A 55763-nucleotide genomic window follows, 5' to 3' on the forward strand; every position below is an offset into this window, starting at 1 on the left:
CGCCCAATTCCACCCGGGTGATCTCCGGCTCCAGATAGGGAATGCCGTAGCAGGCAATGTCGCCGAATTCATCGGACAGCACGATCGGCCGCGCCACATCCGCGATCCGGCAGCGCAAATGCAATCCGCCCGCCGCCGCGAAACTGCCGAGCGCGCCGAGCCGAGTCGGCGAGTCGTGATTACCGGAAGTGGCGACAATGGTCGCCCCCGCCGCCCGAATTGCCTCGAATCCCCGATTGCACACCGCAATCGCATCCGCACTGGGAATGGAACGGTCGTACACATCCCCTGGCAGCACGACCACGTCCACCCCCTCGGCCGCCACCAATTCCGCGATGGCCCGCAGCGAGCACTCCTGATCGGCCAGCAGATCGACGCCATGAAAGGTGCGCCCGATATGCCAGTCGGAGGTGTGCAGGATCCGCATGACGGAAGAGGCTATTGGATCCCCCCGACAACCCGCTGGATCCCCCCGACAACCCGCGCGAAACCCTAGCCTGTCGCGCCGAACACGCCGCGCGTATGCCAGGGCGACAACTGATTTCGCAACGGTCGGGGTAACTCACCGGGCACGCCCGGGATCGTATCGGCACCCAACCGCCGACGCGGACGCCCAACGACCAACGACTCCGAGCCGCCCGCTGAAGTCCCGGAGAGGCGGAATTGCTCCCGACGCGCCGCTGAAGTTCCGGAGAGGCGGAATTGTCGGTGGTCTCCGGCACTATCTGCGCCATGACCGCACCGATGCTGTTCGCGCTGCTGCTGGTGTTCGTATCGGGGCTGGCCCTGGGCTGGCTCGGGCATGCCGCGCGCGCGGGACAGCGGGCGGCGGTGGCCGAGGCGCGGCTGGCGGCCATGCGGGACAACGAGCAACTGTTGCGGCAATCACTCGGCGCGGCCAGCGAGGACGCGGCCCGGCGGCAGTCCCACGCCATCGGCGCGCTGGTCGATCCGCTGCGGGAGGCGGTCGGCAGCCTCGACCGCCACATTCGCGAGGTCGAGCACAATCGCATCAACGCGTACTCCGGCCTGCGCGAACAGGTCGCGGGCATGCAGCGGATGTCACATCAGTTGTCCACGCAGACCGGTCAATTGGTGGCCGCGCTGCGCGCGCCCCAGGTGCGCGGCCGCTGGGGCGAGATCCAGCTCGAGCGTGTGGTCGAGCTGGCCGGCATGGCCCGGCATTGTGATTTCGACACCCAGGTCACCCGCCGCGGCGATACCGTGGTGCGCCCGGATCTGGTGGTGCGCCTGTCCGGCGGCCGCCAGATAGTGGTGGACGCCAAGGTGCCCTGCACCGCCTTCCTGGACGCCGCCGGTACCGAGGACCCGCGCGAGCGCGAGGGCCACCTGGCCCGCCACGCCCGGCATCTGCGCAACCATGTGGATCAGCTGGCGGCCAAGGAGTACTGGGCGGCCTTCGATCCCTCCCCCGAGTTCGTGGTCCTGTTCGTGCCCGGCGATCCGTTCCTGGACGCGGCCCTCACCACCGACTCCGGGTTGCTCGAGTACGCCTTCGGTCGCAATGTGGTCCTGGCGACGCCCACCACACTCATGGCCCTGCTGCGCACTGTCGCGCTGGGCTGGCGGCAGGAGGCGCTGTCGGCGGACATGGCGGTGATCCAGCAGCTGGGCCGTGAGCTCTACACCCGGCTCGGCACCACCGGCCGCCACCTGGACCGGCTGGGCGCGCAGCTGGGCAAGGCGGTCGACGCCTACAACCACACCGTGGCGTCGGTGGAGTCGCGGGTCATGGTGACCGCCCGGAAGCTGCACGATCTGGAGATCGCCGACGCGCCGGTCCCCGAAGTCCGCAGGGTCGACAGCTGGCCGCGCGCGGTCGGCTTCGCAGATGCGATGGATCGCGAAGGATGAGGTTGGACACATGAGCACGCCATTCGGAGCTCGGTCGGCGAGCGCGCAGAGGTCCGGAGCGGAGCGGAGAGCAAATTAGACAGAGCTTCCGCATACCCGCCTGATGTCGCCTGCCTCGCGAAACACCGATATGCCTTAGTGTGCTTGACGTGGCAGTTACCCAACGCGAGCGAACCGAGGTGCCCCCGTCGCACCGTTCGATCCTGCCGTCGGTTCCCGGCGTCCCGGCCGGAGCCGCGGTGCTGATCGCTGTGACGTGCACGTTCATCGGTCTTCTGATCGACGCTCAGAGCGCGGGTAGCCGACCACAGGGCGACGAACTCACCGGTTCCTTCGCCGCGCTGTACATCGCCGGCTGTGTGGTGGCCGTGCTCGCGGTCCGCTACCGGGGACTGTTCACCACGCTCGTGCTCCCGCCGCTGCTGCTGTTCATCGCGGTGCCGCTGGCCTACCAGTTCCTATTCGGGTCCTCCGGCAGTCTCAAGCTGAAGGACATCCTGCTGAATCTGGCCATCCCGCTGGTGAATCGGTTCCCCACCATGGCGCTGGCCACCGTGATCGTGCTGATCGTCGGGGCGGTCCGCATCGTGCTGCACCACCGCGAGACCAAGGCCGGCGCGACCGGCGAACCGCGCAGGACCCGGGCCCGTGCCACCCGCCCCGGCAGCGCCCGCGCCCAGCGCACCCGCGCCACCGCCTCCAAGGAACCCGCCAGACGCCGCTTCCGGCCCGGCGCGGACACCGCTGAGGAAGGCGACACCCCCGACACCGAGACCGCTCGTTCGTCCCGCCGCGCGGGCGCCCGGGTCGCGGCCGGGCCGCCGCGGGTAAGCAACACCGGCCGGCCCGCCGGCGAGGGCCGCCGCCGTCGCGCCCAGGATCCGGATCAGGCCACCGCCGAACGCACCCCGGCCGCCACCGAGGGCCGTCGCCGCGCCGCGGGACCGAACCAGTCCGGCGCCGCTACCGCCGAGGGCCGCCGCCGGGCCCAGTACGCCGAGCAGCCGTCCCGCGCCGGCGAGCGCCGCGCGGCCCCTGGCGACCAGCCCCGCAACGGTGAGCGCCGCGCCGCCCCGGCCGATCGCCCCCGCAACGGTGAGCGTCGCGCCGCCCCGCCGGCGCCGGAGGCCGCCCAGGGCGAGGGCCGCCGCCGCGCGCAGAGCCCCGAGCAGGCCATGGGCCGCGGCGCCGAACGCCACGCCGCCCCCGAGCGCAATCCGGCCCCCGCCGCCGAGGGTGGCCGCCGCCGTCGCGCGCAGCCCGGCGAACTGCCGCCGCATCCGCGTCCGAATGTGCGCTACCGCGAACGTGATTCGGGTCGCATCGAACGCTGAATCCCCGGCGACATTCGAGCGACTGACACCGTATATTTCCGGCAATCAGGAAATCGGGCACGAAATAAGATCATCCGGATAGCAAATTCGCGCCCTCCACAACGAATGTGGAGGGCGCGAATGCGTTTCGGAACGAGTTACGCGCGCGCGGTGCGAAGTTCGCGCGGCAGCGAGAAGACCAGCGTCTCATTGGCGGTCGTGACCGGAACCACCGCACCGAAACCGTGCTCGGCCAGCAATTCCAGCACGCCCTCCACGAGAATCTCCGGAACCGAGGCGCCGGAGGTGACGCCGACCGTGCGAATACCCTCCAGCCAGGCGGGATCCACCTCGCGGGCATAGTCCACCAGCTGCGCGGCGCGGGCGCCGGCACTCAGCGCGACCTCCACCAGCCGGACCGAGTTGGACGAGTTCCGGGAGCCGACCACGATCACCAGATCGCATTCGGGGGCCATGGCCTTCACCGCGGTCTGGCGGTTGGAGGTGGCGTAGCAGATGTCGTCGCTCGGCGGATCCTGCAGCTTGGGGAACTTCTGGCGCAGGCGGTTGACCGTCTCCATGGTCTCGTCCACCGACAGCGTGGTCTGGGAGAGCCAGATCACCTTGTTCTCGTCGCGCACGGTGACCGAGTCGACGGCGTCGGGGCCGTCCACCAGCTGCACATGGTCGGGCGCCTCACCGGCGGTGCCCTCGACCTCCTCGTGGCCCTCGTGGCCGATGAGCAGGATGTCGAAGTCGTCGCGGGCGAAGCGCTTGGCCTCCTGGTGCACCTTGGTGACCAGCGGGCAGGTGGCGTCGATGGTGTGCAGGTTGCGGCGGGCGGCGGACTCGTGGACGGCCGGGGACACGCCGTGCGCGGAGAACACCACGAGCGCGCCCTCCGGCACCTCCTCGGTCTGGTCGACGAAGATCACACCGCGCTCGCGCAGCGTTTCCACCACGTGCCGGTTGTGCACGATCTCCTTGCGGACATAGATGGGCGCGCCGTGCTTTTCGAGCGCCTTCTCCACCGTTTCGACCGCTCGGTCCACACCGGCGCAGTAGCCGCGCGGTTCGGCGAGCAGCACTCGCTTCTCTTGTGGGCCCCGTGGCGCGTCGGCATCACCCGCCGCGGACCCGACGATTCCGACGTTCAAAGGGATAGCCGAGGACATGCCCCACAGAATACGTGTGCGCTCCGGCGCGCATTCGCGTGGAGGTCAGGGTCACAATCACTTTTCGCGGCTTTTCGCCTTTGCATCACACTGCGTTTCGGGCAGGCTAGGGGCATGTTCCGACCTCCGTTCCTGGCCCGGGTCGCCGCCGGGGCCGCCGTCTATGCTCTCGAGGAAACTCGTCGGCTACCGACGACCGCGATCAATTTCCCGATCACCGCGATCAGCCAGGTGCTGCAGACCACCATGCACCTCCAGCAGTTCGTGACCAGCCTCGCCCTCAAGGGCGACGCCGTTTTCGACCGTTTGCTCAACCAGCCCGAAGAACAGCCCGCCTGGGCCACCTTCGATGAGGACGAGGAAGACGAGCAAACTTCGAGCTTCGCCGCCGAATCGGTACGGCAAAGCCGTTTCGACCTCTTCACCGAGCCGGAACCGGCCGTCGCGGAGCCCGCTCCGACGGTAGTGGAGCCGGTCGCGGCCCCTGAACCGGTCGCGGTCGAGACCGAGCCGGACGCGGTCGACCCCGAACCGGTGCCCTCCGAATCGGCCGCGCAGGAGGCAGCCGATCCGGAGGTCACCGAGACCGCCGCGCCCGCAACGGCTTCCAAGGCGACCACCAACGGCCACCACAGCAGCGCCGTCGCCGAGCCCGAAGTGGCGGCCCGCTTCGACTACTCCGCCATGACCATCGCCCAGCTGCGCGCCCGCCTGCGTCAGCTGACCGTCGACGATCTCGCGGCTCTCCTCGCCTACGAGCAGCAGACCCTCGACCGCGCCCCGTTCGTCACCATGCTGACCAACCGCATCGCGACCGTTCAGGCGAAGTGAACCCAGCTCGGGAGCTCTCAGGGGTTTCAACCCTGAAACCCCGCGAGACAGCGGGGCTCCGCCCCGGACCCCGAAAACAACTCGAGACTGCGGGCTCCGCCCGGACCCGTTACAACTTTCGTGGTCCGGCCCCGGGGACTCCGACACAGTCACATCGTCCTCGACCATTGCCGGCCGCTCGGGCTACCAGCCGGGCGGCCGGTGTTCGTATCCACCGCGATCCGCGGGGTCGGACGGCGCGCGAATCTCGTGTCGGCGGGCGGTGTGCGCCGGGCGTCGGTGGGCACTGACAGAATCGTGCGGTGAGCACCGATACGACGCCGCGGCCGCCGAGCTCGTCCGCCGAGAACCCGATGCCGGTGCGGACCGTCGCGGTGAAGGTGGCGCAGTGGATCGACCGGCTGGGGGCGGTCTGGGTGGAGGGGCAGATCACCCAGATGAATGTGCGGCCGGGGACGCGGACGGCTTTTCTGGTGCTGCGGGATACGGCGGCGGACATGTCGCTGTCGGTGACCTGTGATCCGGAGCTGCTGCGTAATTCGGCGGTGCCGCTGCAGGAGGGCAGCCGGGTCGTCGTGTACGGCAAGCTGTCGTTCTTCACCGGGCGGGGCACGGTGTCGTTGCGGGTCACCGAGATTCGGCCGGTGGGCATCGGCGAGCTGCTGGCCCGCATCGAACGCTTGAAGGCGCTGCTGTCGGCGGAGGGCCTGTTCGATCCGCGGCTCAAGCGCCCGATCCCGTTCCTGCCCAATCGGATCGGCCTGATCACCGGCCGCGCCAGCGCCGCCGAGCACGATGTGGTGACGGTGGCCACGCAGCGCTGGCCGGCGGTGCGTTTCGAGATTCGCAATACCGCCGTGCAGGGCCCGACCGCGGTGCCGCAGATCCTGGAGGCCATCGCCGCGCTCGACGCGAATCCCGAGGTGGATGTGATCGTGCTGGCGCGCGGCGGCGGCAGTGTCGAGGATCTGCTGCCGTTCTCCGATGAAACCCTGTGCCGCGCCATCGTTTCCACCACCACTCCGATCGTGAGCGCCATCGGCCACGAGCCGGACAATCCGATCTCGGACTATGTCGCCGACCTGCGGGCCGCCACCCCCACCGACGCCGCCAAGCGCATCGTGCCCGACGCCGCCGCCGAAACCGCGCTGCTGCAGGAACTTCGGTCCCGCGCGAACGCGGCCCTGCGCGGCTGGGTGGACCGCGAGGCCCGCGCCCTGGCCCAATTGCGTTCCCGCCCGGTGCTGGCCGACCCGCTGAGGCTGCTCGATCAGCGCCACGACGAGGTGGAGCGGCTGCGCGCCGGCGCCCAGCGGGCCGTGGACCACCTGCTGAACGGTGAGTCCACCACCACCCGGCATCTGCGCGAAAAGCTCTCCGCGGTGGGCCCGGCCGCCACCCTGGCCCGCGGTTACGCCGTGGTGCAGCGGGTGAACGGCAAGGACCGCGAGGTGGTCCGCGCCATCGAGGACTCCCCGCCCGGCACGCAGCTCCGCATCCGGGTGGCCGACGGCGCGATCTCCGCCGCCGCCCTCGGCGCCCAATCCCTGGCTCCCCGCCCGACCCGGAAGGACTCCTGATGACCGACGACGAACGCGCCGAAATCGCCACCTTCGGCTACGAGCGCGCCCGCGACGAACTGGTCAATGTCGTCAAGATGCTCGAGCAGGGCGGCATGGATCTCGACGACTCGCTGGCCCTGTGGGAACGCGGCGAAGCCCTCGCCACCCGCTGCGAGCAGCACCTCGCCGGCGCCCGCCAGCGCGTCGAGGACGCCCTCGCCCACCGCACCGCGCAGGAGTGACCACTAGGCGACGACGGTGCCCTGGTGAAAGACGATCCGCCAGTCCGCCCCGGCCCGCCGCCAGATGGTGGCCCGCCGGCTGACCCGCTCCGGCTGCCGCAGTAGATAGGTCAGCAGGTACAGGTCGGGAGCCAGCTCCCGGCATCGGAACTCGCTGGTCTCCCAGACGTCGTCCGACGGTGTTCGTTGCCGTTCGGCCAGCACCTCGAGCATGAGGTCGCGGTCGTAGCGCTGCCCGGACGCCCCGATCTCCCAGAACTCGTCGGCAACCATGGCCGTGAAATCCACGTCGTGCTCGGGGCGGTGGAAGATCGGCTCCCGCGAGCGCAATTCGTCGAGAACGTTCATGTCCCCATCGCAGCGGATGCCCGTGTTCCGGTCGAGCGATTTACGGAATCAGCTGCGCGGCAGCGGCTGCGCCTGGCCCATGGCGGTGGCCAGGGTATCGAAGGCGGTGGGATTGCCGGCGCCCTTGATGAGGACGCGGACATCGCCGAAGTCGCTGATCCACGCGGGCTCGGAGCCGGCCTCGGCGTAGACGTTCCACATATGGTCGCCGTACCGCTGGGTGCCGGTGGCGGTTTGGGCGGGCGCGTACTTCTTGGCGATGGCGTCGACGGTCGCGTTCGACTGCGTCACCTGCATGTAGGTGCCCTGGGGGGTGATGAATCCGACTGTGCTGGTGTCACCGCCACCCGTCCCGGCGATGGTGTCGTGGCTGCCCGAGTTCGGAGTCCATTTGTCCGGATCCGTATCCGGCAGGGCCGGCAGGCGGATCGGGAAGGACAGGTGGCGCGCGTCGTCGGTGAGCGCGGCCTTCGCATCGAAGTTCGGAATCCGGCCCTGGGTCGGACCGCCGGTGGAGAACGAGCACTGGCTCGCGATCCCGGCGATGACCAGGCAGATGAGCACCAGCGGAGCGAGCGACCAGATCAGGTCCTTGTAGTCGTTCTGACTGCGCGGCTTTTGGTACGACACGCTCTCAGTATCCACGGGGCCCGGGTGCGACCGAGCTCACGGTCTCGGGAAACGTAAGTACGTGCCGAGGGCCGTAAACCGCAATGCGACAATTTACGCAGCTTTAGACAACCAAGGAGGCTCTCGTCATGACCGCATCCAGCCGCCGCGAGGCACCGGACCGCAACCTAGCGCTCGAGTTGGTCCGGGTCACCGAGGCCGGCGCCATGGCCGCGGGCCGCTGGGTCGGCCGTGGTGACAAGGAGGGCGGCGACGGCGCGGCCGTGGACGCCATGCGGCAGTTGGTGGCGACGGTCTCCATGCGCGGCATCGTCGTGATCGGTGAGGGCGAGAAGGACGAAGCGCCCATGCTGTACAACGGCGAGCTGGTCGGCGATGGCACCGGCGCGGAACTGGATTTCGCGGTCGACCCGATCGATGGCACCACCCTGATGTCGAAGGGTTCCCCGGGCGCGATCTCCGTGCTGGCGGTCGCCGAGCGCGGCGCCATGTTCGATCCCTCGGCCGTGTTCTACATGGAGAAGATCGCCGTCGGCCCCGACGCCGCCGATGTGATCGACCTATCGGCCCCGATCGCGGAGAACCTACGCCGGGTCGCCAAGGCCAAGAACTCCTCGGTCTCCGACCTGACCGTGTGCATCCTGGACCGCCCCCGCCACGCCGAGCACATGAAGGCCGTGCGTGACGCGGGCGCCCGCATCCGCCTCATCTCCGACGGTGACGTGGCCGGCGCCATCGCCTGTGCCCGTCCGGAGTCCGGCGTCGACATGCTGATCGGCATCGGCGGCACCCCGGAGGGCATCATCGCCGCGGCCGCCATGCGCTGCCTGGGCGGCGCGCTGCAGGCCAAGCTGGCTCCCAAGGACGACGCCGAGCGGCAGAAGGCCATCGACGCCGGTCACGACCTGGACCGCATCCTGAGCACCACGGATCTGGTCTCCGGTGAGGACGTCTTCTTCAGCGCCACCGGCGTCACCGACGGCGACCTGCTCAAGGGCGTCCGCTACTACGGCGGCGGCGCGTACACCCAGTCCATCGTCATGCGCGCCAAGTCCGGCACCATCCGTATGGTCGACGCCTACCACCGGCTGACCAAGCTGCGCGAGTACGCGTCGGTGGACTTCGTCGGCGACGAGCACGCCACCCCGCCGCTCCCCTGATCCGAGCGAAAGAGCTTGCCGCCCCGGTGGATCCGTCCATCGGGGCGGCGCTGTCTCCGGGGCCGGCGGTGTCCTATTCCCGCAGGCGCTGTGCGGATTCACTCAGGCGTGGCACTCCCACGGGGTGCGCGGCGGGCATAGGGTCGGTTCATGAGCGAGGAGACGCAGTACCGCATCGAACACGACACCATGGGCGAGGTCCGCGTTCCCGTCGACGCGCTGTGGCGGGCGCAGACCCAGCGGGCGGTGGAGAACTTCCCGATCAGCGGACGCGGCCTGGAGCGCGCCCAGATTCGCGCACTCGGCCTGCTGAAGGCGGCCTGCGCGGCCGTGAATCGCGATCTGGGTCTGCTGGACAAGGCCAAGGCCGACGCCATCATCGCGGCGGCGGAGGAGGTCGCCGACGGCCGCCACGACGACCAGTTCCCGATCGATGTCTTCCAGACCGGATCGGGCACCAGCTCGAACATGAACGCCAACGAGGTGATCGCGAGCATCGCCGCCCGTGACGGCGTCACCGTGCACCCCAACGACGACGTGAACATGTCGCAGTCGTCCAATGACACCTTCCCCACCGCAACGCATCTCGCGGCCACCGAGGCGGTGGTCAAGGATCTGGTCCCGGCCCTGGATCATCTGCGGCTGGCGCTGCTGGACAAGTCCCAGGAGTGGAAGTACGTGGTCAAGTCCGGCCGCACCCATCTGATGGACGCGGTTCCGGTCACCCTGGGCCAGGAGTTCGGCGGCTACTCCCGGCAGGTGAGTGCGGGTATCGAGCGCCTGCTGGCCACCCTGCCCCGGGTGGGCGAGCTGGCCATCGGCGGCACCGCGGTCGGCACCGGATTGAACGCGCCGGCCGGTTTCGGCGCCAAGGTCGTCGCGGAGCTGGCCCGGGTGACCGATCTGGATCACCTGTCGGAGGCCCGCGATCACTTCGAGGCGCAGGCCGCCCGCGACGGCCTGGTGGAGTTGTCCGGTGCGCTGCGCACGGTCGCGATCAGCCTGACCAAGATCGCCAACGATATTCGCTGGATGGGTTCGGGCCCGCTCACTGGTCTGGCCGAGCTGCAGCTGCCGGACCTGCAGCCGGGTTCCTCGATCATGCCGGGCAAGGTGAATCCGGTACTGCCGGAGGCGGTTACGCAGGTGGCCGCGCAGGTCATCGGCAATGACGCCGCCATTGCCTGGGGCGGCGGCAACGGCGCGTTCGAATTGAACGTCTACATTCCGATGATGGCCCGCAATGTGCTGGAGTCGATTCGCCTGCTGGCCAATGTCTCCCGCCTGTTCGCCGACAAGTGCGTCCGCGGCCTGGTCGCCGATGTGGACCGGCTGCGGCGGCTGGCGGAATCCTCGCCGTCGATCGTGACCCCGTTGAATTCCGCTATCGGTTACGAGGAGGCGGCGGCGGTCGCCAAGCAGGCGTTGAAGGAGCACAAGACGATCCGGCAGACGGTCATCGATCGCGGTCTGATCGGCGACAAGCTTTCGCTCGAGGAACTGGATCGCCGGCTGGATGTGCTCTCCATGGCGCAGGTGGATGGAAAGAACGAATAGGGCGTCACATTCGGCATCCGGCTCGGCGGGTGTGGCGGCGGTGGCTGCCACACCCGCGCCAGGGGTTCAAGCGGCGCCGACCATGTCCGGGTAGTTCTTCAAATCGATGTCGTTCTTGGCGTTCTCGGCGTACTTCGCCATCATCTTGAAGCCGCGCGAGCGCACGAACCAATTACGAAGGCGCAGACCGCGTGCGGTCCGGGGCGCCAGGAATCGGCCCGGGTTGGCATCGTCGGTCTTGCGCAGCAAACGCTTCATGATCTCCTCGTAGCGAGCGAAGGCCACGGCGTGATCGCCGTCGGCCGCGGCCAATTCACCGGCCAGCACGTAGGCCCCGACAATCGCCGAACCGGTGCCGAATCCGTTCAGCGTGTGGCCGTGCGCGGAATCGCCGACCAGCGCCACCCGCCCCGACGTGAAGTGCTTCATCGACACCTTGGCGATGGCGTCCAGGTAGAAACCGTCCAGGTGCGGGAGTTCGGCCAGCATGCGCGGCACCTCCCAGCCCATTCCGGCGAAACGCTCGGCGACGATGCGGCGCTGCTGATCGAAATCGTCGCGCGAGTAATCGATTTCGGGCGAGGCGAACAGGTACATCTGCGCGGCCTTGTTACCGCCCGTCATGGCGAGCCGGCCGGGGGTATTGCAGCCGAGAGACCTGGCGCGGGGCCGATCCCCTTCCGGCATGTCCTCCCAGACCGAGGCTCCCGCGATGGCGTAGTAGTAGCCGTCGTGCGTGACGAAGTCCGCCTCCGGGCCGAAGGCCAGCTTCCGCACCCGTGAATGGATGCCGTCGCATCCGAAGACCAGATCGAAGACCCGCGCGGGCGCGTTCTCGAATTCGACGTATACCCCGTCGCCGGTCTCCCGCAGCGCGGTGACGGTGTCGCCGAAGAGGTACTCGCACTCCCCCGCGGTCCGGCTGTAGAGGATCCGGGCGAGGTCGCCGCGCAGGATCTCGATATCGCCGCCGAGGAACTCCCCGGCCATTACGGCCTGCTCGACGCCGCTCTCGTCGACCAGCACCCAGTCGGTCTTGCCGGTCTGCCGCCGCTCGATGTCGTCGAGCACGCCCATGCGCTCGAGCACGGTCATGTGGGTCTCGCCGGTGAAGTCGACGGCCTGCCCGCCGGCGCGCAGGGCGGGCGCCTTCTCAACCACGGTCACCTGGAAGCCGTAGCGGTGCAGCCAGTAGGCGAGGGCGGGACCGGCGACGCTGGCTCCGGAGATGAGGACGGTGGTGTTGCGCATGGCGGTGGCTCCTTCGATAACTGCGTCCCTAGGACGCTGTTGATGGCGATAGCGTACGATGGACGCAGTTTCACGTCAAGCTCGGAATCCGGAAGGATGGCGACCATGCCGGCACCGACCACCCTCGAACTGCTCTGGGGCACCCCCGACCGCTCTCGGCGCGGGCCCAAGCCGTCCCTCACGCTGGAGCGCATCGTCGCCGAGGCCATCGACCTCGCCGACGCCGAAGGAGGACTGGCCAACCTGTCGATGGCTCGGCTGGCCGAACGCCTCGGCTGCGCCAAGATGGCGCTTTACCGCTATATTCCCGGCAAGACCGAGCTCATCGCGCTCATGCTGGATACCGCCCTCGGCATGCCGCCGGAAAACACCACCGCCCCTTCGGATTCCGATCCGGAACCCTGGCGCACCTATCTACGCCCGTGGACCGAGACCTTCTTCACCCGCGCCGTCGCACACCCCTGGGGAAACGAAGCGTCCACCGGCGTCCGCCCGATGGGCCCCAATGAGCTGGCCTGGCTCGATTCGGCCGTCGGCGTGCTGGACGGCACCGGTCTGACCGCGGCCGAGTGTCTCGACACCGTCGTGCTGCTGCTGGGTCACGCCCGCGGCATCGCCCAGCAGACCGCGACGGCGGGTGAGGATCTGGAGGGCGGACTGGCCCGGGAGCTCGGCGAGGTGTTGTCGGCGCAGGCACAGCGCTTTCCGCACGCCGCGGCCGCCTTCGCCGAGACCATGTCCGGAACCGCCGCCGAGACCGGCCGCGACAATGCCCTCGTCTTCGGCATCGACCGCATCCTGGATGGCCTGGCCGTGCTCATCGAGACCCGGCGTAGCCGCCACGAACGGACACAGCGGTAGTTGCCGCGGATATCTGTGCCGCGGCCCGGTTTCGGCCTACGCTCGGCACATGTCAGAGCTACCCGAGCTGAAGCAGGATCCGGTCACCACGGTGCGCGAGTTCTTCGCGGCAATGGAAATGAAGATCGTCGGCGAAGCCCTGGAGCTGGTCGATCCAGGCATCGTCTGGAAGAACACCTCGCTCCCCGACATCCGCGGCGTGGACCGCGTGCGCTGGGTCCTGAATCGGCTCAACAGTCCCCGCTACGGTTTCCGCGCCGATATGCATCACATCGCCGCCACCGAGGACGGCACGGTGCTCACCGAACGCACCGACTATCTGCGCATGGGCCCGGTCGAGATCTCGTTCTGGGTCTGCGGCACCTTCGAGTTCCGCGACGGCCGCATCACGCTGTGGCACGACCACTTCAGCTGGGAGAACTTCCTGCGCGGCACGGTCACCGGCGTCGTGCGCGCACTCCTTCCCCGCTGAGCCGGCTCCCCCGGCGGAAAGAAAGCGCGACGCCCGCCACGTTTTTCGCGGCGGGCGTCGGCATCGAACCGCGCACAGGGCACGGGATCAGGTTCTGCGGGGCAGGGGGCACGCTCAGGGGCGCAGGTGGGCCAGTTCGGCGCGCGCCTTCTCGCCTTCCTCACCGAAGTCGGTGCGGCTGAAGACCTTCCACTGCTCGAGCAGGGGCGCGAAGACCAGTTCGGCTTCGTTCGCGCGGTCGTAGACGCCGGCCTCGGCGAGGACCTCGTCGCTGGTGCGGCCGTCGGCGAGCTGCACCACGGGGGCGTGGAAGTCGGCGATGCGGTCGGCGATGGCGCGCACGGTCTGATCGGGGGCCAGGTCGAGGGCCCCGCCGACCAGGTTGGCGAAGAAGACGGCCTGCAGTTCGTCGTCGGCGGCCAGTCGGTCGGCGATGGTCGCGACCATGACATTGTCGGCCAGGCGCGCGGTGGTGCGGTGCCGGACGGCGGCCGCGGTCTCCTCCAGGGCCCAGGCGGCGAGTACGTCGGGCAGGTGCATGGCGGGGCGGCGGAAGCCGGTGGTCATGTGCGCCATGCGCATCCGCTCCAGCGCGACCGGGTCGACGGCGCGGGTGACCATCAGGTAGTTGCGGATGAGGATCTCGTGCCGGTTCTCCTCCGCGGTCCAGCGGCCGACCCAGCGCCACCACGGTCCGCTGCGCAGGTACTTGCCGACCTCGCGGTGGTAGGCGGGCAGGTTGTCGGCGATCAGCACGCTCACCGTGAGCGCGGTCTTGGCGACCTCGCTGAGGTCGGACTGCGCCGGATCCCAATCGGTTCCGCCGAGGAACTGGAAATTGCGGCCGTCGTCCCACGGCACGTAGTCGTGGGGCTGCCACTCGGGGGCGGCGGCGATGTGCCGCGCGAGGTTGGTCTCCACCTCCGCCGCGAGTGATTCCAGCAGTTCCCGATCGGACAAAACGTTCTGCACGCGAACAACCTAGCGGCATCGGGGCAAACATGGGGGCCTTCGCGCGGTATTCGAATCGGCTATGGCCGCAGCCAGGTCCGGGATACCGTCACCGAGCGACCCGGACCGGCCGGGCTACTTCTCGGTGACCGTGGTCTCGTTGTCCACCCAGGTGATGGAGCCGCCGCTGAAATCGCTCTGCTTGCCGCCGGTGATGTCGTATTCGTCGCTGGTCGGGTAGCCGAGCCGGCCGCTCACGCCACCCTGGTCGTCCCATGCCTTGCGGATCTCGCCCCACACCACGTGCGCGCCGTCGGCCGGGCTGGAGTAGATCGCACCGCCGTCGAATTCCTGCATCATGCCGCCGTCGGGCGCGTCCATGGCGGGGCCGGTGGGCTTGCCGAGAGTGCCGGTGGCGCCGCCCATCTGGTTGTACTTATCGAGAATGCCGCCGGCGATGGCGATCTCGGCGCCGTCGCGGGTGGCCATCTTGGTTTCGGCGGCGTGGGTGTCGTCGCCGGTTGTCGCGGCCGCGGTGGTCGAGGTCGTGGACGACGCGGAGTTCTTGTTGTCGTCCTTGCCGCAACCCGCGCCGAGCGCGGTGACGACCGCGAGCACCGCGATGGCGCCAGCCGTACGTCGTGCGAAGTGGTGCATTTTCCATCCTCCCGCGAATCCTGGCCGACAACTCGGTTACGATCCGGCGAATCGGACAGCACTCACCGAAGGGGTATCCGAGCTGGAATTACAGCGAAAAGTACCCCACCACATGCGAGTTCAACAACTTGCCAAAGAATTGCCCGGCCGGAGGCGCGTCGCGCTCCGACCGGGCAGGTCCTAACTACCGGGCGTCAGGAATTGGGCCCGAACTCCTCCAGCATCTCGGTGACCAGCGCCGCGATCGGCGACCGCTCACTACGGGTCAGGGTGACGTGCGCGAACAACGGGTGCCCCTTGAGCTTTTCGATCACGGCGGCCACGCCGTCGTGCCGGCCCACGCGCAGGTTGTCGCGCTGTGCGACGTCGTGGGTGAGCACCACCCGCGACCCGCTGCCCAACCGGCTCAGCACCGTGAGCAGCACATTGCGTTCCAGCGACTGCGCCTCGTCCACGATCACGAAGGAGTCGTGCAGCGAGCGCCCGCGAATGTGGGTGAGCGGCAGCACCTCCAGCATGCCGCGCGCCTGCACCTCCTCCATCACCTCCGGGCTGGCCAGCCCATCGAGGGTGTCGAAGACGGCCTGCGCCCACGGCCCCATCTTCTCGCTCTCGGAGCCCGGCAGATAGCCGAGCTCCTGTCCGCCCACCGCGTAGAGCGGCCGGAACACCACCACCTTCCGATGCGAGCGGCGCTCCAGCACCGCTTCGAGCCCGGCGGTCAGCGCCAGCGCGGATTTGCCGGTGCCGGCCCGCCCGCCGAGCGAGACGATGCCGACGCTCTCGTCGAGCAGCAGATCCAGCGCGATGCGCTGTTCGGCCGAGCGCCCGTGCAGCCCGAAGGCCTCGCGATCACCCCGCACCAGTTGCACCCGCTTGTCCGGCGTCACTCGCGCCAGCGCGCTGCCGCGCGGGCTGAGCATCCGAATTCCGGTGTGGCAGGGCATGTCCCGAGCCTCGTCGAGGTCGATGACGCTGTCGGAGTAGAGCTTGTCGACGGTGCCGGTGGCGACCTCCAGTTCCACCATGCCGGTCCAGCCGGAGGTGACGACGTCCTGCGCGTGGTACTCGTCGGCCCGCAGGCCGACCGCGCCGGCCTTGACGCGCAGCGGAATGTCCTTCGACACCAGCACGACCCGCTGTCCCTCGGCGGCCAGGTTGAGCGCGCAGGCCAGGATGCGGGAATCGTTGGTGTCCGTGCGGAATCCGACGGGCAATACGGTTGGGTCGGTGTGGTTCAACTCCACCTGGAGTGTCCCGCCCTGGGTGCCGACCGACACCCGCTGATCGAGCCGACCGTGTGCCAGACGCATGTCGTCCAGCATGCGCAGTGCCTCGCGAGCGAACCAGCCGAGTTCGTGGTGATGGCGTTTGGCCTCGAGCTCACTGATCACCACCAGCGGCAGCACCACATGGTGCTCGCCGAAGCGGGTCAGTGCCCAGGGGTCGGACAGCAACACCGACGTGTCGACTACGAATGTTTTCGCCGGTCCGGAATCGGCCGACTGCGAGGCGCGAACTCCCCGTGTCGTGGTCAGCGGGCTCTGGTCAGAGCCGGCGTCCCTGCTGGGAGCGTTGACGGAGCGTGCATCAGTCACGGTGGGCTCCTTTGCCACTCGCGCGACACCGCGCGAGCGTTCTCGCTGGGCCGGTCAGCCTTGGGGTCGTACGACCCGAGGGCCGGGTGCCGGCCCCCTCGCACTGAGTTGCTCAGTCACGATCAGGACCTCCCGTACGAGCCACACCTACGCGGCCCGCACTCCCGACGCTACCGCCGAAATCGCGATCCGGCTTCCGGACTGCGGGGCGCATTGGTGAAGATCGCGTTAACGTGAGTCCTCTCTGTGTGTTTCGCCCAATTCACTCAGCAGCACGGGAACATGGCTGTGCTCCGGCTCTTTGGTGGCCGTGACCAGCGTCAACGGGGCGGTTGCGGCCTCCGATCGCAGGCGCGCCAGCCCCTTCTGCGCATCGTCCGCGGCGAGCTCGATTCGATACCGGCGCTCGAACTCGGCACGGCGTGTCTCCGGCGCGGCGTGATACCACCTCCGCAGCTCGTTCGACGGCGTCACGTCTTTGGCCCATTCGTCTATGGCCGCTTGCTGTTTGCTGATGCCGCGCGGCCAGAGCCGGTCCACCAGTACCCGGCGGCCGTCGGCCGTATCGGGATCGTCGTAGACGCGCTTGACCCGGTACCTGGGTTGCTTTGTCATGCCCTCCATTACAGTCGAGGTCATGGCCGAAACTGCGGATCTGGCAACCCTACCCACCAAGGAATTGCACGACCGTGCCGTGAAGCTGGCAGCCCGGCGCGGCGACATCAAATTCCTGTGGCAACTGCTCAAGGCGATTCCCGGCGCCGAGGTCGCGGCCGGCAATCAGGGCGAGGGCGAGGTCGACATCTGGAACACCGTCGCCCTGCTCGACGACTACTTCCACGCCGGCGAGGGCAAGGTCGGCGAGGCGCTGCGCCCGATGTACCTGGACTACCTGAGCAAGCACGCCTGAATCAGGAGCCGTCGTGCGTGCCGTGCCATCACGTCGGCACGGCACGCACGACGGGCTCGAACCGAATCGCCTGCGCCGCTTGGCAATCTCCGATTCCGAGGCGCCGACTCTCGGCCCGGACGCGGCCCTCGCGCCGCCGACATGGTGGCGACGGCCGAGCCGACCTAGACTCCGACCATGACCACCGACGCCACCCCGGAACTGGTCGTCTACCGCCGCCCGGGTTGCCCCTACTGCTCCCGCATGCGCCGAGTGCTCAATCGCCACGGCATCGTCCACCGCGAGGTCGACATCTGGCAGGACCCGGAGGCGGCCGCCTTCGTCCGCTCGGTGGCCGACGGCAACGAGACCGTCCCCACGGTCGTCCTGCGCGATGGCGACTCCGAACGGAACTGGGTGAACCCGCATCCCAAGCAGCTGATCGCCACCGTGACCGCGGACGCTCCGAGCCTCACGGGCGGGCCGCGCAAGTTCTGGTCGTTCTAGCCGGGCATCCTTGGCGGGCAATGAATCTCATCGACATAGCGTCGCACCACGACGCGGAGAGCCCGCCGCGATCATGGAATCACGGCGGGCTCTCGATTGTCCGGCGGGCGTCAGCCCAGCAGGCGCCAGTCCTCCAGGCCGTCGTACAGCGGGAAGTCCTGCGCCAGCGTGGAAACGCGCTGGCGCAGCGAGTCCAGGTCGGCGGAGCCGGTGAGGGCGGCGGCGATGATATCGGCGACCTCGGTGAACTGCTCGTCGCCGAAGCCGCGGGTGGCCAGCGCCGGGGTGCCGATGCGCAGGCCGGAGGTGACCATCGGCGGGCGCGGGTCGAACGGAACGGCGTTGCGGTTCACGGTGATTCCGATTTCGTGCAGCAGATCCTCGCCCTGCTGGCCGTCCAGCTGCGAGTTGCGCAGGTCCACCAGTACCAGGTGCACGTCGGTGCCGCCGGTGAGCACGGTGATGCCCTTGGCCTTGGCGTCGGGCGCGGTCAGACGCTCGGCGAGGATCTTGGCGCCGGAGATGGTGCGCTCCTGGCGCTCCTTGAACTCCGCACTGCCGGCGATCTTGAAGGCCACGGCCTTGGCGGCGATGGCGTGCATGAGCGGGCCACCCTGCTGACCAGGGAAGACCGCGGAGTTCAGCTTCTTGGCGAACTCCTGCTTGGCCAGGATCAGACCGGAGCGGGGGCCGCCCAGGGTCTTGTGCACGGTCGAGGACACCACGTCCGCGTGCGGCACCGGCGACGGGTGCAGCCCGGCCGCGACCAGACCGGCGAAGTGCGCCATGTCGACCCACAGGTAGGCGCCGACCTCGTCCGCGATCTCGCGGAAGGCGGCGAAGTCCAGATGCCGGGGGTACGCCGACCAGCCGGCCACGATCACCTTCGGGCGGGTGTCGCGGGCGATCTTGCGCACCTCGTCCATGTCGACGCGGTGGTCTTCCTTGGCGACGCCGTAGGCGTGCACCTCGTACAGCTTGCCGGAGAAGTTCAGGCGCATGCCGTGGGTGAGGTGACCGCCGTGCGCCAGATCCAGGCCCAGCAGCTTCTCGCCCGGGTTCATCAGCGCCATCAGCACCGCGGCATTGGCCTGCGCGCCCGAGTGCGGCTGGACATTGGCGAATTCCGCGCCGAACAGCTCTTTGACGCGGGCGCGGGCCAGATCCTCGACGATGTCGACGTTCTCGCAGCCGCCGTAGTAGCGGCGACCCGGGTAGCCCTCGGCGTACTTGTTGGTGAGCACGCTGCCCTGCGCCTGCAGCACCGCGCGCGGCACGAAGTTCTCCGAGGCGATCATCTCGAGGGTGTCGCGCTGGCGAGCGAGTTCGCCGCCCATCGCGGACGCGACCTCGGGATCGAGTTCGGCGAGGGACTGGCTGTTGACAGAGGCGCTCGTCTGGGTCACGCCGCCGAGTCTATTGGCCGCTGCCGCCGAGCCGATCCGGGGGTTCTCTGTCTCGTTCATTGCGCACCTCCGTTGTCCGGGTACCCCGAATACGGTTCGGGGTTCGCCAGGCACCCAGGCGCGCGGTGCCGGACTTCGGTGCTTCCCGGTGGTTGCTTCCACCTCGAGTGCGCCAGTCGCGGTCCGGTCATCCTATCCCCGCGATCAGCACGTCGGGGAGCACCCCTCACAGGCGGCGGATCGCGCCGGGTGTGAGGGGTTCGTCCAAGAGACGGCGAAAACGCTCGGACCGGTCTTCCGGATCGGCTGCCCGGTCCAGCCACCCTCCCAGCAATCGATATCCCTCCACATATGTGGAGATATAGGCCCGCCACAGCGGCGACGACAGGAATCGCAGCGATTGCGCGGCCCGCTCCGGAGTGACCAGACTCCAGCGCTGCAGAAATTCCGACACCTCGCCGGCATCCCGCCGGCGATCGTGCAGCAGCAGCGCGGCATCCTGGCGCACGCTCAGCAGATTCGCGGACGCGCTCGAAATCCTTTCGGCGCGTTCGCCATCGAAGCGCAGCCCCAGGTCCGCGTAGATCTCCTGCGCCCAGCGGCCCCAGCCCGGGCCGACGATCGACTTCAGGGCCAGATCGGCCAGCCCCTCCGCCATCAGGCACTGCGGGGTGTTCACCAGGAACAGCGTCTGCTCGGCCTGCCCCGCCCCCACCAGCCCGGCCTCTTTCCGGCAGTGCTCGGTGTGATGACCCGGGTAGGCCTCGTGCGCGATCAGCTGCGGCAGCTGTGACATGTGCTGCTTGAGATCGGAATTGATGGCCACCCGGGATTGGTAGTTGCCCAGGTAATAGTTGAAGCCCGACCACGGCTTGTCGCCCACCACTTCGTATTCCACGTGCTCGTTGTCCGGCAGCGGATAGCGGTCGCGCACGAGTTCCCGCAGCGCGCCGGAGAACGCGGCCACGCATTCCTTCAGGCGTTCGGGCGGAATCTCGTCCTGGCGGCGGTGCACGGTAATCCGGTCGAGCAGTTCGCCGTCACCGGGCAGCACCTCGTCCAGCTGCCGGTGTGCCTCGCGGTAGTTCTCGGTATCGCCGGGGGTGATATCCACGTCGAAGTAGGCGCGGACCTCGTCGACGAAGTTGATGTCCTCGCCGGCGAATTTGCGGCCCGAGCATTCCATCGCCCGCAGGTGCGCATCCAGGAATTCGACGCGGTCCGCGGGGAGGCCCGCCTCGGGCAGTTCCTTGCGCAGGGCGGCTGCCCCGTGGGCGATAGCACGCGGCTCCGGCGCGGGCGCGTTCTCCACCTCGCGGCGCAGGGCGGGATCGCCGGTATAGGCGTCCACGAAACCCTCTTCGAGCCGGTCGAATGCCAGACCCAGCCGTAGATATTCAGTGACCAGTGGATGCGCTCTGTTCAATTTGCCCTCCGCTCCGCTCCGGGCGGGTTCGCGGCCCTGGAGGTCTCGATTCTTCCCTCCCTCCGCTCCTCCGCTTCGCTCCCCCGCTCCACTCAGTCCAGAATCGAGACGGGCCGCGAACCATTATGTCCTTCAGCCAGCCGTATCCCCCTGTCGTGCAACCTCACCGGACACGCCCAGGGCTGAGATGTTGTCCATCTCACTCGGGTTACCGACGAGTAGCAACACCTGGTGTTCACCCGAATGTTGGAGCCGAGCACAATTCGGCTATGCGTGGAGTGTTGGCCGGATCGCCGGGCACGGCGACGATGCGGCTTCCCGAGAGCTGTTGTTGTCGGCCGGCCCGAATGCGGGGACACGAGTCTCGAGTGCGGGGACGCGGGTCTCGACTGCGGGGACACGAATAATGGCGCGGATGAGCGAGCCCAGCCCGTACGTGGAATTCGACCGCAAGCAGTGGCGCACACTGCGCAAGTCGACTCCCCTGGTCCTCACCGAGGAAGAACTGATCGGCCTGCGCGGCCTGGGTGAGCAGATCGACCTCGAGGAGGTGGCCGAGGTCTACCTCCCCCTGGCCCGTCTCATCCACCTCCAGGTCGCGGCCCGGCAGCGCCTGTTCGCCGCCACCGCCACCTTTCTCGGCGAGACCCACCCGGACCGTCAGGTGCCGTTCGTCATCGGCGTGGCGGGCTCGGTGGCCGTCGGCAAGTCCACCACCGCGCGTGTGCTGCAGGCGCTGCTGGCGCGCTGGGACCACCATCCGCGGGTGGATCTGGTCACCACCGACGGATTCCTGTACCCGACAGCCGAACTCACCCGGCGCGGCATCATGCATCGCAAGGGCTTCCCGGAGTCCTACGACCGGCGCAAGCTGCTGCGCTTCGTCACCGAGGTGAAATCCGGTGCGCATGAGGTGTGCGCGCCCGTCTACTCGCACATCGCCTACGACATCGTGCCCGGCGAATACCACTGCGTGCGCCAGCCCGACATTCTCATCGTCGAGGGCCTGAACGTGCTGCAGACCGGGCCGCGGCTGATGGTGTCGGACCTGTTCGACTTCTCGGTCTATGTCGACGCCCGCATCGAGGACATCGAGAACTGGTACGTGCAGCGCTTCCTGTCGCTGCGCAAGACCGCCTTCCAGGATCCGAATTCGCACTTCCACCACTACGCGAACTTCAACGACCAGGAAGCCACCAACCAGGCCAAGGAAATCTGGCACAACACCAACCGCCCGAATCTGGTGGAGAACATCCTGCCGACGCGCCCGCGCGCGACGCTGGTGCTGCGCAAGGACTCCGACCACTCCATCAACCGGCTGCGACTCCGGAAACTCTGAACTCCCCCGCCTCCCCGGGACTTCAGCGGACGGCTCGGTGCCGTCGGCAGTTTCGCATCCGTGCCGGTGGTTGGGCGCCGAATCCATTGTGGACGTACCCGGCGAGTTACCCTCGCCTCACGAGATCAGTCGTCGCGTTGGTTCATAGCTTCCAGGCGGCATCGAGTCGCGTGCCGACGTCGATACGGGTGGCTGCCTGGATGTGCGGTTTGGAGATCTCCGTGGCGATATAGCGCGCGACGAAGCGGCGGATCTCGTGGTCGACGCTGGCGAGGATGCGCAGCAATTCGCCGCGGCGGGTCGCGCTGGCGACATTGATGCGGACATTGCTGGGCTGCGGCTCGTCGATTTCGATGAGCACTCGCAGCGGCTCCGCGGTGCGGACGGTCAGGTGGAGGTGAATGGTGCCGTCCACCCGGAACGGATACCGATCGACCGCCAGGTCGATGAGCAGGTCGACCTTGAGCGGGATCACCAGGTCGAACGAAATCAGCTCGTCCACTTCGCGATTCAGCCGTGGCCGCCCGAGCCGCACGGCGGCCGAGAGTTTCGCGAGCTTGCCGGGGCCGGCCCCGATCGGCCCGAATTCGAACGCCTCTCCCGTGAGCTTCTCGAACGCCCCGGCTATCCGCTCGGTGGAGGCGGCGTATTCCAGGAATTGGCGGCCGAAGTCCTCGTAGCTGATGTACGGCACCGCCACGACCCGGCTCTCGGCCGGGCCACTCAGCCCTTCACGCAGCTCGCTCATACTCCCCGACGGTACGGCAGCGACCGTCCCGCGAACACGGAAGCCATTGCACTGCAATGGAACCGTTGATTCGCCGTGTTCTACACCCCGAAGCGGCGGTGCCGCGCCGCGTAATCGCGCAGGGCACGCAGGAAATCCACGCGCCGGAATTCCGGCCAGTACGCCTCGGTGAACCAGATCTCCGAATACGCGCTCTGCCACAACAGGAATCCCGACAGCCGCTGCTCACCGGAGGTGCGGATGACGAGGTCGGGGTCGGGCTGGCCGGAGGTGTAGAGGTGCTGGCCGATGGCGTCGACGGTGATGGATTGGACCAGATCCTCGCCGGTCTCGCCCGCGTCCATCTCCTGGCGGACCAGCGAGCGCACCGCGTCGGCGATCTCCTGGCGTCCGCCGTAACCGATGGCGACATTGACGTGCACGCCGGTGCGACCCTCGGTGCTCTTGGCCGCCTCGCTCAGGCGCCGGGCGAACTCGGCGGGCAGTTGATCGAGGGCGCCCACGATGCGGACGCTCCAATTCTGTTCCGGCGCAGCGAGTTCGTCGACGACGTCGGTGATGACCTCGAAGAGGGTCTCGAGCTCGTCGGCGTCGCGGCGCAGATTCTCGGTGGAGAGCAGGTAGAGGGTCACCATCTCGATGCCCGCCTCGCCACACCAGCCCACGAGTTCGGCGATCTTCAGCGCACCGACTCGATGGCCATGGCTGATATCGCTGAACCCGTTCTCCCGCGCCCACCGCCGGTTGCCATCGCACATCACGGCGACGTGCCGGGGATGTTGTTTGCCAGCCAGCTGCCTGGACAGCCGTGACTCGTATATGCGATATGGGAGTCCACGCACCTGACTCGCAATCTTCACGGCCGCAACCCTACGCCCCCGGAACGAATGACGGAGCGACCGGGACAGACGAGCGAAACACCCGGGCCTCGTAGTGACGACAGCCACTATGAGAGGTGACCCACCGCCAACCTACGGTACGGTAGGTTACCGAGGAGGAAACTAATGGCCGAGGCAATACAGCCGGTCGACCCGGCGGTGGGGCTCATCGAAACCGTCCGCGAGGAGCTGGAATTCATCAAGCCCCGCATGCGCGGATGGATTCACGCCTGGGCCGTGGGCATCGCCGCCATCGCGGTGATCGTGCTGGTATCGGTGGCGAGCACCGTGTCGGCGCAGGCCGCCTGGTCGACGCTGGTCTACGGGATCACGGTGTGCGGGGTTTTCGGGATCAGCGCGACCTATCACCGGGTGAACTGGAAGACCGCGCGGGCGCGCATGTGGATGAAGCGGGCGGACCATTCCATGATCTTCCTGTTCATCGCCGGCAGTTACACGCCGTTCGCCCTGCTCGGGGTGCGTGGCAGCGCCGGGACCATCCTGCTGGCCATCGTCTGGGCGGGGGCCCTGGCGGGGGTAGCGCTGAAGATGCTGTGGCCCACCGCCCCTCGCTGGGTAGGGGTGCCGCTGTATCTGCTGCTGGGGTGGGCCATCGTGCCGGTGGCCGGGACGCTCATCGGGCATGTCGGCTGGACGCCGGTGATCTTGCTGCTCGCGGGCGGTATCGCCTACAGCGTGGGCGGGATCCTGTACGCGTCGCGCTGGCCGGACCCGTGGCCGGAGGTCTTCGGGCACCACGAGTTCTTCCACGCGGCAACGGTGGTCGCGGCGCTGTGCCACTACGTTGCCATCTGGTTCGTGCTGTTGCGCTGATCCGAGCAATTACTCACAAACGTGCAATCCGAGGCGAACGTTCTCTAAAGTCTGCGACGTGACCAGCAGACTCATCCTGTGGGCGCTGCGGGCGCCCGGGGGTCTGTCTGCTGTCGTCATGGCGTGCAATCTCGGTGGCCTCGCGGTGATCACCACCGAACTTTTCCTGAGTGGTTTCCTGAGCCGGCTCGGACCGGACTGGATGGCCACCTTCATTCAGGTATCGATCTATCCGGCCATCGGCGCGCTGGTCGGCATCATGCTCGCGGTGCGGGATCGGCACCACTACTTCAGCTGGCTGGACCAGCACCGGCCACCGACCGAGGTCGAGGCGAAACGGCTGCTGCGGCTGCCGGTCGCGATCACCGGACGGGCCCTGGCCATCTGGCTGCCAGGTGTGTTCGTGGCCGCCTTCGTCTTCGCGCACGCCACCGAGGACCGCAGCTTCCCGGTGGTGCTGTCGATGTTCACCCTGGGCGGGCTGGAGTCCGCGGCGCTGACCTTCCTGATCGTGGACCGGCTGATCCGGCCGACCATTCCGGTGGTGGCCGAGGTGCTGGACGAGACCGCGCACTGGAGCAATACCGTGCTGGCCCGGGTGCTGGTCACCTTCGCGGTCGCGGGCGCGGTGCCACTGTTCATGTTGATCACCGTGCTGGCCGACCCGTCCACCGATGCCCAGGATCGCATCCGGACCGGGATCTACATGGCCATCGTCGGCCTATCCGCGGGCGCGGTGGCGACGGCGGCGCTGGCCCGAGCGGTGGCGACGCCCATGCACACGCTGCGTGACGCGCTGGACCGGATCGCGCGCGGCGATCTCGACGCCCGGGTGACGATCAACAGCACCAGCGAGATCGGGCGGCTCGAGCATTCGGTGAACGAGCTGGCCGCCAATCTCAGTGAGCGCGAGCGCATGCGGACCGTCTTCGGCCGGCACGTGGGTACCGAGGTGGCCGAGCGGGCGCTGTCGGGCAGCCCCAGCCTGACCGGCGACATGCGGGTGGCGACCGCGCTGTTCGTGGACGTGACCGGGTCGGTGGCCATGGCCACCGAGCTCGCCCCGCACGATTTCGTGGCCAAGCTGAATCGGCTGCTGTCCATCGTGGTGGCGGCCACCGAGGACAATCAGGGCCTGGTCAACAAGTTCGAAGGCGATGCGGCGCTGTGCATTTTCGGCGCGCCCATCGCGCTCGACGACAATGCCACCCCGGCGCTGCGAGCCGCCCGCCGCATCCGCGACGAGGTCGCCGCGCTGGGCGAGCTCGATGTGGGCATCGGCATCGCGCGCGGGCTGGTGTTCGCCGGCGATGTCGGCACCGACACCCGGCTGGAGTTCACCGTCATCGGCGACGCCGTCAACGAGGCCGCCCGCCTCACCACCGAGGCCAAACTGGTGCCGCGCCGCATTCTGGCCAGTCAGGCGGTCATAGACGCCGCCTGCGACGCCGAGCGCACGCAGTGGATCCTGCACGACACTCTCCACCTCCGCGGCCGCAGGGAACCCACTCCGGGCTGGACCGACGTGGTGTCCCCCGCAGCGCCCCACCGCAACGGCAGTGCCCCGCAGGCCGGCCCCCGACCGGCCGCGCCCCCGTCTTCGGAGTCCGCCGGCCGGGCCGCGGATCGCTAATCATCAACCCGCGCAAGGGTCGGCCCCACACCCGGCGGGACCTGGCAATACTCCGATGAGAAACATGAACCGAACACCTCCGGGACTGTATGTTCGCCCGCTCCGGGCGGCAACGGATTAAGCACCGGCGGCACGGCCGGGCTCGGCCCATCGAATCGCGGTGTCGTACCTGAGGACTGGGCGCCTGTCGTACTCGTGGGGGATTCGGTGCGTACCGAGACGCCGGACAGTAGCGCTATGAATGAAATCGGCGCGTTCGAGCGGACTTCGGCGGCGGTGTGGGCGCGGCCGCAGCGAGCGGTACTGGCTTATCGAGCGATCGTGGTCGCGTTGATCGCGGGCGTGGGCGAGACATTGGGACGCGTCGCGCTCGCCCTCGATGAGCCCGGGGTCCACGTGGCCGGCCTCGCACTCGGGCTACTGATCCGGGCGGCGATCTACCTGACGGTCTTCGCGCTGGCGGCCCGCATGCTGGCCGGCAACCTAGGGGCGCGAGGGATTCTCGTGGTGGGGTTGGGCACGCTCGGCCTGGCCTCGCTGGCGGTCGAGCCGCTGCGGGCAGCGCTGACGGCCGAGCAGCTCGGCGACCTCTTCACGCACTGGACGCCGAATGCGGTGATACTCGGACTGTTTCGCGCCGCTCACATCATCGCGGTGCTGGTCGCGGTGCCCGCCGCGGTCATGGCCGGGCACCGCGTCGACAGCGCGACCTGAAGGCCGGCCGCGCCGGCAGCGGCGATCAGGCGGTGGGCGGGGGCAGCAGGCCGGCGCGCACATCCTCGACCGTGGTGACCGGGAGGTCGCAGACCGAGCCGCGGCAGATGTAGGCGGCGGAGGTGTCGCGCACCGGGGGGCGGTCGGCCAGCAGCGGCTGGGAGCCGACAGGTCCGGACACGATCACCGATCCGCCCGGTGCGGCGGCGCGGGCGGCCGCCACCAGCGTTGCGGCCCAGCCGGATTCGCCGTCCGGGCCGTCCACCACGGCCACCTGGATCGGGCCGCGCAGGGCGGCCTCGGTGACGGCGAGCCAGTGGCCGGCCGAGCGGGGCGCGCGAGCCAGCAGCACCGCGCCCCGGGTCAAGGTGTGATCGGCCAGCTGCCGGTAGCGGTCGGCCCGCTGCGGGTCGGTGAGGGCGGCCGCGGTGAGCAGGGCTTCCACGAGAACCGAAGTGCCGGACGGGGTAGCGCCGTCCAGCGGGTCGCGTGGCCGGGTCAGCAGGGTCTCGGCGTCGTCGGCGGTGTCGAACCAGCTGCCGGAGGTTTCCGGATCGGCGAAGTGGGCGATGGCGGCGTCCAGCAGATCCTGCGCCGCGTCCAGCCAGTCGCCCTCGGCGGTCTGATGCAGCGCGAGCAACCCCAGCGCCAGCCACGCGTAATCCTCCAGCACGCCCGGAGCCGCGCCGGGCACACCGCCCAGCGAGGCGCGGCAGACGCGGCCGCCGGTCATATGGGTGCCGAGCAGGAAGCGGGCACACCGGACGGCGGCCGCGATCCACTCCGGATGTCCGTGTGCCGCACCGGCTTCCGCGAGCGCGACGATGGCCATGCCGTTCCAGGCGGTGACCACCTTGTCGTCCCGATCCGGCTGCGGGCGGCGCGCACGGGCGGCGGACAGCTTCGCCCGGATCGCCTCGAACCGCTCGTAATCGGCCGGTTCCGGATCGGTGTACCGGGTCAGCACCGAGGTGCCGTGCTCGAAGGTGCCCGCCGTGGTGACATTGAAAACCTCTGCCGCCCAGGCGCCGTCGAGCGCGCCGAGCACACCGTTGAGTTCGGCCGGCGTCCACACGTACGTGGCTCCCTCCACGCCCGGCCCGCCCGGTTCCAGATGGGTGTCCGCGTCCAGCGCCGAGGCGAAGGCCCCCTGCGCGGTACCAAGGTCCGTCAGCAGGAATTGCACGGTCTCGCGAGTCACCCGCAGCGCCAGCGGTTCCCACGCATCGGTCGCACGCTCATCGGCCGGCTCGTCATATCCCCGCCGCGCCAGATGCGCGTACACGCGCAGCAGCTGGGCATTGTCGTAGAGCATCTTCTCGAAGTGCGGCACCACCCACGCCGCATCCACCGAGTACCGCGCGAAACCGCCCCGCAGCTGGTCGTAGATGCCGCCGCGCGCCATCGACTCGCAGGTGAACGAAACAGCCTGCAACACGGTCGGATTGCCGGTCAGCTCATAATGCCGGAGCAGCCCCTCCAGCAGGGCCGACGGCGGAAACTTGGGCGCGCCGCCGAACCCGCCGTGCTGCCCGTCCACATCCTTCAGCACCGCGCCGACCGCATGCTCGAGCAACTCCGGCCCGACCCCGATCTCCGCATCCGGCAACCCCGCGGTCTGTTGCCGCAGCGCGTCGGCCACCTGCGCCGCCGCCGTGTTCACCTCGTCGCGCCGGTTCCGCCACGTCTCGCTCACCGCCGTCAGCACCTGGGTGAACGACGGCATCCCGTGCCGCGGCGTCTTCGGGTAATACGTCCCGCAATAGAACGGCTCCCCCTCCGGCGTCAGGAAAGAGCTCATCGGCCACCCGCCCTGCCCCGTCATGGCCACGGTGGCATTCATGTACACCGCATCCAGATCGGGCCGCTCCTCCCGATCCACCTTGATACACACGAAGTTCTCGTTCATGACGGCCGCGGTGGCCTCGTCCTCGAACGACTCGTGCGCCATCACATGACACCAGTGGCACGACGCATACCCGATCGACAGCAGAATCGGCACATCCCGCTCGGCCGCCTCGGCCAGCGCCTCCGCATCCCACTCCCGCCAGTGCACCGGATTCCCGGCATGCTGACGCAAGTAAGGCGATGTCGCGCTGCCCAATCGGTTCATATCCCCACCCTTCCACACCCGGCGCTCACGCAACACGACCCGGACGCAGCCTCGCGCGGGTCGCGATCAGCGGCCGAGCCAGCTGCCGAAGCGGCGAATGAGGAACGGCATGACGATCCACACCAGGGCCGCGACGGTGCTCGGGATGAGCAGGGCGAGCCGCAACGGCGTCGGCCAGGATGCGAGTACCGGGCCCAGAATCGTTGCCAGCAAGAGTGCGCTGGCTGCCGGTGACCAACGCCGAACCCGCCTACATGGCCGCCCTGTGGCTGCCCCGGGGCCCGGTCGGCCTGATATCCCGATTGGTCTCCGAGGTGCACCGCAACCGGCTGGGTCGACGAGCCCGCGGCGATATCGGCAGGCTGGCCCACCCGGCCCAGTGCGGTCACGGCACTGATGCCGGCCCGCACCTGCGGATTGCCATCGAAAAAGGGCGGTCATCCCCTCGGTCTCGGTCGCACCGGCGGCCACCGCGTTCACGGTGATACCGCGCGGACCGAGCTGTACCGCAAGGGTTTTGGTGAGCACATCGATCGCCCCCTTGCTCATCGCACAGGCCACCTGCGACGGGGCCGCCACCCGCGGTGCGCACGTGTCTGCGCCGCTGTTCATTTCGCAGCGGGCGATACCGCTGCTGCGCGAGACCGCGCTCACCAAACCCTCACCGTCTGCTCACCGACGGCGCCCAGCAACGCCGGCCACGAGGTAGACGCGGCCGCGCCCGGATGCGTTGCCGGGATCCGGCGCATCAGGGCGATGATCGACTGGTCGGCCGTGTCTTGTATCGCGCAACCGCTCGGAAACGGTGCGCGCACCGTAAGGTGGGCGGGAGAACAAGTCGGCACGAGTCATTCGGATTCGGTAACCCGGCCACCGGCGGGAAGTGTTCATATGACCCCTGCACGACAGACCACCCTCCGCCATGAGCAGAGCGGATTCAGCGCGGCACGTGCCGCCGAGAAGGCCGCAAACGAGAAGCAGAACGCCATGGCCGCCCATACCGTCGCGGGTCATGCCCTCGATGCCGCGGACTGCGCACATCTGCTCCAGATGCTCGGCCTCGACACCGGGAGCCAGGAGCCGTAGTACTCGACGGATGTGGGTCGAGATCGTTCCGCGATAGGCGCATAACCGAGGTCATGGTCGTCGTGGAGTCGTACGCGCCCGAGTCCGGGCGTCCGGAGAACTGACCTTCCGGCAAGACTCAACCACCTTTCGCACCGCGCGTCGGCCTGGAGCCAGGTAACGCCTCGCGGTCCGAAGTCGCGCCCCGATCAACCCTCCTGCAACCTCCCGAGCTGACGATGCGCCGAACCCGTGATCCGCCCGGCTGCGCACTCGTCGATCCTTCATTCAGATCCGGCGATCCAGTTCTTCCAGATGGAGAACGCACCGGCTCCCGTGTCCTGACAGCCCTATGTGGTTGCGCCGGTATCGATCTCGCCCGGCGCAATCACAAGATCCACTGGTCGGTCCCAGTGGGTCCTCATCGCAACGGAGCACCCCACTGCACCTGCCGGCGCAGATGGTTCCTGAGCAGTTTGCCCCCGGCATTGCGCGGCAGCGCCTCGCCGGGTGTGACGGGAGCCGACCGGATCGGAAACATGAACGGCCCGACGGGAACCCACCCCGCCGGGCCGTTCGCCCGCACCGGAGATCGGGTGCCCATTCGCCGGGGTGCATGATGGGGCGCATGCTTCCCACCGACCGCCTGCACCAGGTCGACCGGCATCCCGCCGTGATCGACACGCCGCTCGGCACCGTCGTGTTCGCTGTCGCGCTCGGCTCGGAACGGGTACCGACTGGTCCGGATGCCGTGTGGCGCTTGGTGAACGGCTCGCACCTGCACCGCTGGCGGCACCGGGACGCCACGGTCGATCTGCTCCTGGGCCGCATCGAGATGCCGGCCTGGGACGGCGGTGCGGCCGTACCCATGTGGGCGGGAATCTGGCAGGTGCAGGCGCATTCGGCGGTGCCCGCACTGTCCTTCTCGGCCGAACTGACCGATCTGTCCGCGGACACGTTCTGTGGTCCCGACTCCGGTGAATGCCTCGCGGCCGTGACCGCCGAGAACGACCGCTTCTCGGTGTCGATCGGCGGCCCGGATTCCGAACTGCTGGCCATGCAGGCCGCCGATGGCCGGCTCATGCCCGCCGACTGGGCGGACCAGCTGCCCGCCGACGGCAATGACGACAACTCCGAATACGGTGTGCGCTACCTGGATCCGGCCGGAATCCACTGGCGGCTACCCGGTCTCGCCACCACGGAGGTGGCCCGGCTCTGCATCGCGACCGCCTGGTGCCCCCGCGACGACGACCGGCCCGCGGCCTGGTTCGCGGTCGACATCCCCCTCGACACCGCCTATCTCCACCTCACCACCGACCGCCCCTGAGGAACGCCGGCTACCCGGATATCGAACCGGTGGCCGCCCACCGGCGGAACTCGTCACCAGATCGGCGCCGAGCTGATCGGCCCCCAGCTCCAGCGCGCTGAAGAGTTGCGGCGCCGACGCTCTCGCCCGCAGCGCCGCCTCCCGAACCAGGGCCGCCAGCCGCGACGAAATGGTATCGCCGATCATCGCCGCAGCTCAGCGACCACCGATTACTTCCGAACGGGACCTTCGGGACCGCGACCCGGCCATTGCTGCCCGGCCGCTGATCAGCGGGACCGCCGTCACCCCGGACGCTGAGGTCACCCACGTCGTGCGTCCTGTTTCAAAAACCGCACCGCACAGTCTAATTTGGACCCTCGTGCATTGCACCGTGAGTGCAACACGATGCCACCACCCGTCGATGACGCTCCACTCCCGGGATCCCAATGACCATCCACCCCACCGGTATTCACGCCCCCAGCGGGGCCGGGCTCGACCCCGACGCACAGGTCATGGACACCGTGCTGCTCCCGGGCTATGTGCTGAGCACGATCGGAGTGTGCGAGGACACGCGACATCGCCTGGCCCTCGCCGCGGACCTGCCGGGCTGGCTGCTGACCTCGCCCGAATCCATGGTGCCCAGCGAGCGGTATCTGCGGCTGTGGGAACTCGTCGAACACGAAACCCAGGATCCCGCCATCGCCGTCCGCACCGCACTCGAGTACACCCCGGGGCAGCTCGGCATCATCGACTACCTGCTGCTGACCGCGCCCACCCTGGGTGCGGGACTCGCGCTCACCGATCGATTCATGGACGCGTGCTCGACCAACCGGGAGTTCCGGGCGGTCGCCGACGCGGATCCGGACGGTGTGACGACGGTGTACACCGGCCTGGCCCGGGGTGAGGGCCGCGGCAGCGAGCTGGCCATGCACACCGGTCTGTGCGGGATGATCGTGAAGATGCGCACGGCCACCGGGCAGCACGTGGTCCCGGTGGACGTGCGACTGCGGCAGCGGGCACCCAAGAGCCGGGCGGAGCTGACCGCGCTCGCCGAGCTGTTCGGTACGCCCCGAATCGATTTCGGGGCGGCCACCAATCGCGTCACCTTCCGGAACACCGATCTGGCGCTGCCGCTGCTGCGCGCCGACCCGGTCCTGAACCGAATCCTGGTGCAGCAGGCCGAGATGACGGCGCCACCGCGCATCACCACCTGGTCCGACCGGCTGCAGCAGGAGCTGACGTCGATGCTGATCGACGGCGCGGTGACCATCGACGCGGTGGCCCGCCGGCTGCTGACCGGCCGTCGCACCCTGCAGCGCCGCCTCGCCGAGGAGGGCACCTCCTGGCGGTACGAACTCGAAAAGGCCCGCAGGCAACAGGTTCTCGACCAGCCGCTGGGCCTCACCCAGGCCGAGCGCGCCCGCCGGCTCGGCTACTCCGATCCGAGGTCGCTGCGCCGCGCCCAGCAGCGCTGGACCGACGTGAGCTGAGCGGGTCGCGGTGCGCCTCCGCGCCGGCGGTCACCGCGGCTGATCCCGGCGGAAGCTCGCGGGTGACTGCCCGGTCCAGCGGCGGAAAGCCCGGGCCAGCACCCGGTGATCGCGGTACCCGAGGCGCAACGCCACCGACCGCACCGGCACCGTGTGGTCGCGCAGCAGGGCGATCGCCGTGTCCCGCCGCACGATCTCGAGCTCCGCGCGCCAGCTGGTGCCGTGCTCGGCCAGGCGGCGCTGCAGGGTCCGGTCGCTGATCCGGAGGGCGGTGGCCACCTCCTCCAAACCCACCCCGTCACCGCCGGACTCCGGCAGCGCCGCTTGGAGCGCCGCGCGGAAGACATCCAGCCAGGCCGGTTCGGGCCCGATCGAGTCGATCAGCTTCTGCGCGTGCGATCGCAGAATCCCCTGCAGGACAGGATCATTCGTCCGGCCACCGGTCTCCGCGGTGGTGAGGAAGGTGAGCGCGTCCCGGTCCTGACCGAAGTGGATGTTCCCGGTGCCGAGGGCACGGATCAGGTGCGCACGATCGTCGGGACCCCGGTGCGAGAAGTCGACACGCACCGGCCGGCCCGCGTCGCCGAAGCTCTCCGTCGCCCGCCGCACCATCACCGCCATGACGAATTCCTTGTTGGCGGCCGCGGCCGCGCCCCGATGCGGGAGATCGAGATAGCGTGCGGTGAGCAGGGATCCGTCCTCCACCACCTCCAGATCGACCCGGCGGTCGCAGATGGTGTTGTTGTAGCGCGCCGCGTCGCGCAGCCCCTCGGCGAGTGTGGGCGCATTGCCGATGAGGTAGTCCCACACGTGCAGCCGCCCCAGCTCGGCCACGTCCGCGGCCAGTACTCCGGCCTCGGGTCCCGCCAGCCGGTGCAGCAGCTCCCACAGCCGCGACGCCGTCGAGGTCGGGATGCGCGCCGTGTCGTCGAACAGCAGGGCCGGATCGCGGCCGAGCAGCTGGGCGATCTGCTCCGTCTCGGCGCCCGCCCGCCGGGCCGCGTCCGCGATTACCCCCACCACATGGGACGAGACGGTATTGACCGCATTGCCGGACCGGTCCAGGACCGTAGTCGCCATCTCTGCCACCTTCTCACGGAATTGCGCCTTCTCACGGAATTGCGCTGAGACTCCCGTTAACTCGGACCTTCCGGTACGTATTCCCCTCGCTCCGACCTGCAGAGCAAGCGCATCGGTAACTGTCACCGCCCTGCTCGAGGAGCTGAGATACGCGATGATGCCCGTCCGGCGTACTGTCGAGTCTGTGAGCAGTGGCGCCGCCCCGGCGGCAGCGGCGGAGGGCTCGGACCTGTGGGCCCGGGCGTTCGCGACGCTGTACGACCCTCTGCTGTGGATGGGCGAGAAGGCGGGGATGGGCGCTCGCCGGCGAAATTTGCTCAGCCGTGCGAGGGGGCGGACTGTCGAGCTCGGCAGCGGTACCGGCCTCAACCTGGGGTATTACCCGGACGGCCTGGACGAGCTGATCTTGACCGAACCGGAGGCCGCGATGCGGACGCGGTTGGCGCGGAGGCTGGGTCGCAGCCGACATCACGCACGTGTGCTCGACGCATCGGCCGAAAAACTGCCGTTCGCGGATGAAACCGTGGACACGGTCGTCTCAACACTCGTGCTGTGCACCGTCGATGACCCCGATCCGGTGTTGCGGGAGATCGAGCGCGTGTTGCGTCCCCGCGGCCGGCTGCTGTTTCTCGAGCACGTACGTTCCGAGTCGCCGCGACTTTCCGCTTGGCAAGACCGTCTCGCCGAGCCGTGGCGCCGGTTCGCAGAGGGCTGCCACTGCAACCGCGCCACCCTCGAGCTGATCCGGGCGTCCGGGCTGGAACTCGAAGACGTGCAGGAAATGCCGTGGCGGGCAATGCCCCCGATCGTTCGACCACTGATCATGGGCGTGGCCACCAAGAACGGTTGAGAGCCGGCGCCCCATCCGGGCGGTGGCCACTCGCGCCAGGAGAGTGCCATTCCGTGTCAGCGACATGGCGAAGTGGCATCCTTCAGGGGTTCATGCCCCGCTCGCCGCACCCCGATCAGGAGGCACCATGGCCGGATTGATCCGCATCCGCCACGTGAAACTGCCGGTCAGCGACCTGGCGCGCAGTGTCGCCTGGTACTGCGACCTGCTGGATCTGCGCCTGGCGGGCGAGTTCCGGGAGGAGGGCGAGCTGCGCGGGGCACAGCTCATGCACCCGTCCGGCTTCGGCATCGCGCTGTGGGAGCGCGAATACTGTGCGGGCACACCGGATTTCCGTGGCTTCGACGTCTTCGCCCTGGAGGTGGACTCGGTCGACGACCTGCACGCCTTCGCCGCCCGCGCCGACGAACTGGAGTACACCCGCGGCGAGGTGATCGATCGCGGCCCGTACGGCGCGATCCTGGATCTCGCCGACCCCGACGACACCGTGGTGCGGCTGCTGGCCAACAACCCCTTCCATGCGGATCGATTCCTCGGGATGGACACCGACGGCAAGGGCGGGTTCACCGTCTACGACACCCCGACCCTCGGCTGAGCGCCTTCCCGGAAGCACATATCCCCAGGTAGGCATTCCTGAGACATTTGTACTAGACAATCGTGCCAATCGTTTAGTACATTTGTCTTAGACGTTAGAGCCAACCGAGAGAGCCCCGACACCATGAACACCACCGTCAACTCGCTGCACATCCTCGTTTCCGGCGGCGGCATCGCCGGCAATGCCGTTGCGCTGCAACTGCTCCGGGCCGGAGCCCGGGTCACCGTCGTGGAGCGCGCCACCGCGCCCCGCCCCGGCGGCCAGGCCGTCGACCTGCGCGCCGCCAGCAAGGAGGTCGCCGAGCGCATGGGCCTGATGCCGGGCATCCGCAAATACCAGCTCGAAGAGCTCGGCATGGCGTGGGTCGACCGCAAGGGCACCGAATACGCCGCCCTGCCGGTGGAGGCCTTCGACGGCAAGGGCCCGGTCGCCGAAATCGAGATCACCCGCGGCGATCTGAACCAGGTGCTGCTCGACCTGCTGGCCGAAACTCCGGGCAAGCTCGACTACCGCTACGGCGAGTGGATCGAGACCCTCGACCAGGACGACACCGGCGTGAGCGTCGGCTTCGGCTCCGGCGCGACCGGGCGCTTCGATCTGGTGGTCGGCGCGGACGGCGTGCACTCGGCAGTCCGTCGCCTCGCCTTCGGGCCGGAGGAACAGTTCTCCACATACCTGGGCGGCTACACCGCCTTCTTCACCATGCCCACCCCGGCCGACACCAAGCCGGGCTGGTTCGCCATGCACTCGGTGCCCAGCGCCGCCGTCGGCATCCGCCCCGACCGCGACCCGCGCACCACCAAGGCCATCCTGACCCTCCGCACCTCGGAGAACCCCGCGCTGCGCCGCGACGTCGCCGCCCAGCAGCGCCTCATCACCGACATGCTCGCCGAGGCCGGCTGGCACGCGCCCGCCGCGCTCGCGGCCATGCCCGGCGCACCCGACTTCTACTTCGACGTGCTGGCCCGCATCGACATGCCGGCCCTGGCCGCCGGGCGGGTCACCCTGGCCGGCGACGCCGGCTACTGCGGCTCCCCCCTGACCGGTATGGGCACGGCGATGGCGCTGGTGGGCGCGTACATCCTGACCGGCGAAATCGCCGCCACCCCGGACGATCTGCCCGGCGCGCTGGCCCGCTACGAGGAGCGGGTGACCCCGTTCCTGGACGCGGCCAAGGAACTTCCCGGCGGCGGCATCCAGATGATGCTCCCGAAGTCGAAGGTCCTGACCGCCCTGGGCCGGCTCAATATGCGGATCATGACCTCGGGCCCGATGCTCCCGCTGACCCGGAAGCTGTTCGAGCCCAAGGCCGAGGACTACCGGCTGCCCGCGTACGAGACCGAGACGCTGGTCTGAATCCCGGCCTCAGCCGAGATGCTCGCGCAGGAAGGCCGCGATCTCGTCGGTGGCGGCCACCGCCGCCGGGTACGGATGCTCCGGCGGCCCCCGGATATGCCACGACCCCGGTCACCGGACCGGGGTCGTGGGATGCCGAGGGGATTCAGGCGGTGCCGTTGGTGGCTTCCGGCTTGGTCTCGCTGCGCGGCTCGGACTCGGTGTCCTCCGCCTGCGCTGCCTCGTGATCCTCACCCGCCGCGATGCCGTGCTCGGTGCCCTCGTCGGCCTCCTGGTCCGCCTCCGGATGTTCCGGGGAGAACTCGGCGGGCAGGTTCTTGATGTGCCTGTTCATGTTCCGGATGAGCAGGATGGTGCCGGCCAGCAGCACCAGCACGATGACCAGACCCAGCGGGGACGCCTTACCGAACTCGGGTCCGGTGGGCGAGTTGGTGCCCTGGGCGAGCAGCGTGAGCATCATCGGTCGGTGTCCTCGGTGTCGGCGGCGTCGAAGCCGGAATCGGCCTCGTCGATTCCCGCGAACAGGTCGGTCTCCGGGATCGCGGTCTTGACCCGGGTCTTGGCCAGCTCGAACTCCTCGGTGGGCCACAGTCGCTGCTGCATCTCCAGCGGAATCGCGAAGAAGGCGCCGTTGGGGTCGATCTGAGTGGCGTGGGCGCGCAGGGCGTCGTCACGCTGCGGGAAATACTTGGCGCACTCTACCTGGGTGGTGACCCGCGCCATGATGTCGCCGCGCTCGGCGGCGTACTTGCGCATGCGGTCCATCCAGTCCTGCATGGGGAAGGGCTCGCCGCGGCGCGCGTACTCGTCGGCGAACACCTCCAGCCGGGTGAGGCTGAAGCCGTGGTTGTAGTACAGCTTGAGCGGCTGCCAGGGCTCGCCCGCGTCGGGGAACCGCTCCGGATCGCCCGCCGCCTCGAAGGCCGCGACCGACACCTTGTGGCACATGATGTGATCCGGGTGCGGGTAGCCGCCCATCTCGTCATAGGTGGTCATGACGTGCGGCCTGAACTGGCGGACCACGCGCACCAGCGCCTCGGTGGCCTCCTCCAGAGGCACCAGCGCGAAGCTGCCCTCGGGCAGCGGCGGCAGCGGATCGCCTTCCGGCAGACCGGAATCCACGAAGCCGAGCCAGGTCTGGCGGACGCCGAGCGCCTCGGCGGCGGCGGCCATCTCCTCGCGGCGGACCTCGGTGATGCGGTCCTTGATGCCGGGGGTGTCCATGGCGGGGTTCAGGATGTCGCCGCGTTCCCCGCCGGTGAGGGAGACGACCAGCACGTCATTGCCTTCGGCGGCATAGCGCGCGGTGGTCGCCGCACCCTTGCTGGATTCGTCGTCGGGATGCGCGTGCACCGCCATGAGGCGAAGACCACTCACTTCTCGTTCACCTCACCGATCACGTTTTTCACCTCGTAGCGTCGAGCTGTATCAATTGGCACGTGCAGGGGTCCTGCGTGGTTACGCAAGCTTCCTCCTCCGGACCCTGACCGCACGTGCCGAGTCCAGACACAGGCATCAGATATGCATTCCCTATAGTTCCATCCGATCGTTGTTTGTTCCGACCTACCCCCCGGGAGCGTCCCCGATATGAGTGAAAGACCGGCTGACCGGTACGGGATTGCGCCTCGGAAGACCCGACGCTGGCTCCCCTACGCCCTCGGAGCGGTCGTCATCCTCGCCGGGCTCGGGGTCTCCTATCTGGGCTACCGCACCTACGGGCCACAGGCCATCGAACCGGATCGGATCGGCTACACGATCGTCGACGACTCCACCGTCAGCGTGGATTTCAAAGTGACACGCAAGGATCCGGGCCAGGCGGTCGTCTGCTTCGTCCGGGCCATGGACGGCGACACCGACGAGGTCGGCCGCCGCGAGATCCTGGTGCCCGGCTCCGACTCCGGCACCGTCCGCGTGGTCACCACGATCAAGACCAGCCGACGGGCCGGCGCCGGCAATGTCTACGGGTGCACCGACCATGTGCCGGCCTATCTGCGCGTCGGGTGAAACGTCCGTTAAGCGACCCGCTTTGACGCTTCTACCTGCGCCTTTCCGAATCGTGCTAAAATGACGCGATACACGGTTCCGACGTTCGGAGCCGTGTTTGCTGCATTGACGGCCGGCGCTGTCGGGACTCTCCCCAGGGATCGCTCTGGCTGTCCACTGCTGCTGTGCCCATCTCCGGATGGCCACGGTAGCGGGCATCAGGGAATCCCGGCTTGCCGGGGACAACTACTAGGGAGTGATCGAGATGACTGAGACCGTGACTTGGCTGACCCCGGAGTCGCACGAGAGGCTCACGAGCGAACTCGGCGCGCTCATCGCCAACCGTCCCGTCATCGCGGCCGAAATCAACGAGCGCCGTGAAGAGGGCGACCTCAAGGAGAACGGCGGTTACCACGCGGCGCGTGAGGAGCAGGGCCAGCAGGAGGCGCGCATTCGCCAGCTGCAGGAGCTGCTGAACAACGCCAAGGTTGGCGTCGCGCCCACCAAGTCCGGCGTCGCCCTGCCCGGCTCGGTCGTCAAGGTCTACTACGACGGCGACGAGACCGACACCGAAACCTTCCTCATCGCCACCCGCGAAGAGGGCCTCGGCAGCGCCGACCTCGAGACCTACTCCCCCAACTCCCCGTTGGGCGGCGCCCTCATCAACGCCAAGGTCGGCGAAACCCGCGAATACACCCTGCCCAATGGCAACACCATGAAGGTGACGCTGGTCTCCGCGGAGCCCTACCACAGCTGATTTACGACCGACGGATTCGCGGCCCCGGTCCACACGGACTCCGGGGCCGCAATGTTTGTCGGTACCGGCCGCGAAGAGCGAAGCGCCGCACCAAAAATGGTGCGGCGCTTTGTTTTTCGGAACGCGACAGCTGATTTCGGGAGGCCCGGGTAACTCACCGGGTACCCCCGAAATCGGCTCGGATCCCGACCGCCGGCACGGGTGCGTGACCGAGCACGGCACCCGGCCGGCCGCTAAAGGCCCGGGGAGGCGGTCAGGCCAGGGCCTGCTCGATGTCCGACAGCAGGTCGCTGATGTCCTCGATGCCGACGGAGAGGCGGACCAGGTCGGCGGGGACCTCGAGGGCCGAGCCGGCGGTGGAGGCGTGGGTCATGGCGCCGGGGTGCTCGATGAGGGATTCGACGCCGCCGAGGGATTCGGCGAGGGTGAAGATCTTGGTCTTGGCGCAGAAGGCGAGGGCCGCGTCCTTGCCGCCATGGACGCGCACCGAGATCATGCCGCCGAAGCGGCGCATCTGCTTCTGGGCCACGGTGTGGCCGGGGTGCTCGGGCAGACCGGGGTAGATGACCTGGGCGATCTTGGGGTGGTTCGCGAGGAACTCGGCGATGGTCTCGGCATTGTCGCAGTGCCGGTCCATGCGCAGGGCCAGCGTCTTGATGCCGCGCATGGTGAGGAACGCGTCCATCGGGCCGGGGACCGCGCCCGCACCGTTCTGCAGGAACGCGAACTTGGCGTCCATCTCCTGATCGTCGGTGATCAGCGCGCCGCCCACCACGTCCGAGTGCCCGCCCAGGTACTTGGTGGTCGAGTGCAGCACGATGTCCGCGCCCAGCAGCAGCGGCTGCTGCAGGTAGGGCGAGGCGAAGGTGTTGTCCACCACCAGCTTCGCGCCGCCCGCGTGCGCCACCTCGGCCAGCGCCGCGATATCACCGACGTTCAGCAGCGGGTTGGTCGGCGTCTCGACCCACACCAGCTTGGTGTTGGGGCGCATGGCCGCGGCGACCGCGTCCACATCCGACACCGGCGCGACCGAGTACTCGATCCCCCACTGGGTGAACACCTTGTCGATGAGTCGGAAGGTGCCGCCGTACGCGTCGTTCGGAATCACCATGTGGTCACCGGGCCGCAGGTTCGCGCGGATCGCACAGTCGGTGGCCGCCATACCCGAGGCGAAAGCCCGCCCGTAGGTACCGGATTCGAGCGCCGCCAGGTTGGCCTCCAGCGCCGTGCGGGTCGGGTTCCCGGTGCGCGCGTACTCGTACCCGCCCCGCATCCCGCCGACACCGTCCTGGGCGAACGTCGAACTCGCATAGATCGGCACGTTCACCGCACCGGTCTGAGGGTCCGGATCGAACCCGGCGTGCACCGCCCGTGTGGAGAAACCCAGCTCACTCATGCAGACAGCCTAAGGACGCTGCAGATTCGCCCACGCCCCGGGTCGGGCCCGCACCGCCGCCACCGCTGCCCGCGAGTCGAACGACCACGGCCGACACCCCTGCTCGGACCGGAAACCCCAGATCCCACCCCGCGGACCGAGCGGGCCGCAAGAGCGATCAGCACCGGACCCGGCGCTGCCGGCCGTCGGCTCGGACCCGGCGCTATCGACCCGGCGCGGCGTTGTGAGTCAGGCGGGGGCGGTTCTAGGGTGGGCGCATGGTCACCGTGGACGAGCTGTTCGCCATCGATTCCCTGCTCAGTGACGAGGAGCGGGCGATCCGGGATACGGTGCGCGCGTTCGCCGCGGAGCGATTGCGGCCGCGGGTGGCGGAGTGGTTCGAGGCGGGGACGTTTCCGGCACGGGAGCTGGCGCCGGAGCTGGGGAAGCTCGGGCTGCTGGGGATGCATCTGGACGGGTACGGGTGCGCGGGGACGTCGGCCACGGCGTACGGGCTGGCCTGCCTGGAGCTGGAGGCCGTGGATTCGGGTGTGCGCAGCATGGTTTCGGTGCAGGGGTCGCTGGCCATGACCGCGATCCACAAGTACGGGTCCGAGGAACAGAAGCTGCGGTGGCTGCCGGAGATGGCGGCGGGCCGGGTGATCGGATGCTTCGGGCTGACCGAGCCGGACTTCGGCTCGAACCCCGGCGGCATGCGGACGCGAGCGCGGCGGGACGGGGACGACTGGATCCTCGACGGGTCGAAGATGTGGATCACCAACGGGTCGGTCGCGGATGTGGCCGTCATATGGGCGCAGTCGCGCGAGGGTGAGCGGGATGTGATCCGAGGATTCGTAGTGCCCACGGACACACCGGGTTTCAGCGCTCGCGAGATGAAGCACAAGTTGTCGCTGCGCGCGTCGATCACCGCGGAACTCTCCCTCGACGACGTCCGGCTGCCCGCCGACGCCCTGCTGCCCGAGGCCCGCGGACTCCGCGCGCCGCTGGGCTGCCTGTCCGAGGCGCGCTTCGGCATCATCTTCGGCGCGCTCGGCGCGGCCCGCGACTGCCTGTCCGCCACAATCGAATACGCGCGGACCCGCGAGGTGTTCGACAAGCCGCTGGCGGCCTACCAGCTCACCCAGGCCAAACTGGCCGACATGGCGCTCGAACTCGGCAAGGGCGAACTGCTGGCGCTGCACCTCGGCCGATTGAAGGACCGGCACCAGATCTCCAACGAGCAGATCAGCGCCGGCAAGCTGAACAGCACCCGCGAGGCGATCAAGATCGCGCGCGAGTGCCGGACCATCCTGGGCGCGAACGGCATCACCCTCGAGTACCCGGTGCTCCGGCACGCCAACAACCTGGAGTCCGTCCTCACCTACGAGGGCACCGCCGAAGTGCATCAGCTCGTCCTCGGCGAGGCCCTGACAGGCGCGAAAGCGTTCCGCTGACCGGCAGTTCCGGCGAATTGCGCGATATGTCACAGCCGGTCCCCCAGGTGCCGGGCGATTGCTAGCATCACCGGGTGTTTGTGCCCGGCTCCGCCCTGCTCGTCGTTTCGGCGCGTAAAACCCTGAACCGCCTGCATTGCACCCACGGAGCCCCCGCCGCGGAGGCCGCGGCCGTCTTCCCCGGTGTGTCCGCAGCGATCGACCAGCATGCCGCGGCCATCCGCGACATCCTCGACCTCGGCGTCGACAACTCCGGCCTCGTGCCGACCAGTGTCCTGCTGGCCGGCTACGCCCGCGGCATTCTCGAGGACCTGCGCGAAGCCGAGGCCGCCGTCCTCCCCCACTCCCTGCTCGACTGGCAGGACGCCGACTGGCTCCACCTGCGCCTGGCGGGCGTCTGCGCGCTGGCCCGCGCCTCCTGACCTCACGATGAAGCAGCCCCGGGGTAGAAACCCCGGGGCTGCTCGCCATGCACCACCCGCAGCGGGTCGAGAAGATCGTCGCCATCGGCGGTGTCGGCCACAGCCTGCTCACCGCCAACCCCAGCGAAGGCACCCGCCTGCTGTCGGAATTCTCGGTTTCGGGCGGCACGGGATCAGCCCATGTCGTCGCGATCTCCCCGGTCCTGACTGCCGGGCCGCGGCATCTGCCCGCTGGAATGTGGGGGCTGTCCGGGCGGCATCGGCTGTCCGGGCGGCGGCATCTGCCCGGGTTGTGTAGGCATCTGGCCGGATTGGGGCGGCATCTGGCCGGGCTGCGGCGGCATCTGCCCAGGCTGCGGCGGCATCTGCCCGGGCTGCGGCGGCATCTGCCCGGATTGCTGCGGCGGCATCTGCCCGGGCTGCGGCGGCATCTGCCCGGATTGCTGCGGCGGCATCTGGCCGGGCTGCTGCGGCGGCATCTGGCCACCGCCGCCCGGTCCGTAGCCGCCCTGCTGGCCGTATCCCGGTTGCCCGTAACCCATCTGGCCGCTCCCTGACTCGGCCCACTTGCCCGGAGGCATCTGGCCCATGCCTTGCCCCGCCATCATGGGCCGGGTCGCCGAGCGTTGCGCCCACATGGCCGCCTCCTGCGCCTGCCGCTGGCGGGCCGCATCCTCACGGCCCCGCTGATAGGCCTGCGCATGCCCCTTCACCTCGGGCATTTCGCCCTCGATGGCGTCGAGCCAGCCCGCCCACCGTTCCTGCATGGGCCGGATCAGGCCACCGCCGAGACCGACGATGAGGACACCGCCGATCGTCGCCAGCACCGTGATGAGAAGCGGCATGGTGACCGACGTTCCCACGCCGATCTGATTGAGGGCCGCGATGATGCCGATGCCCCAGATGAACACCGCCGCAACACGTCCCAGCATGCGGCTGTAGTCCAGACCGCTCAGCATGTTCGACACCATGTCCTGCACGACGCGCGCGATCGCGCCCGCGATACAGACGATGACGATGGCGACCGCCAAGCGAGGCAGCCAGGCCACGATGCCGTTGAGCACGGTGCTCACCGGGTTCGGGCCGAAGACGCCGAAGCCGAGCTGCAACGTGATCAACAGAATCGCGTAGTACGCCAGCTTGGCGATGATGCCGGTGGCGTCGTAACTGCCGCGGGCCAGCATGTCCTTGATGCCGCCGCGTTCCACCAGCCGATCGAACCCGACCCGGTTCAGGATCCGGGTCACCAGCTTGGCCACGAGTTTGGCCACCAGCCAGCCGATGAACAGAATGACCAGGAACCCGACGAATTTGGGCACCCACGTGGCGATGGAACTCCACGCGTTCGAGAGCCCCTGCCCGATCTGGATATCGATAGCCGAACTCGAGGTGTGCATGACCCCGTCCCTTCGCTATCCGTTCCGGCCGTGTGCCGGAACTGCTCTTCGGGGTCGTTATACGCCTGGTCGATCGTCGAGTTCGCTCGTTTGCGAAATAGTTGCCAAATCAGATGCCTGAGATTAGCTAAATGGCTGTATGGCCGCCACCGAGACTCCGGTGACAGGCACCGCGGGCCGAGACGACAGCGATGGCCCACCCTTGTCGGGCAGGCCATCGCAGTGTTGTCCGGTACGTCGTCGGACCGGATCGATCAGTAGGCGCTGAAGACGTTGTCCATCGAGCCGTAGCGGTGCGCCGCATAGTTGCAGGCAGCCACGATGTTGGCGACCGGGTCCCAGACGTCGAAGGCGGTGCCGTCGACGTGGTACGCGTTGAAGGTCGGGTCGATCACCTGGAGCAGGCCCTTGGACGGGATGCCCATGGCCGCGTTGGAGTCGTACAGGTTGATCGCCTGCGGGTTGCCGCTGGATTCGCGAATGATGTTGCGGTAGATGCCGTCGTAGCTACCCGGGATGCCGTGCTGGGCCATGATGTCCAGCGCGTGGTGGATCCAGCCGTCCAGGTTGTCCTCGTAGACGGGGGCGGGCGGCGCCGGTGCCGGAGCCGGCTCGGGAGCGGGCAGCGGAGCCGGCATGGGCGCCGGTGCCGGAGCCGCAACCTCGGCCGCGGGGGCCGGGGCGGGAGCGGGAGCGGGCTGTTCCTTGACCAGAGCGGCGGCGGGCGCGGCGACGGCCAGGGAGGCCTTCAACGCGGCCGGCTGGACATCCCCGCTGGCGGCGGCGCCGGCGGCGGTGATGATGGAGCCGAAGACGCCCAGAGCGAGGGCGGCGGCGCCGGCCGTACGAGCGGCGGCAACTACCTTGCTACGTCTAGCAGGGTCACTGAGAGCAGTCATAACATTCTTGGGCATGGCGAATTTGGATTCCTGTTCGGTTTCGGGCTCGCGGGCCTGAAGAAGGCAGCGCAGGACCATGCGGGCGTCTCACGACCCCCGTCTGCGTACCTCGGGCTGTTGTGGATGCTGTTGTGAAACCCGGTATGGGTCAATGGGTTTGGCACACTGCGCGGAGTGCAGTGGAGACCTTTGCGACCTTCCGGCCGCGGTGCCTCATTGCACCGATGTAGTGATCACGTTCCGCATGTGTGTTCACATCTCCTTGCGCCATTCAGACTTGCGGTCTGTTTCCGACAAGGTCACAGCTTGATTGCGTGTTGTGAACACAGTCTGAATCAAAAGTGAACAGAAGGTGAATCGGCTCGCTGAACACCTCTCGGACCTGCATTAATACAAGCCCTGACCTGGTGATTCAATTCGAAACCCAAAGTGTTTCGGATCACAGAAAAATATCTCCCCCAGGTCGCGATATACCGATATTTGCCTGATTTCTTGCCGTTCATCGGCGTTTCACATTCCAAAAGTAACAGCTCAGCAAATCCACATTGGTTATCACAAATCACATTCGTCCCAATTTTCACGCAATATAAAGACGCCGCAACGGTGCATCTCGCGGCCCGCACCGCGGACGACGCACCTGTCGGCTGTAACCCGCCGAGGTATCTCCAATGCCCCTTCTGACAACACCATTCACAGAGGCGAGATGCCCTTGCTGACAGACGTTTTCACCGCGTCTCGGCGCAATCTGATCGCGGTGCCGGTGCTGCTGGCCGGCGTCGCGGTCGCGATCGCGCTCGGGATGGCCGGCACCCACTACTGGCCCGGCACCCAGCCCCTGCCCACCTGGGGCTTCTCCGCACCACAGATCTTCAAGGCGTACCTGAGCAGCGTGGTGCTGGTGCTGATCGGCGGACAAGTGCTGACCGCCGTCTGGATCTACCGCTTCCGCGCACCGCGATCGGTGCACATCTACCACCGGCTGTGCGGCGTGCTGGCCTTCGTGCTCAGCCTGCCGGTGGCCTTCTACTGCCTCTACAGTTTCGGCTTCCAGTTCGGCCGGGGCGTCACGGGCCGGGTCATGGCGCACTCCGTCGCGGGCGTGGTGTTCTACGGCGCCTTCGCCTCGAAAATGCTGATGCTGCGGCTGAAGCGGACACCGGGCTGGCTGCTGCCGATCCTCGGCGGCCTGGTCTTCACCAGCTTCGTGCTGGCGTGGACGCTGGCATCGCTCTGGTGGTTCCGTACCGTCGGATTCACGAGATGAGCAGCCGCGAAAGCAGACCGCCCGCCGGAACCAGCTGCGGTTCCGGCGGGCGGCGAATACTCGGCTGCGGCCTAGGAGAGGGCGCCGGTGCTGAGGAAACCGAGCAGGTCGTGGCGGGTGATGACGCCGACCGGCTTGCCGTCCTCGACGACCATGAGGGCGTCGGTGGACTCCAGCAGCTTGGTGGCCGCCGCGACCGGCTCGCCCGCACCGATGAGCGGGAAGGCCGGGCTCATGTGCTTGGCGACCGGGTCGGTGAGCTTGGCGCGGCCCTCGAAGACGGCCGACAGCAGATCACGCTCGGTGACCGAACCCGCGACCTCGCCCGCCATCACCGGCGGTTCCGCACCGACCACCGGCATCTGCGAGACGCCGTACTCGCGCAGGATCTCGATGGCGTCGCGCAGCGTCTCCTGCGGGTGGGTGTGCACCAGGTCCGGCAGCTCACCGGACTTGCCGCGCAGCACGTCACCCACGTGCACCTCGGTGTCCGAACCGTCGAGGCGGGTGCGCAGGAAGCCGTAGGAGCTCATCCACTGGTCGTTGAAGATCTTGGACAGGTAGCCGCGGCCGCCGTCCGGCAGCAGCACGACCACCACGGCGTCCGGATCGCGCTCGGCGACCTTGAGCGCCGCCACCACGGCCATACCGCAGGAGCCCCCGACCAGCAGGCCCTCCTCACGGGCCAGGCGACGGGTCATCTCGAAGGAGTCGGCGTCGGAGACGGCGATGATCTCGTCCGGGATGGCCGGGTCGTAGGCGGTGGGCCAGAAGTCCTCGCCGACCCCCTCGACCAGGTAGGGGCGGCCGGTACCGCCGGAGTAGACCGAGCCCTCGGGGTCCGCGCCGACGATCTGGACCTTGCCGCCGGAGATCTCCTTCAGGTATCGGCCGGTGCCGGTGATGGTGCCGCCGGTACCGACGCCCGCCACGAAGTGTGTGATCTTGCCCTCGGTGTCGCGCCAGATCTCCGGGCCGGTCGTCTCGTAGTGCGATTCCGGGCCGCCCGGGTTGGAGTACTGATCCGGCTTCCACGCGCCCGGGATCTCGCGCACCAGGCGGTCGGAGACGTTGTAGTAGCTGTCCGGATCCTCCGGCGCGACCGCGGTCGGGCAGACCACGACCTCGGCGCCGTAGGCGCGCAGCACGTTCCGCTTGTCCTCACTGACCTTGTCGGGGCAGACGAACACGCACTTGTAGCCGCGCTGCTGCGCGACCAGGGCGAGGCCCACACCGGTATTGCCGGAGGTCGGTTCGACGATCGTGCCGCCGGGCTTCAGCAGCCCGGCCTTCTCGGCGGCGTCGATCATCTTGACGGCGATGCGGTCCTTCGAGCTGCCGCCCGGGTTCAGGTATTCCACCTTCGCCGCCACCAGTCCCGAGTTCGGACCCACCACGGAGTTCAACCGAACGAGCGGGGTGTTTCCGATCAGATCGACGACATGGTTAGCGATGCGCATACCCCTTATCGTTGCAGAAAGGAGATCCGCGCCCGCGCGCACGTCGGCGATATCACGGCGCCGCGAACTACGATCGGCCGTATGTGGATGCCGACGAGCGTGCCCGCCGCCTCCCTGCTCGCCGCCTCCGGCCTCGCGACCATGATCGTCGCCGCCGCGCCCGCGGAGGCCGCAACCGTCGAATTCCCGCAGGTCCCGAGTGTTTATCACGATGCCTTGATCTGTGGCGGCAATATCCGATCCTGGGCCGACACCGGCCCGCAGTGGCCCGGCCGGGCGATCATCAGCATCCAGGCGCTGCCGGTCGCCGGGTTCGATCCGGGCGAGTACAGCTTCGCCCCGCAGTGCATCACCGTGGCCACCGTCGCGTGGCGGAACATGGACACCGGCGCGGCCGGCGAATATCGAGTTCCCGTGCTGGCCGGCTTCTACGGCAGCGAGCACTACGCCCTGTTCCAGGACACCGGGCCGGGACACATCATCGTCACCGTCTACACCGACATGCCGAACATCCCCGCGCACAGCGCCTTCGATGTCCCCGGGTAACCCCCTTCATCGACTTGGCGAACATCCCGGTCCGACCCACATCGAGCCTCGACCTGCCCGGGTAGCCCAACTTCATCGCTGTGCAAGCCCCCTCTTTCACCCTGTCCGTGCCGCGCTGCCGACAGGCAGCGCGGCACGAGAGCCGCGAGAGTGAGCGATATCCCACAGTTCAGTAGTTGGGATACGGGCATACCGGATGTTTGAGCCGGAACACACCCGTCGTAAATTCGAAGAGGATCACCCCAGCAAAAAAGGAGTCCTCATGGCTGAGGCCGTCATCGTTTCGTACGCCCGCTCGCCCATCGGCCGCGCTGGCAAGGGTTCTCTGGTGAGCATGCGGCCGGACGACCTCGCCGCGCAGATGGTGCGCGCCGCCCTCGACAAGGTGCCCTCGCTCGCCGTCTCCGACATCGACGACCTGCACCTGGGCTGCGGCCAGCCCGCCGGTGAGGCCGGTTTCAACATGGCGCGCGCCGTGGCCGTGCAGCTGGGCTACGACTCCCTGCCGGGCGTCACCGTCAACCGCTACTGCTCGTCCTCGCTGCAGACCACCCGTATGGCCTTCCACGCCATCAAGGCCGGCGAGGGCGACGTGTTCATCTCCGCCGGCGTCGAGACCGTCTCGCGCTTCCCGAAGGGCACCGCCGACGGCTGGCCGGACTCGCACAACCCGCTGTTCGCCGAGGCCGAGACCCGCACCAAGGCGACCGCCGAGTCCAACGCCACCTGGACCGACCCGCGCAACGACGACATCCTCCCGGACGTCTACATCGCCATGGGCCAGACCGCGGAGAACGTCGCCACCTACACCGGCATCTCCCGCGAGGACCAGGACCACTGGGGCGTGCGCTCGCAGAACCGCGCCGAGGAGGCCATCAAGTCCGGCTTCTTCGAGCGGGAGATCACCCCGGTCACCCTGCCCGACGGCACCATCGTCACCACCGACGACGGCCCGCGCGCCGGCACCACCTACGAGAAGATCTCGCAGCTGAAGCCGGTCTTCCGCGCCGACGGCACCATCACCGCCGGCAACGCCTGCCCGCTGAACGACGGCGCGGCCGCCCTGGTCGTCATGTCCGACGTCAAGGCGCGCGAGCTGGGCCTGACCCCGCTGGCCCGCATCGTGGCCACCGGCGTCTCGGGCCTGTCCCCGGAGATCATGGGCCTCGGCCCGATCCAGGCGGTCCGCAACACCCTGAAGACCGCGGGCATGACCATCGACGACCTCGACCTGTACGAGATCAACGAGGCCTTCGCCGTGCAGGTGCTCGGCTCCGCCCGTGAGCTGAACATGGACCTGGACAAGCTGAACGTCTCCGGTGGCGCCATCGCCCTCGGCCACCCGTTCGGTATGACCGGCGCCCGCATCACCGCGACCCTCATCAACAACCTGCAGACCCACGACAAGCAGTTCGGTCTGGAGACCATGTGTGTCGGTGGCGGCCAGGGCATGGCGATGATCATCGAGCGCCTGAGCTGAGGCACGAGATACCCGCAGCTGAGCTACGGCATTAATTGGGCCGCTCGACCTTACGGTCGGGCGGCCCAATTCCTTTGGGGGAAGGTGGGCCACACCCCTCAGGAGTCGGCTTTACCTGGCGGGTAATCGACTTCGTTCCCGGCAGGCGGAAATATCAAGGGCAGCAAAGCAATCCGACCGAGGAGCCCGAAATGCCCGCCTACGCCATCGCCAACCTGTGGGACGTCGACGTCAATGCCGAGATCGTGGAATACCTGGAGCGCATCGACGGCACGCTGGCGCCCTACGGCGGGAAGTTCATCGTGCACGGCGGCACGCAGCGGGTGATCGAGGGCCCGGCCAGCGCGATCGTCATCGTCATCGAGTTCCCCGACTATCAGGCCGTGACCGACTGGTACGAGTCGGCCGCCTACCAGGAGATCCTGCCGCTGCGGCTGCGCAACTGCTCCAGCGTCGGGGTCCTGGCCGCCGACTGCGGCGAGAATCACGTCGCCACCGACGTCCTGAAGGAGGTGGTGGCCAACGACTGAACGCTCTCAGGCTGGCTACACAGCAGTGGGCGGGCATCGGATTCCGATGCCCGCCCACTCTTTCGTCTCAGACGAACTGGGGGTTCGGGGGGCCTGGCCCCCGGAAACCTCTCTCTCAGCCGCGAAGCGGCTGTTCGACTACCTGTCCTGGAAGTAGCTCAGCAGGCGCAGGATTTCGAGGTACAGCCAGATCAGGGTGACGGTCAGGCCGAACGCCACGCCCCACGCCGCCTTCTCCGGAGCCTGGGCCCGGATGAGCTGGTCGGCGGCGTCGAAGTCCAGCAGGAAGCTGAAGGCCGCGACACCGATGACCACCAGGCTGAACACGATCGAGAGGGTGCCGCCCGAGCGCAGGCCGAAGCCGTCGGCGGTGAAGAAGCTGGCGACCAGGTTGCCGAGCATGAGCACCAGGATGCCGATCATGGCGCCCACGATCATGCGGGTGAAGCGCGGGGTGACGCGGATCGCACCGGTCTTGTAGACCACGAGCATGCCGAAGAAGACGCCGAAGGTGCCCAGCACCGCCTGCGCGATCAGGCCGGATCCGCCGACGCCACCGAACTGCACGTTGGTGAACAGGAACGAGAACGAGCCCAGCAGCAGGCCTTCCAGCGCCGCGTAGCTGAGCACCAGCGCCGGGTTGTCCTGCTTGCGGCCGAAGGTCATGATCATGGCGAGCGCGAAGCCGCCGAGGCCGCCGACCGCGAGGAACAGCACGGCCAGGCCGTGGTTGGCCGAGGTGAGCGCGTAGGACAGGATCGCCGTCAGGGTGACCACGCCGAGGGTGATGCCGGTCTTCTGCACCACATCGTCGATGGTCATCGGGCGGGTGGTCGGTACGGCCGGCTGGTAGGGCTGCTGGTAGCCCGGGTACTGCGGCTGCTGACCGTACGGGTTGTTGGGGAACTGTCCGGCTCCAGGCGCCGAGCCGAAGCCGGCGTAGCCGCCCTGCTGCGGCTGCAAGTTCCGGAAGACCGGGTTGGATGTGGAGCGCATTTCCGTGCGTCCCTTTCTGGAGTCGCGGCTCACGTCGGTCGTGGCCATTGAAGCTACTCGTCCAACGCCCTGCGGGGGCCCGGAGTTCCCGAACCCCCGCAGATCAGACGAGCCGGACTTTACCTTAGCTTTACCGAGTGCGCCGCCCGATAAGCCGCGGTCCGGTCGCCCCGGAAGCCAGTCTCAGCCCAGCTGGCTCATCACGCGAGTTGCGATGAGCTCCAGGTGATCCAGATCGGACAGATCCAGAATCTGCAGGTAAACCCGGCTGGTACCGGCGATCTCGGCATAGCGGCCGATCTTCTCGACCACCTCGTCCGGGCTGCCGGCCAGGCCGTTGGCCTTCAGCTCGTCCACCTCGCGCCCGATGGCGGCCGCGCGCCGCGCCACCTCGGCATCGCTCGCGCCGACACAGGCGACCAGCGCGTTGGAGAAGGTGATGTCGTGCGGATCGCGGCCGGTGTCCTTGGCGGCCATGCGGACTCGCTCGAACTGCTCGGCACTGGCCTCGGCCGACTGGAACGGCGCGTTGAACTCGGTCGCGTACCGCGCGGCCAGGCGCGGGGTGCGCTCGGCGCCCATGCCGCCGATGATGACCGGGATACGCGGCTGCGCGGGCTTGGGCAGCGCCGGGGAATCGGTGAGCGTGTAGTGCTCGCCGGCGAAGGAGAAGGTCTCGCCGACCGGCGTCGACCACAGGCCGGTGACGATGGCCAGCTGCTCCTCGAAGCGCGGGAACCTCCGGGCCGGGAACGGAATGCCGTAGGCGGCGTGCTCGGCCTCGAACCAGCCCGCGCCGAAACCGAATTCGACGCGGCCACCGGACATGGCATCGACCTGGGCCACCTCGATGGCGAGCACGCCCGGGTGGCGGAAGGTGGCCGAGGTGACCAGGGTGCCCAGCCGGATGCGGCGGGTCTCGCGGGCCAGGCCCGCGAGGGTGATCCAGGCGTCGGTGGGGCCGGGGAGACCGTCGGCGTCGCCCATCTTCAGGTAGTGATCGGACCGGAAGAAGGCGTCGTAGCCGAGGTCCTCGGCGGTCTTGGCGACGGTGCGCAGCGTGTCGTAGGACGCGCCCTGCTGGGGTTCGGTGAAGATTCGAAGATCGATTCGTCCCATGCGCCCGATTATTCGACGTCGCGCAGGACGGGTACCCGGCGGGTCACAGTGGGCGGATCCCAGCGGGTCACAGGGGACGGACCGAGCGGGTCACGGTGAACTTGCGATTGCGGCCCATCACATCGGTTCTGCCGACCATGCGCTCCATGACGCCCCGGTAGTTGAGGTGGGTGTTGTAGACCGTCCACAGCTCGCCGCCGGGACGCAGCACCCGGCCGGTCTGCTGGAACATCTTGATGGCCGAGCCGGTGTGCACGGCCGCGCCGACATGGAAGGGCGGGTTGCACAGCACCAGGTCGGCGCTGTTGTCGGGAGCGCTGGACATGGCGTCGTCCTGCAGCACGGTGACGCGGTCGGCGACGCCGTTGGCGGCGGCGGTGGCGCGGGTGGAGGCGACCGCGGCCGCGGACTGATCGGTCGCTGTCACCCGGATGCCGGGGCGGGCCTTGGCGAGTGCGACCGCGAGAATGCCGGTGCCGCAACCCAGATCGATGGCATCGTGGGCATCGGGCTTCATCCGCTTCAGGTGGTCGAGCAGGAAGCGGGTGCCGATGTCCAGGCGCGGGCCGGAGAAGGCCGCACCGTGGGCCACCACCTCCAGGCCCTGCTCGTCGAGCCGGTTGCGGATCGGAAAACGGGGCTCGCCAATGGTCTTGGGCTCGGCGGCGAGCAGGATGCGGGATTTCTGGCGGCCGCGGGTGGCGCGCACCGAGCCGAAGGATTCGGCAAGCACCTCGTTCATGGCGGGGGTCAGGTACTTGTCGCGGCCGCCGGCGAAGATCTCGACATCGGGTGCGGCCCAGCGCGCGATGGCCTCGGCGGTTTCAGCCAGGCCGGACAGCGCACGCGGCAGCCGCCACAGCACCACGCGGACATCGGAGAGCAATCCCGCACCCAATTCGCGGGCCGAAAAGCGATCGGCTAGACCGACAATTCGGGCATTGTTGGCGAGGGCCAATTCACCGGTGAGCAAATCCTGATGCACCCGGACCCCGTGCAGGTCGTGCGCGGCGATGGCCCCGAGCGTCAACGCCCCGTAGCCGTCGTCGATCACGGCCACCCGCCCGTCCCCGGCGGTGGCCAGCGAATCCGCGGCGACATCCAGCATGAGGCGGTCGGCGGCATCGACCGCATACAGGTTCACCGCTTCGACATCCGGATACCGCCGTAACCGGCCCAATACATCCTCGACCTCAACCACACCTACAGTGTGCTAGATCATTGCCGAAGTGTTCCATTCGGCACGGTCGGCGGCCTTTTGCGGAATTAACCGATCCCGTCGCTATTCTGCGATCCCGCAAATCACATGTCGATCGTGGTCACGCCGAATGGACTTCCGAGTTGCCCGCGCTTCGCCGGGGCATGACGGCCGCCGCACCGATGAGGACCACCGCCATGGCGGCCACACCGAGGAACACCAGGTGCACCGCCGGCGCGAGGTCCGACGCCGCCGGCTGGCCGGCCTTCCCGAGCCGGGCATTGACCAGCGCGCCGAACACGGCCACGCCGACCGCGCTGCCCAGCGAGCGGGCGAACATATTGGTGGCGGTGACCACCCCCCGCTCCGACCATTCGGCGCTCGCCTGGGCGGCGATCAGGGTCGGGCTGGCCACCAGGCCCATCCCCATGCCGACGACGAAACAGCCGATCGCCAACTGCCACAGGCTCGACCGCGCGTCCACCACCAGCAGCGACGCCGCGCCCACCACCGCGAACAGGCTGCCGATCACCGCCGTCGCCCGGAAACCTATGCGCAGGTACACCTTTCCGGCCTGCGACGCCGACACCGGCCAGCCCAGCGTGAGCGCGCCGACTGTGAGACCCGCGATCAGCGCCCCGCTACCCAGCACTCCCTGCGCGAAAGTCGGCACGTACGAGGTGAGACCCAGCAGGATCGCGCCGACCAGCAGCGAGGCCAGGCTGCTCGCCACGACGATGCGCCGGGTGAAAACCCACAGCGGCAGAATCGGATTCGCGACTCGCCGCTCTACCAGCCCGAACAACGCCAGCGTCACCCCGCCGCCCGCGAAGAGCACCAGGCTCGCGGGTGAGCCCCAGCCCCACGCCTGGCCACCCTCGAGCAGGGCCAGGATCAGCGCCCCGGCCCCGACGGTGAGCAGTCCGGCGCCGAGGTAGTCGATCCGATGGCTCTGCCGCGGAGCGCTTTCGGTGAAGTTCCGCAGGATCATCCAGGCCGCCAGCGCCGCCAGCGGCAGGTTGATCAGGAAGATCCACCGCCAGCTGATGTACTCCGAGAACACGCCGCCGAGCAGCGGCCCCAGCACCGACGAGGTCGCCCATACACTGGCCAGGTACGCCTGCACCTTGGCTCGCTCCGGCACCGTGTAGATGTCGCCCGCGATGGTCATCGAGATCGGGCTGACCGCGCCCGCCCCGATGCCCTGCACCGCCCGGAACGCGATCAGCGCGGGCATGCTCGTCGCCAGCCCGCACAGCAGCGATCCCACCGCGAAGGCCCCGATCCCGAACAGCATCACCGGTTTCCGCCCCACCATGTCGGCGAGCTTCCCGTAGATCGGCACCGTCACCGCCTGCGCCAGCAGGTAGATGCTGAAAAGCCAAGGGAACTGCGCGAACCCACCGAGCTGATCGGTGATCGTCAGCACCGCGGTGGCGATGATGGTCGAGTCCAATGCCACCAGCGACGTCGACAACATGATCGCCGCTAGAATCGGCCCTCGCTCCGACCGCAACCCGATCGACGACGTCACATCCGTAGCCGTCACCGGCAGCCCCTTCCCTCAACACAACTCACCACCACTGTCGAACACGCCATCCGGGCCGCTATTCCCGGTGGGGTTGCGCCGGCTCGTGCGAAACACGAAGGCTCGCAACGGCCGGCACGCGCCGACAGCGAGCCGCCGTGCCCATGAAATCAGGGGCGCAACGATCTGCGTCCGGAACTCGACGTGCTCGGTAGTACCGAGTGGGAGGGGTTCTTCATGAAGAGGATCGTTGGCATCGTCGCGGCGGTCGCCGCGGTGACCCTGGCGACGGCATGTCAGGACAATGGTTCGACACCGGCGACCAGCGGGGCGTCGGTGCCGAGCTCCGCCCCCGTGACCGCACCGGGAACGATTCAGTCTCCCGCCCCTCAGCAGTCGCCGGGCGCCACGCAGCCCGCCGGTGACGGCGCTCCCGCCACCGCCGGAAACGGCAAATGCGTCGATCTGAAGTCGACGGTGGTCACCGCAGCGCTGGGCAGACTCGGCCCCGGTGTCGGCGGTGACGGGTACTACGCGGACAGCGGTACCGATGCCGCCGTCGGCTCCTGCCCCGCCCTGCTGTGGGTGCTCGCCGGGACTCCGCACGGCACCGCCAGCTCACCCTGGCACGTGATGCTGTTCA

At 68.4% G+C, this 55763-nt stretch carries 55 protein-coding genes and 2 pseudogenes (2 of these 57 only partly in view); 30 read left to right on the top strand and 27 right to left on the bottom strand.

Annotation, left to right across the window (positions count from 1 at the left end; translation table 11 throughout):
* Nucleotides 1-427 (bottom strand): annotated as a pseudogene (locus tag AB0L60_RS30110) (exonuclease SbcCD subunit D); its annotated part reaches 695 nt to the left of the window's first position; the annotation flags it as partial.
* 305 nt (nt 428-732) lie between these two features.
* Here AB0L60_RS30110 and AB0L60_RS30115 point away from each other — a divergent pair.
* Together AB0L60_RS30115 and AB0L60_RS30120 are read left to right on the top strand one after the other, a co-directional pair.
* Nucleotides 733-1875 (top strand): DNA recombination protein RmuC, encoded by a 1143-nt coding sequence (locus AB0L60_RS30115; protein WP_364620650.1) that lies wholly within the window; start codon nt 733-735, stop codon nt 1873-1875.
* 149 nt (nt 1876-2024) lie between these two features.
* Nucleotides 2025-3209 carry a DUF6542 domain-containing protein gene (locus tag AB0L60_RS30120; RefSeq protein ID WP_364620653.1) on the top strand — a complete coding sequence of 395 codons (1185 nt, stop codon included), beginning with the start codon at nt 2025-2027 and terminating at the stop codon, nt 3207-3209.
* 137 nt (nt 3210-3346) lie between these two features.
* On the opposite strand, the gene AB0L60_RS30125 is transcribed toward AB0L60_RS30120, so the two are convergent.
* Nucleotides 3347-4363, bottom strand: coding sequence for a 4-hydroxy-3-methylbut-2-enyl diphosphate reductase (locus tag AB0L60_RS30125; RefSeq protein WP_364620656.1), 1017 nt, complete (start codon nt 4361-4363; stop codon nt 3347-3349).
* A 114-nt stretch (nt 4364-4477) separates the two neighbouring features.
* Here AB0L60_RS30125 and AB0L60_RS30130 point away from each other — a divergent pair, with 114 nt between their 5' ends.
* The 3 genes from AB0L60_RS30130 (at nt 4478) to AB0L60_RS30140 (ending at nt 6998) form a co-directional block, all read left to right on the top strand.
* Nucleotides 4478-5194, top strand: coding sequence for a lipid droplet-associated protein (locus tag AB0L60_RS30130; RefSeq protein ID WP_364620659.1), 717 nt, complete (start codon nt 4478-4480; stop codon nt 5192-5194).
* 353 nt (nt 5195-5547) lie between these two features.
* Nucleotides 5548-6774: an exodeoxyribonuclease VII large subunit gene (gene xseA, locus AB0L60_RS30135; protein ID WP_364620855.1), complete on the top strand. Its 1227-nt coding sequence runs from the start codon at nt 5548-5550 to the stop codon at nt 6772-6774.
* The gene (locus AB0L60_RS30140; RefSeq protein ID WP_364620662.1) at nt 6774-6998 is read left to right on the top strand and encodes an exodeoxyribonuclease VII small subunit; all 225 of its coding nucleotides are present in this window, start codon (nt 6774-6776) and stop codon (nt 6996-6998) included. Before xseA ends, AB0L60_RS30140 begins: the two co-directional genes overlap by 1 nt.
* A gap of 3 nt (nt 6999-7001) precedes the next feature.
* Here the strand turns inward: AB0L60_RS30140 and AB0L60_RS30145 are convergent, their stop codons facing one another.
* Entirely contained in the window at nt 7002-7346 is a 345-nt protein-coding gene (locus tag AB0L60_RS30145) for a DUF4440 domain-containing protein (RefSeq protein WP_364620665.1), read from the bottom strand.
* A 48-nt stretch (nt 7347-7394) separates the two neighbouring features.
* Nucleotides 7395-7976: a DUF4245 domain-containing protein gene (locus tag AB0L60_RS30150; protein ID WP_364620669.1), complete on the bottom strand. Its 582-nt coding sequence runs from the start codon at nt 7974-7976 to the stop codon at nt 7395-7397.
* Nucleotides 7977-8104: 128 nt separating this feature from the next.
* Here AB0L60_RS30150 and glpX point away from each other — a divergent pair, with 128 nt between their 5' ends.
* Complete coding sequence (gene glpX, locus AB0L60_RS30155; protein WP_364620672.1) at nt 8105-9136, top strand: class II fructose-bisphosphatase; 1032 nt, start codon at nt 8105-8107, stop codon at nt 9134-9136.
* Between the two features lie 150 nt (nt 9137-9286).
* Nucleotides 9287-10693 (top strand): class II fumarate hydratase, encoded by a 1407-nt coding sequence (locus AB0L60_RS30160; protein ID WP_364620675.1) that lies wholly within the window; start codon nt 9287-9289, stop codon nt 10691-10693.
* A 66-nt stretch (nt 10694-10759) separates the two neighbouring features.
* Here the strand turns inward: AB0L60_RS30160 and AB0L60_RS30165 are convergent, their stop codons facing one another.
* The gene (locus AB0L60_RS30165; RefSeq protein ID WP_364620678.1) at nt 10760-11944 is read right to left on the bottom strand and encodes an FAD-dependent monooxygenase; all 1185 of its coding nucleotides are present in this window, start codon (nt 11942-11944) and stop codon (nt 10760-10762) included.
* Between the two features lie 105 nt (nt 11945-12049).
* Here AB0L60_RS30165 and AB0L60_RS30170 point away from each other — a divergent pair, with 105 nt between their 5' ends.
* Nucleotides 12050-12805: a TetR/AcrR family transcriptional regulator gene (locus tag AB0L60_RS30170; RefSeq protein WP_364620681.1), complete on the top strand. Its 756-nt coding sequence runs from the start codon at nt 12050-12052 to the stop codon at nt 12803-12805.
* A 49-nt stretch (nt 12806-12854) separates the two neighbouring features.
* Nucleotides 12855-13277 (top strand): limonene-1,2-epoxide hydrolase family protein, encoded by a 423-nt coding sequence (locus tag AB0L60_RS30175; RefSeq protein ID WP_364620684.1) that lies wholly within the window; start codon nt 12855-12857, stop codon nt 13275-13277.
* Nucleotides 13278-13391: 114 nt separating this feature from the next.
* Here AB0L60_RS30175 and AB0L60_RS30180 read toward each other — a convergent pair whose 3' ends face one another.
* The 4 genes from AB0L60_RS30180 to AB0L60_RS30195 all read right to left on the bottom strand — a co-directional run bounded on the left by AB0L60_RS30180 (nt 13392) and on the right by AB0L60_RS30195 (nt 17098).
* Complete coding sequence (locus AB0L60_RS30180) at nt 13392-14249, bottom strand: acyl-ACP desaturase (RefSeq protein ID WP_364620687.1); 858 nt, start codon at nt 14247-14249, stop codon at nt 13392-13394.
* A 114-nt stretch (nt 14250-14363) separates the two neighbouring features.
* Nucleotides 14364-14885, bottom strand: coding sequence for an esterase (locus AB0L60_RS30185; RefSeq protein WP_364620690.1), 522 nt, complete (start codon nt 14883-14885; stop codon nt 14364-14366).
* A gap of 194 nt (nt 14886-15079) precedes the next feature.
* Nucleotides 15080-16423 (bottom strand): PhoH family protein, encoded by a 1344-nt coding sequence (locus AB0L60_RS30190; protein ID WP_354834070.1) that lies wholly within the window; start codon nt 16421-16423, stop codon nt 15080-15082.
* Nucleotides 16424-16711: 288 nt separating this feature from the next.
* Nucleotides 16712-17098 (bottom strand): DUF488 family protein, encoded by a 387-nt coding sequence (locus AB0L60_RS30195; protein WP_364620693.1) that lies wholly within the window; start codon nt 17096-17098, stop codon nt 16712-16714.
* A gap of 22 nt (nt 17099-17120) precedes the next feature.
* Between AB0L60_RS30195 and AB0L60_RS30200 the strand changes: the two genes are divergently transcribed.
* The gene (locus AB0L60_RS30200; protein WP_364620696.1) at nt 17121-17393 is read left to right on the top strand and encodes a hypothetical protein; all 273 of its coding nucleotides are present in this window, start codon (nt 17121-17123) and stop codon (nt 17391-17393) included.
* Nucleotides 17394-17570: 177 nt separating this feature from the next.
* Nucleotides 17571-17879: a glutaredoxin domain-containing protein gene (locus tag AB0L60_RS30205; protein WP_354833436.1), complete on the top strand. Its 309-nt coding sequence runs from the start codon at nt 17571-17573 to the stop codon at nt 17877-17879.
* Nucleotides 17880-17989: 110 nt separating this feature from the next.
* Here AB0L60_RS30205 and glyA read toward each other — a convergent pair whose 3' ends face one another.
* A complete protein-coding gene (gene glyA / locus AB0L60_RS30210) occupies nt 17990-19285 on the bottom strand; it encodes a serine hydroxymethyltransferase (RefSeq protein ID WP_354833434.1) in 1296 nt (431 codons plus the stop codon).
* Between the two features lie 226 nt (nt 19286-19511).
* Nucleotides 19512-20711 (bottom strand): DUF885 domain-containing protein, encoded by a 1200-nt coding sequence (locus AB0L60_RS30215; protein ID WP_364620699.1) that lies wholly within the window; start codon nt 20709-20711, stop codon nt 19512-19514.
* Nucleotides 20712-21117: 406 nt separating this feature from the next.
* On the opposite strand from AB0L60_RS30215, the gene coaA reads away from it, so the two are divergent.
* The gene (gene coaA, locus AB0L60_RS30220; protein ID WP_354833430.1) at nt 21118-22050 is read left to right on the top strand and encodes a type I pantothenate kinase; all 933 of its coding nucleotides are present in this window, start codon (nt 21118-21120) and stop codon (nt 22048-22050) included.
* A gap of 142 nt (nt 22051-22192) precedes the next feature.
* Here the strand turns inward: coaA and AB0L60_RS30225 are convergent, their stop codons facing one another.
* Together AB0L60_RS30225 and AB0L60_RS30230 are read right to left on the bottom strand one after the other, a co-directional pair.
* On the bottom strand, nt 22193-22798 hold the full coding sequence (locus AB0L60_RS30225) for a hypothetical protein (RefSeq protein ID WP_364620702.1): 606 nt from the start codon (nt 22796-22798) through the stop codon (nt 22193-22195).
* 80 nt (nt 22799-22878) lie between these two features.
* Nucleotides 22879-23658 carry an isoprenyl transferase gene (locus tag AB0L60_RS30230; RefSeq protein WP_364620705.1) on the bottom strand — a complete coding sequence of 260 codons (780 nt, stop codon included), beginning with the start codon at nt 23656-23658 and terminating at the stop codon, nt 22879-22881.
* A gap of 144 nt (nt 23659-23802) precedes the next feature.
* Between AB0L60_RS30230 and AB0L60_RS30235 the strand changes: the two genes are divergently transcribed.
* The 3 genes from AB0L60_RS30235 (at nt 23803) to AB0L60_RS30245 (ending at nt 26857) form a co-directional block, all read left to right on the top strand.
* A complete protein-coding gene (locus AB0L60_RS30235; RefSeq protein ID WP_364620708.1) occupies nt 23803-24510 on the top strand; it encodes a hemolysin III family protein in 708 nt (235 codons plus the stop codon).
* Nucleotides 24511-24568: 58 nt separating this feature from the next.
* The gene (locus AB0L60_RS30240; protein ID WP_364620711.1) at nt 24569-26143 is read left to right on the top strand and encodes an adenylate/guanylate cyclase domain-containing protein; all 1575 of its coding nucleotides are present in this window, start codon (nt 24569-24571) and stop codon (nt 26141-26143) included.
* A gap of 237 nt (nt 26144-26380) precedes the next feature.
* Nucleotides 26381-26857 (top strand): hypothetical protein, encoded by a 477-nt coding sequence (locus tag AB0L60_RS30245; RefSeq protein ID WP_364620713.1) that lies wholly within the window; start codon nt 26381-26383, stop codon nt 26855-26857.
* Nucleotides 26858-26882: 25 nt separating this feature from the next.
* On the opposite strand, the gene AB0L60_RS30250 is transcribed toward AB0L60_RS30245, so the two are convergent.
* The 3 genes and pseudogenes from AB0L60_RS30250 to AB0L60_RS30260 form a co-directional block, all read right to left on the bottom strand.
* Nucleotides 26883-28970 carry a thioredoxin domain-containing protein gene (locus tag AB0L60_RS30250; RefSeq protein WP_364620716.1) on the bottom strand — a complete coding sequence of 696 codons (2088 nt, stop codon included), beginning with the start codon at nt 28968-28970 and terminating at the stop codon, nt 26883-26885.
* Nucleotides 28971-29036: 66 nt separating this feature from the next.
* Nucleotides 29037-29183 carry a hypothetical protein gene (locus tag AB0L60_RS30255; protein WP_364620869.1) on the bottom strand — a complete coding sequence of 49 codons (147 nt, stop codon included), beginning with the start codon at nt 29181-29183 and terminating at the stop codon, nt 29037-29039.
* A 219-nt stretch (nt 29184-29402) separates the two neighbouring features.
* Nucleotides 29403-29582: pseudogene (locus tag AB0L60_RS30260) on the bottom strand (SDR family oxidoreductase); the annotation flags it as partial.
* Nucleotides 29583-29861: 279 nt separating this feature from the next.
* Between AB0L60_RS30260 and AB0L60_RS30265 the strand changes: the two are divergent.
* The 3 genes from AB0L60_RS30265 to AB0L60_RS30275 all read left to right on the top strand — a co-directional run bounded on the left by AB0L60_RS30265 (nt 29862) and on the right by AB0L60_RS30275 (nt 32831).
* Nucleotides 29862-30056 carry a hypothetical protein gene (locus AB0L60_RS30265; protein WP_364620719.1) on the top strand — a complete coding sequence of 65 codons (195 nt, stop codon included), beginning with the start codon at nt 29862-29864 and terminating at the stop codon, nt 30054-30056.
* A 607-nt stretch (nt 30057-30663) separates the two neighbouring features.
* Nucleotides 30664-31362, top strand: a complete 699-nt coding sequence (locus AB0L60_RS30270) for a hypothetical protein (RefSeq protein WP_364620722.1) — start codon at nt 30664-30666, stop codon at nt 31360-31362.
* Nucleotides 31363-31787: 425 nt separating this feature from the next.
* Complete coding sequence (locus tag AB0L60_RS30275) at nt 31788-32831, top strand: AraC family transcriptional regulator ligand-binding domain-containing protein (RefSeq protein WP_364620725.1); 1044 nt, start codon at nt 31788-31790, stop codon at nt 32829-32831.
* Between the two features lie 30 nt (nt 32832-32861).
* Here AB0L60_RS30275 and AB0L60_RS30280 read toward each other — a convergent pair whose 3' ends face one another.
* Nucleotides 32862-33911, bottom strand: coding sequence for an AraC family transcriptional regulator ligand-binding domain-containing protein (locus AB0L60_RS30280; RefSeq protein ID WP_364620728.1), 1050 nt, complete (start codon nt 33909-33911; stop codon nt 32862-32864).
* 184 nt (nt 33912-34095) lie between these two features.
* Between AB0L60_RS30280 and AB0L60_RS30285 the strand changes: the two genes are divergently transcribed.
* From AB0L60_RS30285 to AB0L60_RS30295, 3 genes are all read left to right on the top strand, one after another.
* Entirely contained in the window at nt 34096-34761 is a 666-nt protein-coding gene (locus AB0L60_RS30285) for a class I SAM-dependent methyltransferase (RefSeq protein WP_364620731.1), read from the top strand.
* A 127-nt stretch (nt 34762-34888) separates the two neighbouring features.
* Nucleotides 34889-35356, top strand: a complete 468-nt coding sequence (locus tag AB0L60_RS30290) for a VOC family protein (protein ID WP_364620734.1) — start codon at nt 34889-34891, stop codon at nt 35354-35356.
* A gap of 123 nt (nt 35357-35479) precedes the next feature.
* Complete coding sequence (locus AB0L60_RS30295) at nt 35480-36712, top strand: FAD-dependent monooxygenase (protein ID WP_364620737.1); 1233 nt, start codon at nt 35480-35482, stop codon at nt 36710-36712.
* A gap of 145 nt (nt 36713-36857) precedes the next feature.
* Here the strand turns inward: AB0L60_RS30295 and AB0L60_RS30300 are convergent, their stop codons facing one another.
* Nucleotides 36858-37169: a hypothetical protein gene (locus AB0L60_RS30300; RefSeq protein WP_364620859.1), complete on the bottom strand. Its 312-nt coding sequence runs from the start codon at nt 37167-37169 to the stop codon at nt 36858-36860.
* The gene (gene mca / locus AB0L60_RS30305) at nt 37169-38071 is read right to left on the bottom strand and encodes a mycothiol conjugate amidase Mca (RefSeq protein ID WP_354834062.1); all 903 of its coding nucleotides are present in this window, start codon (nt 38069-38071) and stop codon (nt 37169-37171) included. The genes AB0L60_RS30300 and mca overlap by 1 nt, the downstream gene beginning before the upstream one ends.
* A gap of 228 nt (nt 38072-38299) precedes the next feature.
* Between mca and AB0L60_RS30310 the strand changes: the two genes are divergently transcribed.
* Both AB0L60_RS30310 and greA read left to right on the top strand, forming a co-directional pair.
* Nucleotides 38300-38716: a DUF4307 domain-containing protein gene (locus tag AB0L60_RS30310; protein WP_364620740.1), complete on the top strand. Its 417-nt coding sequence runs from the start codon at nt 38300-38302 to the stop codon at nt 38714-38716.
* Between the two features lie 244 nt (nt 38717-38960).
* Complete coding sequence (gene greA, locus AB0L60_RS30315; RefSeq protein ID WP_354833370.1) at nt 38961-39452, top strand: transcription elongation factor GreA; 492 nt, start codon at nt 38961-38963, stop codon at nt 39450-39452.
* Between the two features lie 253 nt (nt 39453-39705).
* On the opposite strand, the gene AB0L60_RS30320 is transcribed toward greA, so the two are convergent.
* Nucleotides 39706-40848 (bottom strand): cystathionine gamma-synthase, encoded by a 1143-nt coding sequence (locus AB0L60_RS30320; protein ID WP_364620744.1) that lies wholly within the window; start codon nt 40846-40848, stop codon nt 39706-39708.
* A 257-nt stretch (nt 40849-41105) separates the two neighbouring features.
* Between AB0L60_RS30320 and AB0L60_RS30325 the strand changes: the two genes are divergently transcribed.
* Together AB0L60_RS30325 and AB0L60_RS30330 are read left to right on the top strand one after the other, a co-directional pair.
* Nucleotides 41106-42281 carry an acyl-CoA dehydrogenase family protein gene (locus tag AB0L60_RS30325; protein ID WP_364620747.1) on the top strand — a complete coding sequence of 392 codons (1176 nt, stop codon included), beginning with the start codon at nt 41106-41108 and terminating at the stop codon, nt 42279-42281.
* Between the two features lie 74 nt (nt 42282-42355).
* A complete protein-coding gene (locus AB0L60_RS30330; RefSeq protein WP_364620750.1) occupies nt 42356-42703 on the top strand; it encodes a DUF6401 family natural product biosynthesis protein in 348 nt (115 codons plus the stop codon).
* A 173-nt stretch (nt 42704-42876) separates the two neighbouring features.
* On the opposite strand, the gene AB0L60_RS30335 is transcribed toward AB0L60_RS30330, so the two are convergent.
* Nucleotides 42877-44100: a hypothetical protein gene (locus AB0L60_RS30335; RefSeq protein WP_364620753.1), complete on the bottom strand. Its 1224-nt coding sequence runs from the start codon at nt 44098-44100 to the stop codon at nt 42877-42879.
* A gap of 254 nt (nt 44101-44354) precedes the next feature.
* Nucleotides 44355-44999: a transglycosylase SLT domain-containing protein gene (locus AB0L60_RS30340; RefSeq protein WP_364620755.1), complete on the bottom strand. Its 645-nt coding sequence runs from the start codon at nt 44997-44999 to the stop codon at nt 44355-44357.
* 703 nt (nt 45000-45702) lie between these two features.
* Here AB0L60_RS30340 and AB0L60_RS30345 point away from each other — a divergent pair.
* Complete coding sequence (locus tag AB0L60_RS30345; protein WP_364620757.1) at nt 45703-46263, top strand: DUF6529 family protein; 561 nt, start codon at nt 45703-45705, stop codon at nt 46261-46263.
* A 71-nt stretch (nt 46264-46334) separates the two neighbouring features.
* Here the strand turns inward: AB0L60_RS30345 and AB0L60_RS30350 are convergent, their stop codons facing one another.
* Nucleotides 46335-47723: a cystathionine beta-synthase gene (locus AB0L60_RS30350; RefSeq protein ID WP_364620759.1), complete on the bottom strand. Its 1389-nt coding sequence runs from the start codon at nt 47721-47723 to the stop codon at nt 46335-46337.
* A gap of 81 nt (nt 47724-47804) precedes the next feature.
* On the opposite strand from AB0L60_RS30350, the gene AB0L60_RS30355 reads away from it, so the two are divergent.
* From AB0L60_RS30355 to AB0L60_RS30365, 3 genes are all read left to right on the top strand, one after another.
* Nucleotides 47805-48269 (top strand): hypothetical protein, encoded by a 465-nt coding sequence (locus AB0L60_RS30355; RefSeq protein WP_364620762.1) that lies wholly within the window; start codon nt 47805-47807, stop codon nt 48267-48269.
* A gap of 262 nt (nt 48270-48531) precedes the next feature.
* Nucleotides 48532-49749, top strand: a complete 1218-nt coding sequence (locus AB0L60_RS30360; protein WP_364620765.1) for an acetyl-CoA C-acetyltransferase — start codon at nt 48532-48534, stop codon at nt 49747-49749.
* 191 nt (nt 49750-49940) lie between these two features.
* On the top strand, nt 49941-50279 hold the full coding sequence (locus AB0L60_RS30365; protein ID WP_364620767.1) for a DUF1330 domain-containing protein: 339 nt from the start codon (nt 49941-49943) through the stop codon (nt 50277-50279).
* A gap of 138 nt (nt 50280-50417) precedes the next feature.
* Here the strand turns inward: AB0L60_RS30365 and AB0L60_RS30370 are convergent, their stop codons facing one another.
* From AB0L60_RS30370 to AB0L60_RS30385, 4 genes are all read right to left on the bottom strand, one after another.
* Nucleotides 50418-51275: a Bax inhibitor-1/YccA family protein gene (locus tag AB0L60_RS30370; RefSeq protein ID WP_364620770.1), complete on the bottom strand. Its 858-nt coding sequence runs from the start codon at nt 51273-51275 to the stop codon at nt 50418-50420.
* A gap of 183 nt (nt 51276-51458) precedes the next feature.
* Nucleotides 51459-52385: an LLM class F420-dependent oxidoreductase gene (locus AB0L60_RS30375; protein ID WP_364620863.1), complete on the bottom strand. Its 927-nt coding sequence runs from the start codon at nt 52383-52385 to the stop codon at nt 51459-51461.
* 76 nt (nt 52386-52461) lie between these two features.
* On the bottom strand, nt 52462-53595 hold the full coding sequence (locus AB0L60_RS30380) for a methyltransferase (RefSeq protein ID WP_364620773.1): 1134 nt from the start codon (nt 53593-53595) through the stop codon (nt 52462-52464).
* Between the two features lie 118 nt (nt 53596-53713).
* Nucleotides 53714-55072, bottom strand: coding sequence for an MDR family MFS transporter (locus AB0L60_RS30385; protein ID WP_364620776.1), 1359 nt, complete (start codon nt 55070-55072; stop codon nt 53714-53716).
* 285 nt (nt 55073-55357) lie between these two features.
* Between AB0L60_RS30385 and AB0L60_RS30390 the strand changes: the two genes are divergently transcribed.
* Nucleotides 55358-55763: the start of an LppP/LprE family lipoprotein gene (locus AB0L60_RS30390; protein WP_364620778.1), read on the top strand. 521 nt of this gene lie beyond the right edge of the window; the window shows 406 of its 927 coding nt (coding positions 1-406); its start codon is at nt 55358-55360; its stop codon lies off the right edge, out of view.

The organism is Nocardia sp. NPDC051981, from assembly GCF_040680715.1.
GTDB lineage: Bacteria > Actinomycetota > Actinomycetes > Mycobacteriales > Mycobacteriaceae > Nocardia.

Coding starts and splice junctions, on each gene's coding strand:
- AB0L60_RS30320 (WP_364620744.1), bottom strand. CDS start 40,848: ATGAGTGAGCTGGGTTTCTCCACACGGGCGGTGCACGCCGGGTTCGAT.
- xseA (WP_364620855.1), top strand. CDS start 5,548: ATGCCGGTGCGGACCGTCGCGGTGAAGGTGGCGCAGTGGATCGACCGG.
- AB0L60_RS30250 (WP_364620716.1), bottom strand. CDS start 28,970: ATGAACCGATTGGGCAGCGCGACATCGCCTTACTTGCGTCAGCATGCC.
- AB0L60_RS30280 (WP_364620728.1), bottom strand. CDS start 33,911: ATGGCGACTACGGTCCTGGACCGGTCCGGCAATGCGGTCAATACCGTC.
- AB0L60_RS30170 (WP_364620681.1), top strand. CDS start 12,050: ATGCCGGCACCGACCACCCTCGAACTGCTCTGGGGCACCCCCGACCGC.
- greA (WP_354833370.1), top strand. CDS start 38,961: ATGACTGAGACCGTGACTTGGCTGACCCCGGAGTCGCACGAGAGGCTC.
- AB0L60_RS30245 (WP_364620713.1), top strand. CDS start 26,381: ATGAATGAAATCGGCGCGTTCGAGCGGACTTCGGCGGCGGTGTGGGCG.
- AB0L60_RS30290 (WP_364620734.1), top strand. CDS start 34,889: ATGGCCGGATTGATCCGCATCCGCCACGTGAAACTGCCGGTCAGCGAC.
- AB0L60_RS30265 (WP_364620719.1), top strand. CDS start 29,862: ATGACCCCTGCACGACAGACCACCCTCCGCCATGAGCAGAGCGGATTC.
- AB0L60_RS30340 (WP_364620755.1), bottom strand. CDS start 44,999: ATGACTGCTCTCAGTGACCCTGCTAGACGTAGCAAGGTAGTTGCCGCC.
- AB0L60_RS30355 (WP_364620762.1), top strand. CDS start 47,805: ATGTGGATGCCGACGAGCGTGCCCGCCGCCTCCCTGCTCGCCGCCTCC.
- coaA (WP_354833430.1), top strand. CDS start 21,118: ATGGCGCGGATGAGCGAGCCCAGCCCGTACGTGGAATTCGACCGCAAG.
- glpX (WP_364620672.1), top strand. CDS start 8,105: ATGACCGCATCCAGCCGCCGCGAGGCACCGGACCGCAACCTAGCGCTC.
- AB0L60_RS30335 (WP_364620753.1), bottom strand. CDS start 44,100: ATGCACACCTCGAGTTCGGCTATCGATATCCAGATCGGGCAGGGGCTC.
- AB0L60_RS30175 (WP_364620684.1), top strand. CDS start 12,855: ATGTCAGAGCTACCCGAGCTGAAGCAGGATCCGGTCACCACGGTGCGC.
- AB0L60_RS30165 (WP_364620678.1), bottom strand. CDS start 11,944: ATGCGCAACACCACCGTCCTCATCTCCGGAGCCAGCGTCGCCGGTCCC.
- AB0L60_RS30185 (WP_364620690.1), bottom strand. CDS start 14,885: ATGCACCACTTCGCACGACGTACGGCTGGCGCCATCGCGGTGCTCGCG.
- AB0L60_RS30300 (WP_364620859.1), bottom strand. CDS start 37,169: ATGCTCACGCTGCTCGCCCAGGGCACCAACTCGCCCACCGGACCCGAG.
- AB0L60_RS30200 (WP_364620696.1), top strand. CDS start 17,121: ATGGCCGAAACTGCGGATCTGGCAACCCTACCCACCAAGGAATTGCAC.
- AB0L60_RS30115 (WP_364620650.1), top strand. CDS start 733: ATGACCGCACCGATGCTGTTCGCGCTGCTGCTGGTGTTCGTATCGGGG.
- AB0L60_RS30345 (WP_364620757.1), top strand. CDS start 45,703: ATGCCCTTGCTGACAGACGTTTTCACCGCGTCTCGGCGCAATCTGATC.
- AB0L60_RS30125 (WP_364620656.1), bottom strand. CDS start 4,363: ATGTCCTCGGCTATCCCTTTGAACGTCGGAATCGTCGGGTCCGCGGCG.
- AB0L60_RS30130 (WP_364620659.1), top strand. CDS start 4,478: ATGTTCCGACCTCCGTTCCTGGCCCGGGTCGCCGCCGGGGCCGCCGTC.
- AB0L60_RS30325 (WP_364620747.1), top strand. CDS start 41,106: ATGGTCACCGTGGACGAGCTGTTCGCCATCGATTCCCTGCTCAGTGAC.
- AB0L60_RS30225 (WP_364620702.1), bottom strand. CDS start 22,798: ATGAGCGAGCTGCGTGAAGGGCTGAGTGGCCCGGCCGAGAGCCGGGTC.
- AB0L60_RS30270 (WP_364620722.1), top strand. CDS start 30,664: ATGCTTCCCACCGACCGCCTGCACCAGGTCGACCGGCATCCCGCCGTG.
- mca (WP_354834062.1), bottom strand. CDS start 38,071: ATGGCGGTGCACGCGCATCCCGACGACGAATCCAGCAAGGGTGCGGCG.
- AB0L60_RS30360 (WP_364620765.1), top strand. CDS start 48,532: ATGGCTGAGGCCGTCATCGTTTCGTACGCCCGCTCGCCCATCGGCCGC.
- AB0L60_RS30145 (WP_364620665.1), bottom strand. CDS start 7,346: ATGAACGTTCTCGACGAATTGCGCTCGCGGGAGCCGATCTTCCACCGC.
- AB0L60_RS30370 (WP_364620770.1), bottom strand. CDS start 51,275: ATGCGCTCCACATCCAACCCGGTCTTCCGGAACTTGCAGCCGCAGCAG.
- AB0L60_RS30365 (WP_364620767.1), top strand. CDS start 49,941: ATGCCCGCCTACGCCATCGCCAACCTGTGGGACGTCGACGTCAATGCC.
- AB0L60_RS30275 (WP_364620725.1), top strand. CDS start 31,788: ATGACCATCCACCCCACCGGTATTCACGCCCCCAGCGGGGCCGGGCTC.
- AB0L60_RS30235 (WP_364620708.1), top strand. CDS start 23,803: ATGGCCGAGGCAATACAGCCGGTCGACCCGGCGGTGGGGCTCATCGAA.
- AB0L60_RS30295 (WP_364620737.1), top strand. CDS start 35,480: ATGAACACCACCGTCAACTCGCTGCACATCCTCGTTTCCGGCGGCGGC.
- AB0L60_RS30205 (WP_354833436.1), top strand. CDS start 17,571: ATGACCACCGACGCCACCCCGGAACTGGTCGTCTACCGCCGCCCGGGT.
- AB0L60_RS30160 (WP_364620675.1), top strand. CDS start 9,287: ATGAGCGAGGAGACGCAGTACCGCATCGAACACGACACCATGGGCGAG.
- AB0L60_RS30350 (WP_364620759.1), bottom strand. CDS start 47,723: ATGCGCATCGCTAACCATGTCGTCGATCTGATCGGAAACACCCCGCTC.
- AB0L60_RS30140 (WP_364620662.1), top strand. CDS start 6,774: ATGACCGACGACGAACGCGCCGAAATCGCCACCTTCGGCTACGAGCGC.
- AB0L60_RS30195 (WP_364620693.1), bottom strand. CDS start 17,098: ATGACAAAGCAACCCAGGTACCGGGTCAAGCGCGTCTACGACGATCCC.
- AB0L60_RS30310 (WP_364620740.1), top strand. CDS start 38,300: ATGAGTGAAAGACCGGCTGACCGGTACGGGATTGCGCCTCGGAAGACC.
- AB0L60_RS30385 (WP_364620776.1), bottom strand. CDS start 55,072: ATGTTGTCGACGTCGCTGGTGGCATTGGACTCGACCATCATCGCCACC.